Origin of the sequence: Dactylosporangium vinaceum, assembly GCF_019904175.1 — a bacterium.
Classification (GTDB): domain Bacteria; phylum Actinomycetota; class Actinomycetes; order Mycobacteriales; family Micromonosporaceae; genus Dactylosporangium; species Dactylosporangium vinaceum.
Genome location: NZ_CP061913.1, coordinates 5,880,628 through 5,937,982 on the forward strand (window position 1 = coordinate 5,880,628; position 57,355 = coordinate 5,937,982).

48 protein-coding genes and 1 pseudogene (2 of these 49 running past the window's edge) are annotated in these 57,355 nt (G+C 72.7%); 29 read left to right on the top strand and 20 right to left on the bottom strand.

Annotation, left to right across the window (positions count from 1 at the left end; all coding sequences use genetic code 11):
- Together Dvina_RS26430 and Dvina_RS26435 are read left to right on the top strand one after the other, a co-directional pair.
- Positions 1-777, top strand: partial view of a DUF2207 family protein gene (locus Dvina_RS26430; RefSeq protein WP_223105137.1) — the 3' portion only. It extends 621 nt beyond the left edge of the window; 777 of the gene's 1,398 nt are visible here — the last part of the coding sequence; the start codon falls outside the window, past its left edge; the stop codon is at positions 775-777.
- 376 nt (positions 778-1,153) lie between these two features.
- Positions 1,154-2,188 (top strand): hypothetical protein, encoded by a 1,035-nt coding sequence (locus tag Dvina_RS26435; protein ID WP_223105138.1) that lies wholly within the window; start codon positions 1,154-1,156, stop codon positions 2,186-2,188.
- Between the two features lie 161 nt (positions 2,189-2,349).
- On the opposite strand, the gene Dvina_RS26440 is transcribed toward Dvina_RS26435, so the two are convergent.
- Positions 2,350-2,946: a DUF1963 domain-containing protein gene (locus tag Dvina_RS26440; RefSeq protein WP_484840531.1), complete on the bottom strand. Its 597-nt coding sequence runs from the start codon at positions 2,944-2,946 to the stop codon at positions 2,350-2,352.
- A 149-nt stretch (positions 2,947-3,095) separates the two neighbouring features.
- On the opposite strand from Dvina_RS26440, the gene Dvina_RS26445 reads away from it, so the two are divergent.
- Together Dvina_RS26445 and Dvina_RS26450 are read left to right on the top strand one after the other, a co-directional pair.
- Positions 3,096-3,878: a transposase family protein gene (locus Dvina_RS26445; protein WP_223105140.1), complete on the top strand. Its 783-nt coding sequence runs from the start codon at positions 3,096-3,098 to the stop codon at positions 3,876-3,878.
- A 68-nt stretch (positions 3,879-3,946) separates the two neighbouring features.
- Positions 3,947-4,804: pseudogene (locus Dvina_RS26450) on the top strand (IS5 family transposase); the annotation flags it as partial.
- A gap of 42 nt (positions 4,805-4,846) precedes the next feature.
- Here the strand turns inward: Dvina_RS26450 and Dvina_RS26455 are convergent.
- Genes Dvina_RS26455 through Dvina_RS26465 form a run of 3 tightly spaced genes read right to left on the bottom strand, consistent with a single transcriptional unit; the run spans position 4,847 to position 7,647 of the window.
- Positions 4,847-5,662 carry an SDR family NAD(P)-dependent oxidoreductase gene (locus tag Dvina_RS26455; RefSeq protein WP_246656464.1) on the bottom strand — a complete coding sequence of 272 codons (816 nt, stop codon included), beginning with the start codon at positions 5,660-5,662 and terminating at the stop codon, positions 4,847-4,849.
- The gene (locus tag Dvina_RS26460; RefSeq protein WP_223105141.1) at positions 5,653-6,963 is read right to left on the bottom strand and encodes a flavin-containing monooxygenase; all 1,311 of its coding nucleotides are present in this window, start codon (positions 6,961-6,963) and stop codon (positions 5,653-5,655) included. The genes Dvina_RS26455 and Dvina_RS26460 overlap by 10 nt, the downstream gene beginning before the upstream one ends.
- Positions 6,964-6,996: 33 nt before the next feature.
- Entirely contained in the window at positions 6,997-7,647 is a 651-nt protein-coding gene (locus Dvina_RS26465; protein WP_223105142.1) for a TetR/AcrR family transcriptional regulator, read from the bottom strand.
- 43 nt (positions 7,648-7,690) lie between these two features.
- On the opposite strand from Dvina_RS26465, the gene Dvina_RS26470 reads away from it, so the two are divergent.
- Positions 7,691-9,073, top strand: coding sequence for an MFS transporter (locus Dvina_RS26470; RefSeq protein ID WP_223105143.1), 1,383 nt, complete (start codon positions 7,691-7,693; stop codon positions 9,071-9,073).
- Here the strand turns inward: Dvina_RS26470 and Dvina_RS26475 are convergent.
- From Dvina_RS26475 to Dvina_RS26485, 3 genes are all read right to left on the bottom strand, one after another.
- The gene (locus Dvina_RS26475; RefSeq protein WP_223105144.1) at positions 9,054-9,896 is read right to left on the bottom strand and encodes an alpha/beta fold hydrolase; all 843 of its coding nucleotides are present in this window, start codon (positions 9,894-9,896) and stop codon (positions 9,054-9,056) included. The two genes, Dvina_RS26470 and Dvina_RS26475, sit on opposite strands and share 20 nt — an antisense overlap.
- Positions 9,897-9,982: 86 nt before the next feature.
- Entirely contained in the window at positions 9,983-12,187 is a 2,205-nt protein-coding gene (gene katG, locus Dvina_RS26480; protein ID WP_425516559.1) for a catalase/peroxidase HPI, read from the bottom strand.
- Positions 12,188-12,678: 491 nt separating this feature from the next.
- Entirely contained in the window at positions 12,679-13,026 is a 348-nt protein-coding gene (locus tag Dvina_RS26485) for a DNA polymerase ligase N-terminal domain-containing protein (RefSeq protein ID WP_246656465.1), read from the bottom strand.
- 91 nt (positions 13,027-13,117) lie between these two features.
- Between Dvina_RS26485 and Dvina_RS26490 the strand changes: the two genes are divergently transcribed.
- From Dvina_RS26490 to Dvina_RS26505, 3 genes are all read left to right on the top strand, one after another.
- Positions 13,118-13,522, top strand: coding sequence for a nitroreductase family deazaflavin-dependent oxidoreductase (locus Dvina_RS26490; protein WP_223105147.1), 405 nt, complete (start codon positions 13,118-13,120; stop codon positions 13,520-13,522).
- A gap of 368 nt (positions 13,523-13,890) precedes the next feature.
- On the top strand, positions 13,891-16,680 hold the full coding sequence (locus Dvina_RS26495) for a GH92 family glycosyl hydrolase (RefSeq protein ID WP_223105148.1): 2,790 nt from the start codon (positions 13,891-13,893) through the stop codon (positions 16,678-16,680).
- Between the two features lie 159 nt (positions 16,681-16,839).
- On the top strand, positions 16,840-19,239 hold the full coding sequence (locus tag Dvina_RS26505; protein ID WP_223105149.1) for a SpoIIE family protein phosphatase: 2,400 nt from the start codon (positions 16,840-16,842) through the stop codon (positions 19,237-19,239).
- 72 nt (positions 19,240-19,311) lie between these two features.
- Here the strand turns inward: Dvina_RS26505 and Dvina_RS26510 are convergent, their stop codons facing one another.
- Positions 19,312-20,076, bottom strand: a complete 765-nt coding sequence (locus Dvina_RS26510; protein WP_380028263.1) for a sigma-70 family RNA polymerase sigma factor — start codon at positions 20,074-20,076, stop codon at positions 19,312-19,314.
- 78 nt (positions 20,077-20,154) lie between these two features.
- Between Dvina_RS26510 and Dvina_RS26515 the strand changes: the two genes are divergently transcribed.
- Positions 20,155-20,646, top strand: coding sequence for an SRPBCC family protein (locus Dvina_RS26515; protein WP_223105151.1), 492 nt, complete (start codon positions 20,155-20,157; stop codon positions 20,644-20,646).
- A gap of 263 nt (positions 20,647-20,909) precedes the next feature.
- Here Dvina_RS26515 and Dvina_RS55300 read toward each other — a convergent pair whose 3' ends face one another.
- Positions 20,910-22,385, bottom strand: coding sequence for an FAD-dependent monooxygenase (locus Dvina_RS55300; RefSeq protein ID WP_281428411.1), 1,476 nt, complete (start codon positions 22,383-22,385; stop codon positions 20,910-20,912).
- Positions 22,386-22,451: 66 nt separating this feature from the next.
- On the opposite strand from Dvina_RS55300, the gene Dvina_RS26525 reads away from it, so the two are divergent.
- From Dvina_RS26525 to Dvina_RS26535, 3 genes are read left to right on the top strand one after another with little or no spacing between them, the layout of a single operon-like run.
- Complete coding sequence (locus Dvina_RS26525; RefSeq protein WP_246656590.1) at positions 22,452-23,135, top strand: TetR/AcrR family transcriptional regulator C-terminal domain-containing protein; 684 nt, start codon at positions 22,452-22,454, stop codon at positions 23,133-23,135.
- A 13-nt stretch (positions 23,136-23,148) separates the two neighbouring features.
- Positions 23,149-23,934, top strand: coding sequence for an SAM-dependent methyltransferase (locus Dvina_RS26530; protein WP_223105153.1), 786 nt, complete (start codon positions 23,149-23,151; stop codon positions 23,932-23,934).
- Positions 23,935-23,943: 9 nt separating this feature from the next.
- Positions 23,944-24,159, top strand: coding sequence for a hypothetical protein (locus Dvina_RS26535; RefSeq protein WP_223105154.1), 216 nt, complete (start codon positions 23,944-23,946; stop codon positions 24,157-24,159).
- A 6-nt stretch (positions 24,160-24,165) separates the two neighbouring features.
- Here the strand turns inward: Dvina_RS26535 and Dvina_RS26540 are convergent, their stop codons facing one another.
- Both Dvina_RS26540 and Dvina_RS26545 read right to left on the bottom strand, forming a co-directional pair.
- Positions 24,166-25,065 (bottom strand): Ppx/GppA phosphatase family protein, encoded by a 900-nt coding sequence (locus tag Dvina_RS26540; protein ID WP_223105155.1) that lies wholly within the window; start codon positions 25,063-25,065, stop codon positions 24,166-24,168.
- A 69-nt stretch (positions 25,066-25,134) separates the two neighbouring features.
- On the bottom strand, positions 25,135-27,054 hold the full coding sequence (locus Dvina_RS26545) for an elongation factor G (RefSeq protein ID WP_246656466.1): 1,920 nt from the start codon (positions 27,052-27,054) through the stop codon (positions 25,135-25,137).
- A 216-nt stretch (positions 27,055-27,270) separates the two neighbouring features.
- On the opposite strand from Dvina_RS26545, the gene Dvina_RS26550 reads away from it, so the two are divergent.
- Entirely contained in the window at positions 27,271-27,924 is a 654-nt protein-coding gene (locus Dvina_RS26550) for an SDR family NAD(P)-dependent oxidoreductase (protein ID WP_246656467.1), read from the top strand.
- Here the strand turns inward: Dvina_RS26550 and Dvina_RS26555 are convergent.
- Complete coding sequence (locus tag Dvina_RS26555; protein WP_223105156.1) at positions 27,911-28,471, bottom strand: class I SAM-dependent methyltransferase; 561 nt, start codon at positions 28,469-28,471, stop codon at positions 27,911-27,913. The genes Dvina_RS26550 and Dvina_RS26555 overlap by 14 nt on opposite strands.
- Positions 28,472-28,523: 52 nt before the next feature.
- On the opposite strand from Dvina_RS26555, the gene Dvina_RS26560 reads away from it, so the two are divergent.
- Genes Dvina_RS26560 through Dvina_RS26570 form a run of 3 tightly spaced genes read left to right on the top strand, consistent with a single transcriptional unit; the run spans position 28,524 to position 32,160 of the window.
- A complete protein-coding gene (locus tag Dvina_RS26560) occupies positions 28,524-29,255 on the top strand; it encodes an AraC family transcriptional regulator (RefSeq protein ID WP_223105157.1) in 732 nt (243 codons plus the stop codon).
- A 39-nt stretch (positions 29,256-29,294) separates the two neighbouring features.
- On the top strand, positions 29,295-30,539 hold the full coding sequence (locus tag Dvina_RS26565) for an LLM class flavin-dependent oxidoreductase (protein WP_223105158.1): 1,245 nt from the start codon (positions 29,295-29,297) through the stop codon (positions 30,537-30,539).
- Positions 30,523-32,160, top strand: coding sequence for an NAD(P)/FAD-dependent oxidoreductase (locus Dvina_RS26570; RefSeq protein ID WP_223105159.1), 1,638 nt, complete (start codon positions 30,523-30,525; stop codon positions 32,158-32,160). Before Dvina_RS26565 ends, Dvina_RS26570 begins: the two co-directional genes overlap by 17 nt.
- On the opposite strand, the gene Dvina_RS26575 is transcribed toward Dvina_RS26570, so the two are convergent.
- Positions 32,157-32,732, bottom strand: coding sequence for a hypothetical protein (locus tag Dvina_RS26575; protein WP_223105160.1), 576 nt, complete (start codon positions 32,730-32,732; stop codon positions 32,157-32,159). The genes Dvina_RS26570 and Dvina_RS26575 overlap by 4 nt on opposite strands.
- Before the next feature lie 113 nt (positions 32,733-32,845).
- Between Dvina_RS26575 and Dvina_RS26580 the strand changes: the two genes are divergently transcribed.
- From Dvina_RS26580 to Dvina_RS26595, 4 genes are all read left to right on the top strand, one after another.
- Positions 32,846-35,149, top strand: a complete 2,304-nt coding sequence (locus tag Dvina_RS26580; protein ID WP_223105161.1) for a hypothetical protein — start codon at positions 32,846-32,848, stop codon at positions 35,147-35,149.
- A complete protein-coding gene (locus tag Dvina_RS55305) occupies positions 35,149-37,851 on the top strand; it encodes a hypothetical protein (RefSeq protein ID WP_223105162.1) in 2,703 nt (900 codons plus the stop codon). The genes Dvina_RS26580 and Dvina_RS55305 overlap by 1 nt, the downstream gene beginning before the upstream one ends.
- Positions 37,852-38,170: 319 nt before the next feature.
- Positions 38,171-39,544, top strand: coding sequence for a DUF2201 family putative metallopeptidase (locus Dvina_RS26590; RefSeq protein WP_223105163.1), 1,374 nt, complete (start codon positions 38,171-38,173; stop codon positions 39,542-39,544).
- 5 nt (positions 39,545-39,549) lie between these two features.
- Positions 39,550-41,298 (top strand): AAA family ATPase, encoded by a 1,749-nt coding sequence (locus Dvina_RS26595; protein WP_223105164.1) that lies wholly within the window; start codon positions 39,550-39,552, stop codon positions 41,296-41,298.
- 38 nt (positions 41,299-41,336) lie between these two features.
- Here Dvina_RS26595 and Dvina_RS26600 read toward each other — a convergent pair whose 3' ends face one another.
- From Dvina_RS26600 to Dvina_RS26610, 3 genes are all read right to left on the bottom strand, one after another.
- Positions 41,337-41,792, bottom strand: a complete 456-nt coding sequence (locus Dvina_RS26600) for a flagellar basal body-associated FliL family protein (RefSeq protein ID WP_223105165.1) — start codon at positions 41,790-41,792, stop codon at positions 41,337-41,339.
- Between the two features lie 10 nt (positions 41,793-41,802).
- Positions 41,803-42,705: an OmpA/MotB family protein gene (locus Dvina_RS26605; RefSeq protein ID WP_223105166.1), complete on the bottom strand. Its 903-nt coding sequence runs from the start codon at positions 42,703-42,705 to the stop codon at positions 41,803-41,805.
- Between the two features lie 192 nt (positions 42,706-42,897).
- A complete protein-coding gene (locus Dvina_RS26610) occupies positions 42,898-44,145 on the bottom strand; it encodes an MFS transporter (protein ID WP_223105167.1) in 1,248 nt (415 codons plus the stop codon).
- Positions 44,146-44,304: 159 nt separating this feature from the next.
- Here Dvina_RS26610 and Dvina_RS26615 point away from each other — a divergent pair, with 159 nt between their 5' ends.
- Complete coding sequence (locus tag Dvina_RS26615; RefSeq protein ID WP_223105168.1) at positions 44,305-45,612, top strand: pectate lyase family protein; 1,308 nt, start codon at positions 44,305-44,307, stop codon at positions 45,610-45,612.
- 10 nt (positions 45,613-45,622) lie between these two features.
- Here Dvina_RS26615 and Dvina_RS26620 read toward each other — a convergent pair whose 3' ends face one another.
- Positions 45,623-46,165 carry a TetR/AcrR family transcriptional regulator gene (locus Dvina_RS26620; RefSeq protein WP_223105169.1) on the bottom strand — a complete coding sequence of 181 codons (543 nt, stop codon included), beginning with the start codon at positions 46,163-46,165 and terminating at the stop codon, positions 45,623-45,625.
- Between the two features lie 43 nt (positions 46,166-46,208).
- On the opposite strand from Dvina_RS26620, the gene Dvina_RS26625 reads away from it, so the two are divergent.
- Positions 46,209-46,478, top strand: coding sequence for a hypothetical protein (locus tag Dvina_RS26625; protein ID WP_223105170.1), 270 nt, complete (start codon positions 46,209-46,211; stop codon positions 46,476-46,478).
- Positions 46,479-46,504: 26 nt separating this feature from the next.
- Here Dvina_RS26625 and Dvina_RS26630 read toward each other — a convergent pair whose 3' ends face one another.
- Positions 46,505-47,218: an SDR family oxidoreductase gene (locus Dvina_RS26630; RefSeq protein WP_223105171.1), complete on the bottom strand. Its 714-nt coding sequence runs from the start codon at positions 47,216-47,218 to the stop codon at positions 46,505-46,507.
- A gap of 65 nt (positions 47,219-47,283) precedes the next feature.
- Here Dvina_RS26630 and Dvina_RS26635 point away from each other — a divergent pair, with 65 nt between their 5' ends.
- The 4 genes from Dvina_RS26635 (at position 47,284) to Dvina_RS26650 (ending at position 51,877) form a co-directional block, all read left to right on the top strand.
- The gene (locus Dvina_RS26635; protein ID WP_223105172.1) at positions 47,284-47,958 is read left to right on the top strand and encodes a TetR/AcrR family transcriptional regulator; all 675 of its coding nucleotides are present in this window, start codon (positions 47,284-47,286) and stop codon (positions 47,956-47,958) included.
- On the top strand, positions 47,955-48,665 hold the full coding sequence (locus Dvina_RS26640) for an aminoglycoside adenylyltransferase domain-containing protein (RefSeq protein ID WP_223105173.1): 711 nt from the start codon (positions 47,955-47,957) through the stop codon (positions 48,663-48,665). Before Dvina_RS26635 ends, Dvina_RS26640 begins: the two co-directional genes overlap by 4 nt.
- A 9-nt stretch (positions 48,666-48,674) precedes the next feature.
- Positions 48,675-50,954 (top strand): ATP-binding cassette domain-containing protein, encoded by a 2,280-nt coding sequence (locus Dvina_RS26645; protein WP_223105174.1) that lies wholly within the window; start codon positions 48,675-48,677, stop codon positions 50,952-50,954.
- Positions 50,955-51,061: 107 nt separating this feature from the next.
- Entirely contained in the window at positions 51,062-51,877 is an 816-nt protein-coding gene (locus Dvina_RS26650; RefSeq protein ID WP_223105175.1) for a class I SAM-dependent methyltransferase, read from the top strand.
- A 594-nt stretch (positions 51,878-52,471) separates the two neighbouring features.
- On the opposite strand, the gene Dvina_RS26655 is transcribed toward Dvina_RS26650, so the two are convergent.
- On the bottom strand, positions 52,472-53,557 hold the full coding sequence (locus tag Dvina_RS26655) for a sensor histidine kinase (RefSeq protein WP_223105176.1): 1,086 nt from the start codon (positions 53,555-53,557) through the stop codon (positions 52,472-52,474).
- Positions 53,558-53,660: 103 nt separating this feature from the next.
- Complete coding sequence (locus tag Dvina_RS26660; protein WP_223105177.1) at positions 53,661-54,323, bottom strand: response regulator transcription factor; 663 nt, start codon at positions 54,321-54,323, stop codon at positions 53,661-53,663.
- Positions 54,324-54,409: 86 nt separating this feature from the next.
- Between Dvina_RS26660 and Dvina_RS26665 the strand changes: the two genes are divergently transcribed.
- The 3 genes in view from Dvina_RS26665 to Dvina_RS26675 are tightly spaced (at most 59 nt apart) and all read left to right on the top strand, a layout consistent with a single transcriptional unit that may run on beyond the window.
- Positions 54,410-55,345, top strand: coding sequence for an ATP-binding cassette domain-containing protein (locus Dvina_RS26665; RefSeq protein ID WP_223105178.1), 936 nt, complete (start codon positions 54,410-54,412; stop codon positions 55,343-55,345).
- Positions 55,342-56,886: a DUF1349 domain-containing protein gene (locus Dvina_RS26670; RefSeq protein WP_223105179.1), complete on the top strand. Its 1,545-nt coding sequence runs from the start codon at positions 55,342-55,344 to the stop codon at positions 56,884-56,886. The genes Dvina_RS26665 and Dvina_RS26670 overlap by 4 nt, the downstream gene beginning before the upstream one ends.
- Before the next feature lie 59 nt (positions 56,887-56,945).
- On the top strand, positions 56,946-57,355 hold the 5' portion of the coding sequence (locus tag Dvina_RS26675; protein ID WP_223105180.1) for an ABC transporter permease. Its footprint extends 319 nt past the window's final position; 410 of the gene's 729 nt are visible here — the first part of the coding sequence; the start codon lies at positions 56,946-56,948; its stop codon lies off the right edge, out of view.

Below are 57,355 nucleotides of genomic sequence, written 5' to 3' on the forward strand. Positions count from 1 at the left end.
GACGACCGCGACCGGCTCACCGCGCAGGGGCGGGCCGCGGCCGCACACTGGCTCGGCGTGGCGGCGTGGCTGCGCGCCCACGAGAGCCTGCGCGACCTGCCACCCGAGGCCGTCGCGGTGTGGGACCGCTACCTCGCGTACGGTGTGGCGCTCGACGTCTTCCAGCACGCCGCCCAGTCCCTCGACTTCGAGACCGTGGGCCGCGACGACGAGCTGTGGTCCGACGTGACCGGGACCGAGCGGCTCGTGCGCGTGCGGTACTGGCGCCGCAGCCGCATCCTCGCCCCGCTGGGCCAGGTCGACGCCCGCGCCCGGCTGATCTGGTCGGCGCTGTCCATCCCGGCGTGGGCCCTCATCGCCGGCCTGGCCATGGGCATCGGCTCCGCGGGCGTACGCCTCGCCGTCCTGCTGCTCGCCGCCTCCCAGCTGCTCCGGCACGTGTACCGCGCCGCCCGCTCCGCCTTCGACGTCCTGCGCCCGCTGGAGGTGACGGGCACCATCCTCGACATCACGCTCAACAGCCACGTCCCGGTCGACACGGCCGGCATCACCGACGTCCCGTCCTCCTACTGCTTCGTCGTCGACGACGGCCGCACCGACCGCCTCACGCCGTGGCTGGTGAACCGGGACCTGGCCGGCGCCCGCAAGCACTTCGGCAACGACCCGCAGGCGCTCGTGGCCGCGATCCGCCACGTCGGCTACCGCCCGGGCGACCGCGTCCGCCTGGTCGGCCAGCGCTACAGCCGCTACGTCCGCTCCCTGCGCCGCGTCCGCTAGGCCGTGACCAGGACGGGTTGGGGCGCGGATGTACAACGATCGCCGTTTGTGCTGCGCACTGCGTGGAAAGTTCATATCCGACCGCAGTCGGCCGCGCGCCGCCCCGATGGGAAGGCGTGGTCCAGGGACGGGACGCTCATGCGAGACGGAATCCGTTGGCGATCTAGCTCCTACTTCTATCGAAGGATGCAGGTCGACTGACAGAACGTCACCTCCAATTCGCCGAACGTCAGAGAAAGATCGTCGCGCGGTGGAGAGGGACGGTCCGATCGGCTATGCGCCGAGTGGAGATGATTGACTATGGTCGAACGGCGCGGCTGGGCGCCGGCCGGTTCGAACGTAGATATGGCGCGGTTGAGGAAGGCGGCGACCGTCCGTGGGCATATTCAACAGTGCAGGCTACAACCTCACGACACTCGTGATAGCACTTCTTGCGCTCGCGGTCGGCGCTCTGGGTGTCTGGTATGCGCGGCGGGCGCTATTTCCGCCGAAACGAAGGCTGGCGTTTTATTCGTTGCCACCTGCGCCGTTACTCTCCGGCGATGCGGCTTCTGCGGCTGGAATCAGTGTCAGCCATGAACGGCAAGTGCTAAATGACCCGCACCTGGTCACGATATCAGTCGAAAACACCGGCCGTCACGACGTCAGTTCGGCCCAATTTGACGGCGGTCGACCTATTACGATCGATCTGGACTCGCCGATAAAGGCGATTCTGAAGGTGTCCACAACCCCGCATGGGGGAACCTACCGTCATAGCGTCTCGGGCCGAAGCCTGTCGATCGGCCCAGACCTGCTGAAGGTCGGAAGTCTACTGACCGTCCAGGCGTTGACAGAAGGCCGCCCGGCGATCGAAAAACTGGAAGACCGCGCTACAGGGCACCTTCTTGACGTCGACTTGGAGTTCAAGGATCAGCATCCAGCGAATCGCGAATTCAATAGATTGGCGCGCGTGTGGACATTGGTCGGCGCCGTCGCTGGAATAGCGTCGCTCATTTTCGTCATCCTCACCTACGTCTATGCGGTCTCAGGCGCCTCGGTCTCCCTGTCTCCAGACAATGGGCCAGCCGGAACTCGGGTCATCCTGTCAGGTGGTCGGGCAGAAAAATTCGCAATCGTGTCTGCATGGATTCCTGAAGACTCTATCGCCGGATCGCTCCTGGATGTCCACTCGCCCGGTTCGGATACGAGTCCTAGGGCCTCCGGCTCTAGTGGCGCGCCGTCGATGGAAGATACGACAGATACTCGGCCAAAGGTTTTTAGTCTAGGCCAGACTCAGGCGGACGAACACGGCGATTTTCAGCTGGCGTTCGTAGTTCCGCAAGGGTTACTGAAGGGTCCGGTAGAAATTGACGTATCGTTGCGTGCGAGTGGTAGTACCAGCTATAAATATTTGGTATTTCATGTAAGGTAGAGCAACTTGGTCGAAGTCGCTCGTTGTGCCGGCAAGCCTGCCCGCGGCCAGCTTAGGCAAGGTCTTCGAGGCAGTGTTTCGTAAGGCGTGGATGTGGTGGTGATCGACAACTGAGTGACCTTCATTGTGATGGTGCTGGTCAGGGGGCACCGCAGACATGGTCAGTGGCCCTGCCAGAGGAGGCGTCCTTCTATACCAGTCGGATCGACGAAGGCGTAACCAACGCCGGCATCGCCGAAGCTGACCTGTAATGGCAGGGTCATCGCGTGAAGTTGCACTATCAGCCGCCAGCCGGGCGCAGGGAGATCCTCGGCCTGCAGCCATTCCGGCTGACCCCCCAGGAACTGCATCGCGCGCTCGGCATCCGCGAACGGCTGCTCGACCATGACATGGTCTGGACCGATTGTCGGGCCGTCGGCGTCTGAGCAGACTGGGATCCGTGTGGGTGTGTCACGGTAGGCGCGCTGGAGTCGAGGCAGCCGGCCGCCGGGCTGGACGATCACCGCGTTCTCACCGCCTTCGGGCTCGGCGGAGTAGTCAGCACCACGTGCGGCATCAGTCATGAACACATATGCCAGGGCGCCGCTGGGCCCAACGTCGGCCGGCAACGGGAACTGCCCGATGAACCACATCGGGGTACCCATGTCACGCGAGAGCGGCCACTGTGGTGCTTCCAGCCATACCGGCTGCCCTCCCAACTTCGGCACAGGCTCACGAACCGGTCCGACAGCCGGTAAGAACTCAATCCTGGTGCGCATGTTCCTCCGCCTGCTTTGGACGGCTTCGCAGCTGATCCTGTCAGAACGCTGCTGGTCAGCGATGGTGTGGTGGGCTGAGATCGACGTAGGGCGAGGCTCCCGGTAAGACAGCTGTCGACCAGGACTCGATGCCCCGACCAGGAGCTTCGTTGCCGGCCTACCCTGCCACGATCACACTGTCCACCCGTACCCTCAACCAGCTCGCGAACCTAATCCGCCAACAACGTCGCCAGCGTCGCAGCCGATGGCGGCGGCTGCAGCCAGGCGACCAAGCGCCGCTGGTCCTGGCCTACCTGCGCAACGGCGACTCCTACGTCCAGCTCGCCGCCGGCTTCGCCATCGGCACCAGCACCGCCTGGCGCTACGTCCAAGAAGGCATCCACCTGCTCACGAACCTCGCCGACGACGTCGCCGCGGCTGCACGCCGCGCGGCCCGGCTGGCTTACGCCATCCTCGACGGCACACTCATCCCGATCGACCGTGTAGCGAACCAGCGCCCGCAGTACTCCGGCAAGCACAAGCGTCACGGCGTCAACGTGCAAGTGCTCGCCGACCCCGCCGGACGCCTCGTCTGGGTCTCACCCGCGCTGCCCGGCGAGGTCCACGACCTGACCGCTGATCGCGTGCACGGCTTGGTTGACACGCTCACCGCCCGCGATGTAACGGTCCTAGCCGACAAGGGCTACCAGGGCGCCGGCGGCACGATCCGCACACCGTACAAGCGTCATCGCCACCGGCCCCGCCTCTCCCGCCGGCAACGCGCCGTCAACCGCACCCACGCCCGCGTCCGCGGCATCGGCGAACGCGCGGTCGCCACGCTCAAAAGCTGGAAGACCCTGACCAAACTGCGCTGCTGCCCACGCCACGCCACCGCCATCGTGCAGGCCATCAACGTCCTGCACCACATCGAGGCCAACCGTTACCGACGATGAAAATGGCTCGCTAGTCTCCGATAGGTGGTTGAGCGACCAAGCAAACCGAATACCAGACTGGAGACCTCGTGCCGAGCGTAGCGGCAGCGAGGCGCAACGACCTGGCCGACGCGCAGTGGGCTTTGCTGGAGTCGTTGCTGCCTGGGTCGTGGGCGTCCGCGGAGATCGGCTAGCATGGATGTCGTGGCTGGGATCCGGTGGCGGGTCCGGACCGGAGTGCCGTGGCGGGATGTTCTGCCGGTGTATGCGCCGTGGCAGACGTTGTGTCGGTGGCTTCGACGCTGGCAGGGTGACGGGATCTGGGCTCGGGTTCTGACGGCGTTGCAGGCCGTTGGTGACGCGGCTGGGAGCGTCGGCTGGGCGGTGAGTATGGACTCCACGGTGAGCCGGGTGCACCATCATGCGGCGGTGCCCGCCGGGATGGTCATCCGTAGCAGGTGCCGCCGGGTGGGGTGCGGCAGGAGCCGGGAGAACATGGGCTCGAGCGTTCACGCGGTGTGTTGACCACGAAGACGCATTTGGCTTATGCGCAGAGAAGGAAGATCCTCGCGGTGGTCGTCACGGCTGTTCAGCGGGGTGATAGCCCGCAGTTCGTGCCGATCCTGGAACGGATCAGGGCGCACCGGATAGGCCCGCCGGCCGCGAACCCGTCCGGATCTGGTGCTGGCGGACAAGGCATACACGAGCAGGCACAACCGCGGCTACGCGCGTCGGCGCCGCATCACGGCGTGCGTCCCCAGCAAGGCCGACCAGGGGGCGCCCCGCAAAGCCGAAGGGGTCAACGACGGTCTTGTGCCCGCCTTTGACCCCGTCGTCTATCGCCTGCGTCAGGCCGTGGAGTGCGGGATCAACCAGCTCGAACAGCACCCAGCACGGCCACCAGGTACGACAAGCTCGCCGTACGATCTCAGGCCACCGTCACCATCGCCGCCAGGCGTCCCTTGGCCGCCGCCGGTGTATTTGTGAGGTCAGCCGGCGCGGCGGCGCATGCCCTCGGCCAAGGGGGCGTCGTCGAGGGCGCCGGCGGCCAGGCGGGTGCGGACCGTGCGGGTGACCAGGGCGGCGGCCAGGGCGGGGAAGTGTCTGGCCACGGCCAGCTCGACGCGGCCGCGGGGGGTCGTGGCGAGGTCGCGGGGCGGGCGGGTGGCGGTGGCGGCGTGGAGGATCGCGTCGATCACGCCCGAGACCGGCTCGTAGCGGGAGACGCCCTCCAGGGACAGGCCGGCGCTGGCGGTCGGGGCGTGGATCGGGGAGGCGACCATGCTCGGGTACACGACGCTGACGCCGATGTGGGTGCCGACCTCCAGGCGCAGCGCGTCGGCGTAGGCGGTCAGGGCGCGTTTGCTGACACCGTACGCGGCGGCGAGGGGCAGCGGGAGCAGGGCCATGCGGCTGGCCACGAAGACCACGCGGCCGCGGGAGCGCTCCAGGAGCGCGACGGTGGCGGCGGTGGTGCGCCAGGCGGCCAGGAGGTTGACCTCGAGCTGGCGGCGGACCTCCTCGCCGGGTGGGAGCTCGGCCGGGGCCGGGCCGCCCACGCCGGCGTTGTTCACCAGCAGGTCGAGGCCGCCGAGGAGGTCGGCGGCGACGGCGACGGCCCGCGGCACGGCATCGTCCGACGTCAGGTCGCACTGCAGGATCGGGGCGGGGCCTGTCGCGGTGGCGACCCGGTCGAGGCCGACCACGTGGGCGCCGGCGGCGAGCAGGCGGTCGGTCAATGCCCGGCCGAACGTCCCCGCAGCGCCCGTGATGAGCACCCGCCGTCCGTGCAGTGTCAGTGCCACGTCACGCTCCCTGGTTGGGCGCCGGCCCGGGCCCGGCGGTGTCCGGCTTCGAGCTCGGCGGCGGCCTCGGCGAGGTACTCGTCGAAGTCGATGCGCATGGCCGGGCGGCGCTCGCCCCAGCGGTCGCGGGCCCGGCGCAGGTGGCGCTCGCAGTCGGCGCGCTGCTCGGCCGGGGATGGCAGCGCGTAGCGGCCGGACAGGAACGCGGCGACCAGGCGGGCCTGGGCCTCGACGATCGGGAAGGCGGCGCCCGTCGACTGCATGAGGCCCACGAAGAACAGGCCGTGGGAGTCGAGGTGGAAGATCCGGCGATACAGCGGGAGCGCGTCGGTCACGGACGGGAGGAACGGCAGCTCGACGCGGTACCCGGTGCACCACACGATCAGGTCCACCTCGTCGCGGTGGCCGTCGGTGAACACGACCGAGCCGCCGTCGAAGCGGTCGATGCCCGGGCGCACCGCGAGCTCCCCGTGCGTGATCCGCGGCAGCAGCGCGTCGGACAGCGTCGGGTGGTCCTGCAGGAACCCGTGTGCCGGTGCCGGGAGCCCGTAGCGCTGCGGCGGGCCGACCGCGGTGCGCAGGATCCGCTCGCTGATGCGCTGCCGCAGCCGCCAGGGCAGGCGCCGGGCGAGGGCGCCGTTGAGGGTGTCGGACGGGCGGCCCAGGAGGTACTTCGGCACCACCCACACGCCCCGGCGCAGCGAGAGCAGTGCGCGCGCGGCGGTGTGGGAGGCGTCCACGGCGATGTCCATCGCGGAGTTCCCGCCGCCCACGACCAGCACCCGGCGGCCCGCGAGCTGGGCCGGGTCGCGGTAGTCGTGGCTGTGCATCATGGCGCCGGTGAACTCGCCCGGATACATCGGGTCGGGCCGGCGGGGGATCGAGTTGTGGCCGGTGGCGACGACGACGGCCGGTGTCGTGTGCACGGTGCCCTCGGCGGTGGTGACCGCCCAGCCCTCGGCCGACGGTGTGACAGCGGTGACCCGCACGCCCGGCCGGACCGCGGCGAGCAGGTCGAACCCCGAGGCGTAGTCGGCCAGGTAGCGCGCGATGCGGGCGTGGTCGGGGTAGTCGGGCCACCCGGCCGGCATCGGGAAGTCGGCGAACTCGGTGCGGGTGCGGCTGGTGTTGAGGTGCAGGGTGCTGTAGGCGGAGGAGTCGGGTCCGCCGAGCACCCACAGCCCGCCGGGGCGCTCGCCCGCGTCCAGGCCGATCGCGGGGACCTGCCGGTCGCGCAGCGCCTTGAGGGTGGCGAGCCCGGCCGGGCCGGCGCCGATCACGACGACCGGTTTATCCAACACATGATGGATAATGCTCCCCGCCGGTAAATGCCGTCAAGCGGCCCCGTACATCCGCCGCAGCCATCGATGGGCGAACGTGCGCACCGCGCGCTGCCGGTCCGCGTCGGGGCCCTCGTGCAGCACCTGGACGGCGTGGGCGTGCAGTGCCCAGATGAGGCTGCGTACGGCGGTGTGCGGGGCGGGCTCGTGCAGGATCCCGGCCGCGTCGGCGGCGGCGAGCAGGCGGGCGACCTCGCCGTACAGCGGCGCGGCGTAACGCTCGTCCAGGCCCTCGTGCCCGGCCGGGTCGAGCCAGCGCCGCAGCCACAGCCCGGTGTTCTCCGGGTGTGCCTCCAGGAAGTCCACGAACGTGTCGACGAGCCGGTGCAGCACCGGCAGCACCGCGTCGGCGCCGCCGGGCAGGGCCAGCCGGGCGTCCTCGAGGACCGGGGCCAGCGCCGCCCGCTCGGCCGCGAAGACCACGCCGAAGCACGCCTCGTACAGCGCCGCCTTCCCGCCGGTGTGATGGTGCACGGTGGCCACGTCGACCCCGGCCGCCTCGGCGACCTGCCGCAGGCTCACCGCGGCGAAGCCGTGCCGGGCGAAGAGGCCGACCGCGACGAGCAGGATCGACTCCCGCGTCGCGGCGCGCTCGTCCCGCCGGGGACGGCCGGGGCCGCGGCGGGGGGTTTCACGCTGCTCCATCGGCGCCTAGTATCCATCAACCGTTGGATTACTTGGGAGCGGCATGACCGAGCTGCGTTTGCCCCGGGCCGGGCTGGCCGCGTTCGCGACCGGCTCGTTCGGCATGGGCATCTGGGTGACGGTGCCGGGCCTGCTGCTGCTGTACTTCCTCACCGACATCCTCGCCGTGACGCCCCTGCTCGCCGGGGCCACGCTGCTGATACCCAAGATCGCCGACGTCGTCCTGCACCCGTGGGTCGGCACCCTCTCCGACGCCGACCTGGCCCGCCGCGGCCACCGGCGCCGCCTGCTGCTGATCGGCTGCGCACTTGTCGTCGCGTTCGCGGGCCTGTTCACGGTACCGCCCGCCCTGACCGGCCCGGCCGCGGCCGGCTGGGTCGCGGTCGCCTTCATCGCCGGCAACCTGCTGTTCGCGGCGTACCAGGTGCCCTACCTCTCGACCCCGGCCGACCTCACGATCGGCTACCACGAGCGGACCCGGCTGATGGGCTTCCGCATGGTGGTGCTGACGATCGGCATCCTGGCCGGCGGCATCGCGGCGCCGCTGCTCGCCCGGCAGGCCGGCTACGCCACCATGGCCGCCGTCCTCGGCGGGCTGATGCTGGCCGCGCTGCTCGTCGGCGTCACCGGGGTCGGCCGCCTCGCCGCCACTGCCGCCGCCACTGCCGCCGCCACTGCCGCCGCCACTGCCGCCGCCACTGCCGCCGCCACTGCCGCCGCCACCGCCCTGCCGCAGCGCCCCGAGACCGGCCACGGCCTGCTCGTCGCGCTGCGGGACCGGCAGTTCCGCCGGCTCACCGGCTCCTACCTGGCCATGTCGACGACCTCGCATCTGGTACTCGCGGGCGTCCCCTACTACGCGAAGTACGCACTCGGCCGCCCCGGCCTCACGACCGTCCTGGTCGCCGCGTTCCTGGCCCCGGCCCTGGTCGCCACGCCGGTCTGGGTGCGGGTCGCCCGCCGCTACGGCAAGCAGCGCGGCCTGCTCGCCGCCCAGGCCGCGTTCGTCGCCGGCTGCCTGGTCCTGGCGGCCGGTTCGGCGGCCGGCCACGCGGTCGTGGTCGGCGCCGTCGTGGTGCTCGGTGTCGCGTTCGCCGCCCTGCAGCTGCTGCCGTTCTCCATGCTGCCCGACGTCGTCGCGCACTCGGGCCGGCCGCAGCGGGCGGGCAGCTACACGGGGGTGTGGACGGCGACCGACTCGCTCGGCGGCGCGCTGGGGCCCTACGTGTACGCCGCCTGCCTGGCTCTCGGGGGCTTCGTCGCCAGCACGGGCGACGAGACGGTACCGCAGCCGGGATCGGCGATCGTCTGGATCCGGCTCGGGTTCGGGGCGGTACCGGCGACGTTCATGCTCGTGGCCCTGCTGCTGCAGCGCTCCTACACCCTGGACGGCCGGCTGACGGCGCTCAGCGCTCCGCGGCCGTGATGACCTCGGCGGCGACGAGCTCCGGTTCGGTGAACATGACCAGGTGGCCGGAGGACCGGGCCTGCACGAGGCGGCCGTTGGGCAGCGCGTCGGCGGCGCGGCGGTGGGCGTCGGTGACGGCGGCCCGCACGGCGCGGTCGTACTTCGCGGGTGCGGTGCCGGAGATGACGGTGACCGGGAGGTCGCCCAGGTGCGGCGGCTCGTCGCGCAGGGTGGGCAGGTCGTCGAGGAAGCACTCCAGCTCGGCGGCCATCGTGCGGGCGGCGCGCACCGTGAAGTCCTCGGCCCGGTGCTCGGCGGCCACGTCGGGCGGCTGGACCATGCCGGGCCGGCAGCCGAGGCGGTAGAGCCCGGCCCGGGCCATCGCCGGGACCAGCCGCTTCGTCCACGCGAACCGGCGCCGGGCGGACTTCGCGAAGTACAGCTCACACTGCTCGTCGGTCGGGTCGACAAGCACCAGGCCCTTGATCCGGCCCGGCTCAGCGGCCGCGGCGGCCCGGGCCAGCGGGGCGCCCCAGCTGTGGCCGACAAGCACGTACGGGCCGTCGCCGAGGTCACGCAGCAGCGCGTCGAGGTCGGAGGCCATCCGGCCGAGGCAGCGCGGCTCGGGATCGTCGTCGCTGCGGCCGGTGCCGGCCCGGTCGTAGACGACGGCCCGGGTGCGCTCGGCGACGAGCGGCTGGACGAGGCCCCACACGGAGCGGGACAGGCCCATGCCGGAGACGAACACGACGGTGGTCTCACCGTCGCCGCCGGCCATGTAGTGCAGCCGCCGGCCGTCGCCGGTCCCGGCCCAGCCGCTGACCCCGTACGAGTGCTCCACGGCCCGCCCTTCCCTGTTCGGAAGGTCAGCCTAACCAACCCGGTCCCCGGGCCGATGGACCGGCCCGGGGACTGGGATGAATATGCTCAGACCAGGTCGTACCGGTCGTTGTTCATGACCTTCGTCCACGCCTTCGCGAAGTCGCGCACGAGCCGGGCCTCGCCGTCGGACGCGGCGTAGACCTCGGCGATCGCCCGCAGCTGCGAGTGCGAGCCGAACACCAGGTCGACGGCGGTCGCGGTCCACTTGACCGAGCCGTCGGCGGCCTTGCCCTCGTACACGTTCTCGTCCGACTGCGACACCGACCACTCCGTGCCCGCGCGCAGCAGGTTGACGAAGAAGTCGTTGGTGAGCGTGCCGGGCCGGTCGGTGAACACGCCGTGGGCCGAGCCGCCGTGGTTGATGTTCAGTGCCCGCAGGCCGCCGACCAGCACCGTCATCTCCGGTGCGGTGAGGTTGAGCAGGTACGACCGGTCGACGAGCAGCACCTCGGGCGGCAGCTTGTCGCCGGAGCGGCTCCAGTTGCGGAAGCCGTCCGCGCGCGGTTCCAGGAACCGGAACGAGTCGACGTCCGTCTGCTCCTGGGTGGCGTCGGTGCGGCCCGGCGCGAACTCGACGGTGATCTCGTGGCCGGCCGCCTTCGCCGCCTGCTCGACGGCCGCGGTGCCGCCGAGCACGATGAGGTCGGCGAGCGAGACCGTCCGGCCCTCGGCGTTGAAGTCCTTCTGGATCTGCTCGAGGACCGGCAGTACCACCGCCAGATTCGCCGGCTCGTTGACCTCCCAGTCCTTCTGCGGCGCGAGGCGCAGGCGGGCACCGTTGGCCCCGCCGCGCTTGTCGGTGCCGCGGTAGCTGGACGCCGCCGCCCACGCGGTCGCGATGAGCTGGGTGGTGCTCAGGCCGGAGTCGAGCAGCTTGGCCTTGAGCGCGGCCACGTCCGACTCGTTGATCAGCTCGCCCTCGGCGGCCGGGACCGGGTCCTGCCAGAGCTGCTGCTCGGGGATCCAGGGCCCGCGGTAGCGCGAGACGGGGCCCATGTCGCGGTGGAGCAGCTTGAACCAGGCCTTCGCGAACGCGACCTCGAGCTCCTCCGGGTGCTCGTGGAACCGCTTGGTGATCGGCCCGTAGATCGGGTCGAACCGCAGCGCCAGGTCCGACGTCAGCATCACCGGCGCGTGGCGCTTGCCCGGGTCGTGCGCGTCCGGGACGGTGTCGGCGCCGGCGTTGTCCTTGGGCTTCCACTGCTTGGCGCCGGCCGGGCTGGTGGTGAGCTCCCAGTCGTACCCGTAGAGGTTGTCCAGGAACCCGTTGTCCCACGTGGTCGGGGAGTTGGTCCAGGCACCCTCGAGGCCGGAGGTGATCGTGTCGGCGCCCTTGCCGGTGCCGGCCCGGTTCTTCCAGCCGAGGCCGAGCTGCTCGATCGGCGCGCCCTCGGGCTCCGGCCCGAGGTGCTCGGCCGAGTGCGCCCCGTGGGCCTTGCCGACGGTGTGCCCGCCGATGATCAGCGCGGCGGTCTCCTCGTCGTTCATCGCCATGCGGCCGAACGTGTCACGGATGTCCCGCGCGGACTTGAGGGCGTCCGGCACGCCGGCCGGCCCCTCCGGGTTCACGTAGATCAGGCCCATCTGCACCGCACCGAGCGGCTCGGCCAGGTCCCGCTCATCGCTGTAGCGCTCGTCGCCGAGCCAGGTGTCCTCCGGACCCCAGAAGATCTCCTCCGGCTCCCAGATGTCCGGCCGGCCGAACGCGAAGCCGAAGGTCTTGAAGCCCATCGACTCGTACGCGACGTTGCCCGCGAACACCAGCAGGTCGGCCCAGGACAGCTTCTGGCCGTACTTCTCCTTGATCGGCCACAGCAGACGGCGGGCCTTGTCCAGGCTCGCGTTGTCGGGCCAGCTGTTGAGCGGCGCGAACCGCTGCGCCCCGCTGCCACCGCCACCGCGCCCGTCGTAGGTGCGGTAGGTGCCGGCCGCGTGCCAGCTCATGCGGACGAACAGCGGCCCGTAGTGCCCGTAGTCGGCGGGCCACCACTCCTGCGAGTCGGTCATCAGTGCCATGAGGTCGCTGCGCAGCGCCTCGACGTCGAGCTCCTTGACGGCTTCGCCGTAGTTGAAGTCCTCGCCCACCGGGTTGGACCGGGGCGAGTGCCGGTGCAGTACCGAAAGATCCAGCTGGTTGGGCCACCAGTCCCGGTTCGTGTGCGGCCGCTGGTTGGGCTTCGCGGTCGGCGCGGGGATGGCGGGGTTTTCGCTCTCGCTGGTGCTCTCGGTCGCGTCCTTGTGGTCAGACACGCGTCGTCCTTCTTCCTGATTCATCTCCGGTCGCCCCCGAGTCTTGTACCTTTTCTGGAACAGATCAAGTCTGACGCGCGATTGGTCGCACTGCGTCACCCTCCACGCGGCCCTCACGCCACCCTGTTTATAGCGTGCTGTCCCGACTGTCGGCATTGCCGGGCCCGTCGCGGCGGCGGTCGTCTCCCGAGCGCGACGACCCGGTGCACTCCGCCTCCGCGCAGCCTGAACGGGGGCAGCCATGCCACCAGTGGATCAAACCGTAGGCCCACCCACGCGCGAGTTGCTCAACTCCGCCCGGGTGATGCGAGGAGCGCCCGCAACGCACGGCGGGTGGCGGCGAGATCGATTTCGCGGCCGGCCAGCCCGCCGAGCAGCGCGGAGAGGTCCCATGAGGCGAGGTGGCCATAGCGGGCGCCGAAGGTAGTAGCGCTCCGCCTACTTGCCGGCAAGGTCCGCGGGGCCGGCGCGGCCGCCGGTGAATGCGGTCGCTAGTCCTTCATCAGGTGCAGGAGCCAGTCCGAGCCGGTCTTGATCAGTGCGTACGTCCGCGAAGTGCTCCGGCCGTGGAGGGTGAAGACCAGGCGCCTGTCGTTGCGGTCGACCTCGTGCCACCAGCCGCTGTCGGCTATCGACTTGTCGGCGTCGGTGTAGGTCAGGTGGTCGAGGGCGTGGTCCGGGACCGCGACGGCCAGGCGGTTGTGTTTCGGGTCGTCCGGCAGGCCGCGGGGCACCGCCCAGGAGCGCAGGGCGCCGTGCTCCTCCAGGCGCAGGTCGAAGTGGTGGCGCGGCTTGTGGTGCTCGTGCAGCACGAACGTCGCCCGGCCCTGGTCGTCCACGGCTCCCAGTCTGCCCCATGCGCCGGGCGGCGGCACGGGTTCGGGTGCCCGGCGATCGACAGTGGGCTGTGGATAGTGATCTGATGGGTGGGTGAGTGACTGGAACACACAGATCATCGAGGAGTTTCGCGCCAACGGGGGCAAGGTCGGCGGGCGGTTCGCCGGAGGGACCCTGCTGCTCATCCACCACCGCGGCGCCCGGACCGGGGTCGAGCGGGTCAATCCCGTGGCCTACCTGCCCGACGGGGAGCGGATGGTGATCGTCGCCTCGGCGGCGGGGGCCGACAAGAACCCCGACTGGTACCACAACCTCAAGGCCAACCCGGACACCTCCGCCGAGGTCGGCACCGAGACGCTCGACGTGCGGGCCGAGGAGATCCTCGGGGACGACTACGCGTCAACCTGGGAGCGGCTCGTCGCCGTGATGCCCGGGTTCGCCGAGTACCAGACCAAGACCAGCCGCCGTATCCCGCTCATCGCCCTGACCCGCCGCTGAACCACCCGGAGCGCGCCGGCCGTCCCTGGACTGTGCCGGCGCGCTTCTTCGTGCCCGGGGGGCCGTGGCGGGCCGGTCCGGGGCGGCGGGGCCGGGCAGGGACAGCAGCCAGTAGCGCAGCGGGGTCGACATGCGGGCGATCGTCGCAGGGCGGTGTTGGATCTGCGTAAAAGCCGTGGGGAAAAATTTTACAAAACCCTCTTGATGTCGATGACCGTGATTGTTAGCTTTCCTTAGGGATCGACATAGGTCGCTGACCGGATCCAGCCGCTCCCGCCTTTGAGCGCGCGCGTCCGCGTAAGTCCCCCCACAGGAGGCGTATCCACGTGCGTCCACGTCCACTTCAGCGTGCCCTGACGTCCGCGGCGGTGCTCGCCGCTGTCGTCGGGGCCGTGCAGCTCAGTGCGGTACCACCGGGGTATGCGGCAGTCGCCGACCCCGCCGGGGCCGTCGACACGCTCATCGGGTCCGCCAACTCCGGTGAGACGTTCCCCGGGGCGGACACCCCGTACGGCATGGTCCAGTGGAGCCCGGAGAACACCCGCGGCGACCAGACCCGCACGCCCCAGCCGGGCGGCTACGACTACAACGTCACCCGCATCCGGGGCTTCAGCCTCACCCACATGTCGGGGACCGGCTGTGCCGGCGGCTCCGGCGACGTGCCGTTCCTGCCGTACCCGGGCCCGGTGAACTCCTCGCCGTCGGCGGACAGCACCGACGGTACCTACGCGAGCAGTTTCCAGCACGCGAACGAGACGGGCACTGCGGGGTACTATCGCGTCGGTCTGGACTCGGGCGTCGACGTCGAGCTGTCGGCGACCGCGCGCACCGGTGCCGGCCGGTTCACCTACCCGGCCGGGAAGACCGCCTCACTGCTGGTGCGCACCTCCAACTCCGAGGTCGGCAGCAGCGCGGCGACGACCACAGTGGACACCGCCAACCGGGCCGTCAGCGGGTCGGTCACGAGCGGCAACTTCTGCGGATACATCAACACCGAGGACCGGCGCAGCTACTACACGCTGTACTTCTACGCCGCGTTCGACAAGCCGTTCGCCGGCACCGGCACCTGGACCGACGGCACCCTCGCGGCCGGCTCCACCAGCTCCAGCGGCGGCACGACGTACGGCACCGCCGGCTGGCCGCCCGCCGGGAAGGGCTCCGGCGCCTACGTCAGCTTCGACACCAGCTCGGGGCAGTCTGTCGGCATGCGGGTCGGCATTTCCTACGTCAGCGCGGCCAACGCCAAGGCCAACCTCGACGCCGAGAACCCGGCCGGGACGTCGTTCGACACCGTACGGACGCGGGCCCACGACGCCTGGAACGCCGAGCTCGGCCGGGTCGCGATCACCGGCGGCACGAGCGCGCAGCAGCGCACGTTCTACACGGCGCTGTACCACTCCCTGCTGCACCCCAACGTCTTCAGCGACGTCAACGGCCAGTACCGCGGCATGGACCAGGCCGTGCACACCGTCTCCGGCGCGCAGAAGGCGCAGTACGCGAACTTCTCCGGCTGGGACGTGTACCGCGACCAGCTCCAGCTCGTCACCCTGCTGCGCCCGGACGTCGGCGCCGACATCGCGCAGTCGCTGTACAACCAGGCGAACCAGAACGGCGGGGTCTGGGACCGCTGGACGCACAACCAGGGCGGCACCCACGTCATGACCGGCGACCCGGCGCACGCGGCGGTGCCGAGCATCTACGCGTTCGGCGGCACCACGTTCGACGCGGCCGGCGCGCTCAGCTCGATGGTCCACGCGGCCACGACCGTCACCGCGGCCGACCTGAGCCGGACCGGCTGGAACGTCATGGTCGTGGGCGAGCGGCCGTCCCTGGACAAGTACCTCTCCATCGGCTACGTCCCCTCGGACGGCAACGCCTGGGGCGGCGCGGGGGAGACCCTCGAGGACGTCTCGGCCGACTTCGGCATCAGCCAGCTCGCCGGGCGCCTCGGCGACACCGCCGACGCGTCGCAGTTCCTGGGCCGGGCCCAGAACTGGAAGAACGTCTTCAACCCCGGCACCGGCTACATCCAGGAGCGCAACGCCGCCGGGGCCTGGCAGTCGTTCGACCCGGCCAGTTCGAACGGGTTCGCCGAGGGCAGCAGCGCGCAGTACACCTGGATGGTCCCCTTCAACGTCAACGGCCTGTTCGCGAAGATGGGCGGCGGCTCCACCGCGGCCGCGCGGCTCGACACGTTCTTCCACAACAGCGACGGCAGCTGGGCGCTGTCCAAGGCCGGCGGCGCGAAGTCGGACCTGGCCAACGAGCCGTCCATCGGTACTCCCTGGCTCTACAACTTCGCCGGCCAGCCGTACAAGACCCAGCAGACGGTCCGCCAGGTCGTCAACACCCTGTGGTCCAACGGCCCCGGCGGCATCCCCGGCCAGGACGACCTCGGCGCGATGTCCGCGTGGTACGTCTTCGCCGCCATCGGCCTCTACCCCCTCGCCCCCGGCCGGGGTGAGCTCCTGCTGGGCAGCCCGCTGTTCAGCCAGGTGGTCATCAGCCGCGGCAACGGCGCCACCATCACCGTCAACGGCACGGGCGCGGCGACGAACTCGCCCTACATCCGCAGCGCCCGCGTCAACGGGGCCACGACCACGAAGTCGTGGCTGCCGGAGAGCATCCTGAGCGCCGGCGGCACCGTCGATCTGACCCTCGGCTCGACGGCCGACACGACCTGGGGCAGCGGCGGCGCCGACCTCCCGCCGTCCTGGGACACCGCCCCACCGGCCTCGGCCGACCTGGCCCTCAACAAGCCGGCCACCGCCGACTCGTCGTGCAACAGCAACGAGAGCCCGGCCAAGGCGGTCAACGGCAGCGTCTCCGGCGGCACCGGCGACAAGTGGTGCTCGACGGGCAGCGCCAAGTGGTGGCGCGTCGACCTGGGCAGCACCGCCACGGTCCGGACGGTCACGATCCGCCACGCCGGCGCCGGCGGCGAGTCCACGTCGTGGAACACCCGCGACTACGACGTCCAGGCCTCGACCGACGGCACCACGTGGACGACAATTGCCCAGGCCCGCGGCAACACGGCGAGCGTGACCACGCACACGGTCACCACCTCGGCGCGCTACCTGCGCCTGAACGTCATCACCGCCGAGCAGTCCGGGACCGGCGGCGCGGCCCGCATCTACGAGTTCGAGGCGTACGGCTGACCGCCCGGTAGCGCCGGTCCGCCGCACCGGCGGCGGACCGGCTCCGCCCGACGGGGTGCGCACCCCGCCGCCACGAGCGGCTGCGCTTCGACCGCGCCGCCGGCACCTGGACCGCGACACGACTACAGCCCTGAGCGCCGCGGGTGGGATGATGGCCGCATGGTTGACGGGGTGGAGGTGCTGCCCTCCGCCGACGTGCTGGCGATGCTCGACGCGGACCCGCAGGGGTGGGCGTTGGCCCGCGCGGTGCGGGCGGGCGGCGAGATCGTGGACTTCCGGCTCGAGTACGTCAACGACGCCGGGGCCCGGTTCCTGGGCCGGGCGCGCGGCGAGCTCGTCGGGCGGACCTACCGCGAGCTGTGGCCCGAGACCGTCAACGACGACACGATCCCCTTCTACCGCCGGGTCGTGACCGACCGGCGGCCCGCCACCCGCACCGTCTACTACGACCGGCCAAGCGTGTCCGGGCACTTCGAGCTGTGGATCGGGCCCAGCGGCGACGGGTTCGCGGCCCGCTTCGTCGACCTGCGCTCCGTCACGCTCGGGCCCCAGACGGCCGGTGGCTCGCGGCTCTACGACGTGCTCGACGCCGCGTTCGACGGGTTCACGCTGCTGCGGGCCGAGCGGGACGCGGACGGGGCGATCGTCGACTTCATCTGCGAATACGTCAACGCGCCCGGCGCCGCGCTCACCGGGCGGGCGGTCGAGGAGACGATCGGGCGGCGCTGGACCGAGCTCACCTCGGCGGACGACCGGCTGCTGCAGCGCTGGCGGGAGGTGGCGCAGAGCCGGCGGCCGTGGCGGGAGCAGGTGCGCTACGACGACATCGGGCAGGTGTGGGAGATCGGCGCGGCCCCGGCCGGTGGCGATGCGGTGGCGGTGTCGTTCCGCAACGTCAGCACGTTCGCCGAGCAGCAGCAGCACCTCGAGCAGGCGGTGGCCGCGGCGCGCCGGGCGGCCGGGCGCAACGCCGCACTGCTCGCTGTCACGTCCGCGCTGGTGGCGGCGAGCACGACAGCCGACGTCTACGCGGCGATCGGGGCCGTCCTGCGCCCGTCCGCCGGCGGGCAGGGCCTGGCCGTCCTGCTGCGCCGCGACGACGAGCTCGTGCTGCAGTACCACGCGGGCTACGAGCCGCAGGTGGTCGCGCGGCTCCGGGCGGTACCGCTGCGGCACCGGTATCCGGCCACGACCGTGGCGGGCACCGGCCGGGCGCGGTACCTGAGCACCCTGGAGGAGTTCGTCGCCGCGCAGGACGGCGACCCCGCCCCGATTCCGAGCGGCGGGCGGCAGGCGTGGGCGTTCCTGCCCCTCGCGGCCGCCGGTGACGTCCTCGGGACGCTGGTGATCGGCTACGGTACCCCGCACGAGTTCGACGACGACGAGCGCGCCAACCTCGAGGCGTTCGCGGGCGTGTGCGCCCAGGCGATGCAGCGGGCCCTGCTGTTCGAGGCGAAGCTGTCCATCGCCGGTGAGCTGCAGCGGGCGCTGCTCCCGGCCGATCTGCCGCAGGTCCCCGGGCTGCGCCACGCCGCCCGCTACCTGCCGTGGACGCACGGCGCCGACGTCGGCGGCGACTGGTACGACGTGATCCCGCTCGGCGACGACGTGGTAGCGGTCGTCATCGGCGACGTCGTCGGCCACAACGCCACCGCCGCCGCCGTGATGGGGCAGGTCCGCAACGCGCTGCGGGCGTACGCGGCCGAGCGGCACAGCCCGTCGGTCGTCATGCAGCGGGTCAACCGGCTCCTGCTCGACCTGCAGCCCGACGCGGTCGCCACCTGCTGCTACCTGGAGCTGCACCTCGCCGAGGGCACCGCGACAGCGGTCCTGGCCGGCCACCCGCCGCCGGTCATGCGCACCGGCGCCACCGCCGACACCCTCGTCCTGCGGGCCGGCCCGCCGCTCGGCGTCTCCGCCGACATCGACTTCACCGAGACCACGTTCCTCGTCCCCGGCGGCGCGAACCTCCTGCTGTACACCGACGGCCTGGTCGAGGACCGCCGCTACCACCTCGACGACGGCCTCGCCGACCTGCGCAAGGCGGTCCAGGCGGCGCCGTCGACCGACCCGGCCGACATGCTCGAATACGTCCTCACCGCGGGCGTCGGCCCGCAACCGCGCACCGACGACGTCGCGGTCGTCTGCCTTGCCGTCGCCGCTGCGGGGGTACCGCCGGCCAGCCCGACCACACAGCGAAGGTTCCGCGGCGACGCCGTCAGCGCCTCCGCCGCCCGCCGCTTCGCCGCCGACGTCCTGCGGGCCTGGGGCGAGCACCGCCTCGCCGACGACACCCTGCTTCTCCTGGACGAGGTCATCACCAACGCCATCCAGCACACCGTCGGCGCCGTCGTCGTCCGCCTGGAGCTGCGCCCGGACCGCCTGCGCGTCACCGTCGCCGATCGCAGCGAGCGCCTGCCCAGCCCGCGCACCGCCGGCGACGACAGCGAGAACGGCCGCGGCCTGCTCATCGTCGCCGCCGTCGCCGCCGCCTGGGGCACCGAGACGATGCCCGCGGGCGGCAAAGAGGTCTGGTTCGAGGTCGCCCGTCGGGCCTGACCACGCTCGCCCGCCGGGCCTGACGGGGGTCGACGCGGCCGGTGCGCCACGCCGCCCGCGCCCGGTCGCCGTCTACGCCCACCCGCTGTACACGGCCAGCGCGGCGATCCGCCCGTGCCGCACCGTGAACGCCAGCAGCGCCACGCCCGGCACCCGCAGCCCCGCCGATCCGTTCACCAGCACCGGCCGCGCCCGCCCGGCCCGCACCGCGAACCGCGCCGCCTCGCGGGCGACGCCCGCCGCCCCGCGCAGCGTGACGTCCGGCCGGGCCCGCAGCTCGACCTGCGGATCCAGTACCGCCACCAGCCCGTCGAGGTCTCCGTCCCGCGCTGCCGCCAGGAACGCCCGCACGACCGCCCGCTGCCGCCGCAGATCAGGGTCCGGCACCGGCGCCGCCCGCACCCGCCGCCGCCCCCGGCTGGCCAGCTGCCGCACCGCCGCCTCCGACCGGTCCAGCGCCACCGCCAGCTCGGCGAACGGCACTTCGAACACGTCGTGCAGCACGAACGCCACCCGCTCGGCCGGCGCCAGCGTGTCCAGGACGATCAGCAACGCCAGCCCGACCGAGTCCGCTTCCACCACCGACCGCTCGGGATCGTCGTCGGCGACGAGCGGGTCCGGCAGCAGCGGCACCTCCCGCCGCGCCGCCCGCCGCCGCAGCCGGTCGAGGCAGATGCGGGCGACGACGGTGCTGAGCCAGCCGCGCGCATCGCGGACGCCTGTCGCCCCCTGCGCGCGCAGCCAGGCGTCCTGCACGGCGTCGTCGGCCTCGGCCTGCGACCCGAGCAGGCGGTACGCGACCGCCCGCAGGTGGGTGCGGTGCTCCTCGAACTCCACTGTCACATCCTCGGCCTCGGGTGCGTCCCCCAGTAGACGCCGACCACCCGCAGGATGTGACCGAGACCGGAGGCACCCATGCTCACGACGATCGAGATCGACCGCCCGCCGTCGCAGGTGTACGCGTACGCGACCGACCCGGCCCGCTTTCCCTACTGGCAGCCCGACGTCCGCCGGGTCGAGGTCCACCCGGACGGCCGCTTCACCACCGTGCGCCGTATCGCCGGCGCCGACCGCGGCATGCTGCAGCAGGTCACCGAGTCCAGCGCCCCGTCGCGCTGGTCGGCGGTGGCCCTGGCCGGCCCGATCCGCCCGGCCGCGTCGATCACCGTCGAACCCCTCGAAGGCGGTGCCCGCTCCAGGGTCACCTTCACCCTCGACTTCACCGCCCACGGCCCGGCCGACCTCCTGCTCCCACTGGTCCGCCGCCTGGCCGCCCGCACCGCCCCGCGCAGCTATGCCCGCCTGAAAGCCCTGCTGGAGGCCGTACCGCGGCACCCGCTCCACGGCGTCGGCCCGAGCCGCCCGACGCCGCCCAGCAGCGCGAGCGACCCGGAGGCCGGGCCCTGAGGGGTCCGCCCGGGGACGGCGCGGCTCCGCCGGCGTGCGCCGGTTGCCGGCGATGTCCGCGTCGCACCACCCCGGCGCGTCAGGCGAGGTCCTCGAACGGCGTCTCGCCGGGCCGCCAGCACATCCAGTGCCCGTCCTGGAAGCCGTGCAGCAGCGCGATCTCCGGCCCGGTCACCGCGCCGTGGCCGGGGTGCAGGCGGATCGCCGCGGCGTCGAACTCGATGCGAAGGCCCAGGCCGGTCGGCGGCGGGGGAGCGGGCGGTCTAGCGGGCGGTCGGCGGGCCGAACCAGGTGGTGAGGGCCTCGTGCAGGCCCGGGCCGCCGGACCAGGCGATGTGGCCGTCCGGGCGGACCAGGCGCTCGCAGGTGTCCGGCCGGGCTTCGACGCGGTCGGCCCAGGGGGAGGCGGTGGTCAGGGTTTCGGGTGGGGCGGTGAGGGTGCCGCGGCCAGGGGCGAGGGGGGTGGTGGGGGCGCGGTCGGCCTGGTCGAGGCCGGCGACCATGGCGGCCAGGCGGTCGTTGGCCTCGGGGATGGTGAGCAGGTCGGCGACGGTGGCGCGCAGGGCGTCGGTGTGGGGGCCGGGGCGGCACAGGGCGGTCTGGGCGCGGGTGTTGGCCAGGACCCGGGCGGCGACCGGGCGGCGCTCGGCCTCGTAGGTGTCCAGCAGCGCCAGGCCCTCGGTGGGCGCCGCGGCCGGCGCGCCGGTGGCCAGGGCGTTGAGCTCAGCGGCGGTGCGGGTCGTCAGGTCGGCCGGGGACGGCGCGGTGGGCGGGGCGACGGGCGGGGTGTTGACCAGGGTCGGGGCGGTGGGCGCCGGAGCGTGGCCGTTGACGGTCAGGGCCAGCTTCCAGCCCAGGTTCGTGGCGTCCTGCAGGCCCGTGTTCAGGCCCTGCCCGCCGGCCGGCCAGTGGATGTGGGCGGCGTCGCCGGCCAGCAGGACGCGGCCGTCGCGGTAGCGGGCGGCCAGGCGGGCGGCATCGTGGTAGCGGGAGATCCACTGGGGACTGTGCAGGCCGAAGTCGGTGCCCGCCAGCGCGGTGAAGGCGGCCCGGAACTCGGCCAGGTCCGGCGGCGCGGTCGTGGTCGCCGGCTCGTAGTGGTTGAGCATCAGGCGGTGGTGGCCGGCCTCCAGCTGCAGGACGCTGAAGTCGCCGAGCGGGGTGCGGCGCTGGAAGATCGGGCCGGGCGGCTCGGCCAGCCGCACGTCGGCGAGCATCGAGCTCACCGTGGCGTCGGTGCCGTCGAACGGGATGCCCAGCCGCCGGCGGACAGTGCTGCGGCCGCCGTCGCAGCCGACCAGGTAGCCGGCCGTGAAGCGCTCGCCGGTCGCGGTCGTCACCTCGACGTGGTCCGCGAACGGCACGACCTCGGCGATCCCGGCGCCCCAGCGCACCTTTGTGCCCAGCTCCAGGAGGTGGTCCTCGAGCAGGGCCTCGATCCGGGACTGGACCAGGCCCAGCACGTACGGGTACGCGGTGTCGAGGCGGCCCATCTCCAGCCACAGACCGGCGAAGTGGGCGAACGGCACCCGGCGCCCGGCCGCCACGAACCGGTCGGCCAGGCCGCGGGACCCGAGGATCTCCAGGCTGCGGGCGTGCAGCCCGCCGGCCCGCGACTCGCCCGTGCGGCTGGAACGCTGCTCCAGGATCGTCACGTCGATGCCGTAGCGGCGGAGTTCACAGGCCAGCCACAGGCCCGTAGGGCCACCGCCGGCGATGAGTACCTGCGAGGAGTACACCCGAAAAGTCCTTTCTCTAACAACGTTCGAGGCCAGCATGACTCTAACGCTGTTAGAGTGTCAAGGGTGGCCATCAACCCCGCCGTCGTCGCCCGCACCGGACTGGACCTCCTCGCCGAGGTCGGCCTCGACGGGCTGACCATGCGGGTGGTCGCCGACCGGCTCGGGGTGCGGGCGCCGACGCTCTACTGGCACGTCAAGAACAAGCAGCACCTGCTCGACGCCATGGCCGCCGTCATGTTCGCGGAGGCGACCGAGGGCCTGGCGGCGCCCGGGCGCAGCGCGGACTGGCCCGCATGGGTCACCGCGCGGGCCGTCCAACTGCGCCGGACCCTGCTGCGGTACCGCGACGGCGCCCGCGTCTTCGCCGGTACCAACCTGACCGGCCCGGACATGCCACGCGCGATGGAGCTCACCCTGCGCCTCCTGGTCGACGCCGGCTTCGCGCTCCCGACCGCCGCCCGCGGCTTCGCGGCCGTCCTGCACTACACCGTCGGCTACACGATCGAGGAGCAGGCCCGGCAGGGCGCCGCCTACGAGCAGAACCCGTACGAGCCCGAGCGCCTCGCCGCCGCCTTCCCGCCGGAGCGCTACCCCCTGGCCGCCCGGGCCGCGACCGAGGTCTTCTTCGGCCCCGACCCGGACGCCGACTTCACCGGCGGCCTGGCCATCATCGTCGCCGGGCTCGGGCTTATGATCCAGCGGCACGGGGCCGACACGGACGGAGATCGCGGTGGCTGGAGCGTCTGATTGGACCGGGCGAGTGGACACCAGCGTGGCGCACCCGGCCCGGCGCTACGACTACTGGCTCGGGGGCAAGGACAACTTCGCCGCTGACCGGGAGTCGGGGGATGCGATCGCGGCCGCGTTTCCGGCGATCCGCACGGCCGTGGTGGAGAACCGCGCGTTCATGCGGCGGGTGGTGCGGGTCCTCGCGGAGCAGTACGACATCCGGCAGTTTCTCGACATCGGCACCGGCATCCCCACCAGCCCGAACGTGCACGAGGTGGCGCAGGGCACGGCGCCCGACGCGCGGGTGGTGTATGTCGACAACGACCCGATCGTGCTCGCCCACGCGCGGGCGCTGCTGACCAGCTCGCCGCAGGGCGCGACCGCGTACGTCGACGCCGACCTGCGCGACCCGGCGCGGATCCTGGCCGACCCGGCGCTGCGGGCGACAGTCGACCTCGGCAAGCCGGTGGCGCTGATCCTGGTGGCCGTCGTGCACTTCCTGCCGGACGAGGACCGGCCGTACGAGATCGTGCGGACCCTGCTCGACGCGCTCGCGCCCGGCAGTTTCCTGGTCATGTCGCACGCCACCACCGACGGGCTGGCGCCGGAGCTCGCGGCGCAGATCCAGTCGGGGCGGCACGGGCCGGGGAAGCTGCGCAACCGGGCCGAGTTCGGGCGGTTCCTCGAGGGCCTGGAGCTGCTGGAGCCGGGGATCGTGTCGGTGTCGGACTGGCGGGCCCAGGACGAGCTCGACCCGCGCCCCGGCTTCGACGAGGTCGCCGTGTGGGGCGCGGTTGGGCGCAAGACGTCCGGGTAACCGATACCCATGAGTGAAACCATGGGCACAACCGGCACGCCCGGCGGCGACGGAGCCTCGCGGATCGACGAAGAGGACAAGCCCAACGGCTCGGCCCAGGGCGTCCGCACCCCCTCGCTCGGCGGCGAGGCCGACGACCCGGCGATGCCGTTCGACGACCGCAACCAGCTCGACCCCGACAAGAAGCTGCACCTGCCCCGCAACTCGGAGTCGCAGCGCGGCTGAGGATCGTCAGCGCCGCAGCTCGTGGTAGCGGCGCAGGAGCAGCCCCTCGCGCAGCGCCCACGGGCACACGTCGAGCGCGCGCAGGTCGAGCGCCTCCATCGCGGTCACGGCGGTCACCGCCCCGGCCAGGATCTGCCGGGCGCGGGCCGCCGCGACCCCGGGCAGCTCGGCCCGTTCGCGGGCGCTCATCGCGGCCAGCCGCGGCACCCACCGGCGCAGGGCCCGCCGCTCCAGCCGGTCGCCGGCGCCGGTGAGCTCAGCCAGCTGCTTGAACGTCTTCGAGGTGCCGACCACGAGGTCCGGGCGCGGCGTGCGGGCCAGTTCGCGGGCGACCGGCTTGAGGACGCCGCGGACGTGGCGGCGCAGCCGCTCGACGTCGCCGCGGCCCGCCGGGTGCTCGGGCAGGTAGCGGCGGGTCAGCCGCCCGGCCCCCAGCGGCAGGCTGACGGCCAGGTCCGGCGGGTCACCGGCGCCGGCCGCGATCTCCATCGACATGCCGCCGATGTCCAGCAGCCACAGCCGCGCGGAGGGCGCGTGCCACCGGCGGACGGCGGCGAACGTCACGCGGGCCTCGTCCTCGCCGCTGAGCGAGCGCAGCTGCACCCCTGTCGCCTCGCGGACCCGGCGGTAGATCTCGGCGCTGTTCGTCGCGTCGCGGATCGTCGCCGTCGCGAGCGGGATCAGGTCGTCGGCCCGGTGCCGCCGGTACGCCTCGACGGTGCAGGCCACCGCCCGCACGACCCGCTCCACGCCGGCCGGGGTCAGGGCGCCGTCGGCGGTGACCTCCTCGGCGAGCAGGGTCGGGGCCTTGAGCCGGTACACCGGCAGCGGAGGCTTGCGGTGGCGGGCCTGCACGATCTGCAGATGGGCCGAGTTGGACCCGACGTCGAGCACGGCCAGCAGCAACGGGCGCCTCCCTTCGTTTTGCAAAGACGCCCGTTACCCTAGTTGCCGATTGTGAAACTGGTGTGTCGGTTATCCGGCCAGGACTCCGGCGGGCGCCGGCGCGTACCCGGCCGGGGTCGCGGTGAAGGTCCCGCGGCCCTGGGTGCGGCTGCGCAGCCGGGTCGCGTACCCGAACAGCTCGGCGAGGGGCACCGTCGCCGTCACGACGACCGTCCCGCCCCGCGGAGCCGCCCCGCCGACCTGGGCCCGGCGGGCCATGAGGTCACCGAGCACGGCGCCGACCATGTCGTCGGGCACCGTCACCGTCACCGCGGCCACCGGCTCCAGCAGCGCCATCTGCGACTCGCGCAGGGCGAGCTGCAGCGCCTCCCGCCCGGCCAGGCGGAACGCGAGCTCCGAGGAGTCGTGGTCGTGCATCTTGCCGTCGGTGACGGTGACCTTGACGCCGGTGACCGGGTAGCCCGCGACCGGCCCGGCCGCGAGCGCGTCGCGGCAGCCGGCCTCGACGGCCCGCACGTACTCCTTCGAGACGTGCCCGCCGACCACAGTGGACTCGAACTCGAAGTCCTCGGTGGATGGGGTCACGTCGATCGAGACGTGCGCGTACAGGCCCGAGCCGCCGTCCTGCTTGACCAGGCGGTGGTAGAGGCCGGTGACGCCACGGACCAGCGTCTCGCGGTAGGCGACCTGGGGGCGGCCGACGGCGATCTCCAGGCCGTTGCCGGCCAGGCGCATCTTCTCCACCGCCACCTCCAGGTGCAGCTCCCCGAGCCCGCTGAGCAGGGTCTGACCCGTCTCCGGGTCGGTGCGGACGACGAGCGACGGGTCCTCCTCGACGAGCCGGGCCAGCGCGGTGGCCAGCCGCCCCGAGTCGACCCGGCGCTTCGCCTCGATCGCGACCGAGACGACGGGCACGGCCCGGCTCGGCGGTTCGAGGACGACCGGGTGGGCCGGGTCGCACAGCGTCTCGCCGACGCGGGCGTTGCGCAGGCCGATCAGGGCGACGATGTCACCGGCCACGGCCTGCTCGACGTCGGTGTAGCGGTCGGCCTGGACGTGCAGGATGCGGGCGACCCGCTCCTTGGCGTCCGCGTTCGACTCGCGCACCTCGGCTCCCTTGCGCAGCGTGCCGGCGTAGACCCGGGCGTAGGCGTAACGCCCGGTCGTCGTGGCCTGCACCTTGAACACGAGCGCCGCGAACGGCGCCTGCGGGTCGGCGGGCGGGTCCAGGTCGAGCGGCGACGGCAGGTACGCCACCACCGCGTCGAGCAGTTCCCGCACGCCGATGTCGCGGTAGGCCGCCCCGCACAGCACGACGAGCGCCTCCCCGCGCAGGGTGAGCTCGCGCAGGGCCGCGCGCAGGCTCGCCGTGGTGAGGGTGCCGGTCTCGACGTACTCCTCGAACGCGCCCGGGTGCAGCTCGGCCACCTGCTCGACGAGCGCCGGGTCCGGGGGTGCGGTCAGGTCGGCCACACCGGTGAAGCCGGACTCGGTGCCGATCGGGGCCTGCACCACCAGCGGCGTCGCGCCGAGCCGCTCGCGGATCGAGGCCACGGCGGCGTCGAGGTCGGCGCCGGCCCGGTCGAGCTTGTTGACGAACGCGATCCGGGGCACGCCGTACCTGTCGGCCTGCCGCCACACCGACTCGCTCTGCGGTTCGACGCCGGCGACGCCGTCGAACACGGCGACCGCCCCGTCCAGGACGCGCAGGGCCCGCTCGACCTCGTCGGCGAAGTCGATGTGCCCGGGCGTGTCGATGAGGTTGATGCGGTGCCCGGCCCAGTCGACGCTGACGGCGGCCGCGAAGATGGTGATGCCGCGGCTGCGCTCCTGCACGTCGAAGTCGGTGACGGTGGTGCCGTCGTGGACCTCGCCCTGCTTGTAGGTCGCGCCGGTGGCGTAGAGCATCCGCTCGGTGGTGGTGGTCTTGCCCGCGTCCACGTGGGCGAGGATGCCGATGTTGCGGACGCGTCGCAGTTCGTTGCGCACTGTTGCCCCTCTGGGCTCGTCATACAGACAGGACAGCGCGATTCGGCCCCGCTCCGGTCACCGGAGGACGGGGCCGCCCGATGCCGCCGCGCGAGCGGGCACCGGGAGGACCGAAGACACGCGAATCACCTCGTGCTGCACGGCCGGCCTCCCTCCACACTCGTCTGGCTCGGCTACCTCGAGGTTAGCGCCGAGCGTCAAGCTATTATTCCCGCCATGCCTCGAGCGCTCGTCGTCGGCAACACCGACGGGATAGGCCTCGGCCTGACGCGCCGCCTCCTGGACACGGGCTGGACGGTAGTCGGTGTCTCCCGGCGGCCGTCCGATGTGGACAGTCCGGCGTACGAGCACATCGTCGCCGACGTCACCGCGCCCGGCTTCGCGCCCCGGGCCGGCGATGTCGACCTGTGCGTGTACGCGGCCGGGATCGGGGAGCCCCTCGACCTGGCCGACCTGGGGCAGCAGACCGACGCGATCCGGGTCAACCTGCTCGGGGCCGCGCTGACCGCCGACGCCGTGCTGCCCGGGATGCTGGCGGCGGGCCGCGGGCACTTCGTGGGGCTGTCCAGCCTGGCCGACATCCTCGTCACGCCGGACGCGCCCGGCTATGCGGCGTCCAAGGCCGGGCTGACGTCGTATCTGCTGAGCCTCGGCAAGGCGGTGCGCAAGCGCGGTGTCGCGGTCACCGCTGTGCGGTTCGGGTTCGTGGACACGAAGATGGCGAAGTCCCCGGTCACGCCGTTCAAGATCAGTGTTGACGAGGCCGTCGACGTGCTCGTCCGGGTCGTCGCGACACGGCCGGCCCTGGTGTCGTACCCCCGGAGGATGGCGCTGGCGGCCCGGGTCCTGCGGGCGGTCAGCCGGCCGTAGCCCGGAATCGGAGGCGGTTGCTCCTCACCTCCACCGCGATGCCGGTGAACCCGGCCCGTTCGAGGCGCTGCGGCAGCGTCGCCGGATCGAGCGGGACCATGACGTCGCCGATGTGCAGCAGCCGGAACCGCGGTGTGGGCAGGCTGTCGCTGCCCGCGAACACGCCGCCCGGGGCCAGCACCCGCCGCGCCTCCGCGAACAGCCGATCCTGCTGCGCCGCCGACGGCACGTGGTGCAGCATCGTGAAGCACACGACGGAGTCGAAGCCCGTGGCGGGCAGGGGCATGGCCGCGCCGTCGCCCTCCAGCACCGTCACGTTGCCGGGGACGTTGCCGCGCAGGCGGTCGGCGAGTCCCGGGTTCACCTCAACGACGGTGATGTCGTGGGTACCGCGAGCCAGGACCCTTGTCGTCGCCCCGAACCCGGGCCCGATCTCCAGCAGGCGCGGGCCCAGCGCCACCCCGTCGAGGGCCCACGGCAGCAGGTGGTGCTCGACGGTCTCGAACCACCTCGCCGACTTGCACAGGCGGTTGTGCAGCAGGTTCATGCCATCGACGCTAACGAGCGCCGGGCCTGGCCGCGAGATGCTATCGTGCCACGTGATATCGAATTCCGGACATCCGGTGGTGCTCGTCGGCGACCGCGCCATGGCCAACGGGTCCGGCTTCGCCCCGCACGCCCACCCGGTGCACCAGCTCGCCTGGGCCACCGCCGGGGCCGTGTCGGTGTCCACCGAGGACGGTGCCTGGGTCCTGCCCGCCACGCGGGCCCTGTGGATCCCGGCCGGCGTCCCGCACGCCGTCGACGTCACCGCGCCCGCCGTGTTCCGCAGCGTGTACCTCGACCGCAACCCGCACCGCTGGACCCGGCCCACCGTCGTCGCCGTCACCCCGCTGCTCGACGAGCTCGCCGGCTACCTGACGGGCTCCCTGGAGAAGGGGCCGCGCCGCCGGGCCGAGGCGGTCCTGCTCGACCTGCTGCACCCCGTCACCGCCGCCTCGCTGCGCATCCCGCTGCCCCGCGACGAGCGCGCCCTCGCCGTCGCGCGGGCGCTGCTGGCCGACCCGGCCGACGGCCGCGACCTCGACGCCTGGGGCCGCACCGTCGGCGCGAGCGGGCGCACCCTGGCGCGCGCCTTCACCGCCGAGACGGGCCTGAGCTTCGGCCGGTGGCGGGTCAACGCCCGGCTCCGCGCCGCGCTGTTCCTCCTGGCCACGCAGACGCCGGTGTCCTCGGTGGCGGCGCGGGTGGGCTACGGTACCCCCTCCGCATTCATCGCCGCATTCAAATCGGCGCTCGGTGTGAGCCCCGGTGCCTACTTCGCGCCGTAACGGTTGGCGGTGTGGCAAGCACTCGTTAGGGTGATTGACATGACCGGTCCGGGGCGGGGCGTCGAGGCCGCCCAGCCGCAGCGCATCGGGTTCGGGGTCCTGATGTTCCCCATCCACCGGCCCACGCACAATCCGACGCTGCAGCTGGAAGGCGATCTCGAGCTGGCCGAGCTGTGCGACAGGCTGGGCTTCGACGAGTTCTGGTTCGGTGAGCACCACTCCGGCGGCTGGCAGATCATCGGCGCGCCCGAGCTCATGATCGCCGCGGCCGCCCAGCGCACGGCGCGAATCCGCCTCGGCACGGGCGTGAGCACGCTGTCGTACCACCACCCGCTGACCCTGCTCGACCGGATCGTCCAGCTCGACCACCTCACCCGCGGCCGGCTGATCTTCGGCGTCGGCGCCGGCGCCCTCGCGCTCGACTCCACCATGATCGGCCACGACCCGATGGAGGCGCGGCGGATGATGGAGGAGTCCCTGGAGACCATGACCGAGCTGCTGCGCTTCGCCGGCCCGGTCAGCCGCAGCACCGACTGGTTCGAGCTGCGCGACGGCTACCTGCACCTGGCCCCGTACGACGAGCAGCTCGACATCCGCGTCGCCGTGTTCCGCTCGCCGTCCGGCCCCCGCCTCGCCGGGCGCTTCGGGGCGGGGATGCTCTCGTTCGGCGCCTCCGCCGCCGTGGGGCTCGGCTCGGAGAACCCGATGACCACCGCCTGGGACATCTACGCCGAGCGGGCCGCGCAGTTCGGCCAGGCCGCCGACCGGCGCCGCTGGTCGGTGATGAGCCCGATGCACCTGGCCGAGACCGAGCACCAGGCCCGGCGCGAGGTCCGCTGGGGTCTGCCCGCCTACATCGGCTACATCCGCCAGATCCTGCCGATGAACGTCCCCGTGGACCTCGACGACGCCGATGCCGTGGTCGACGTGCTGCACACCGTCGGCCACGCCGTCATCGGCACCCCCGAGATGGCCATCGCCCACATCGAGCGGATGCTGCAGATCAGCGGCGGCTTCGGCACGTTCGTCATCGAGCACGCCGACCTGGCCGACCCGGAGGCGACCCGGCGCTCCTACGAGCTGTTCGCCCGCCGGGTCATCCCGCACTTCACCGGCGCGCTGCGGCCCCGGCTGGCCGCCTACGCGCGCGAACTCGAACACGACGGCCTGACCCGGCGCACCATGGCCGCCGCGCAGGCCAAGGCCGGCGTCGAGCACTCGCGCGAGCGGGCGGCGCTGCGCATCCCCAGGCAACGAGAGGGCGCACATGACGACGCACGTTGAAGTGATGGTGCTCGGCAGCGGCATCGGCGGCAGCACCGTCGCGGCCATCCTGGCCCGCCAGGGCGTCTCCGTCGGCATCGTCGACGCCGCGCGGCACCCGCGGTTCGCGCTCGGCGAGTCGACGATCGGCGAGACGTCGTTCCTGCTGCGCCTGCTGGCCGCCCGCTGGGGCGTGCCGGAGCTGGCCCAGGTGTCGACGAGCGGCGGCATCCGCGAGCATGTCAGCCGCCGGTGCGGGATCAAGACGAACTTCGGCTTCGTGTACCACCGCGAGGGCGTCGAGCACGACCCGTACGAGGTGACCCAGTGCTCCGTCTCCGAGGGTCCGTTCGGCCCGGAGTCGCACCTCATGCGGGCCGACATCGACAAGTACCTGTTCGACGCGGCGGTGGGGTACGGCGCCGTGGCCCGCGAGGGCGTGCGGGTGCGGGCGATCGACTTCTCCGATGCCCTCGTGCGGATCGAACTGGACAGCGACGAGGTCTTCACCGCCGACTACGTCGTCGACGCGACCGGCCGCACCTCGGTCCTGGCCGACCGGTTCGGGCTGCGCGACGAGCCGTGCCGGCTGCGGACCGACTCGCGCACCATCTTCACCCACATGCGCGGCGTGCGGCCGTTCGACTCGGTGGAGGAGTCGAGCGGCCAGCCGAACCTGTGGCACGAGGGCACGCTGCACCACCTGTTCGACGGCGGCTGGCTGTGGGTCATCCCGTTCGACAACCACGGCGGCTCCGAGTCCGACCTGGTGAGCGTCGGGCTCAGCCTCGACACCAGGCGCTTCCCGAAGGCCGAGGGGGTCACCCCCGAGCAGGAGTGGGCCCGGTTCCTGTCCCGGTATCCCGCGATCGCCCGCCAGTTCGAGGGCGCCGAACCGGCCTTCCCCTGGATCTCCACCGGCCGCACCCAGTTCTCGTCCCGGCAGACGGTCGGCGACCGCTGGGTGCTCATGAGCCACGCGGCCGGCGCGGTCGACGCCCTCTTCAGCCGGGGCATGGCCAACACGATGGCGGTCATCGAGGCGTTCGTGCCCCGCTACCTCGACGCCCGCCGCGACCGCGACTTCAGCGCCGAGCGGTTCGCCTACCTGGAGACGCTGAACCAGAACATCCTGGAGAACAACGACAGGCTCATCGCCGGCTCCTACATCGCCTTCCGCGACTTCGACCTGTGGCGGGCCTGGTCGAAAATGTGGTACCTGGCCTGGAACCTGGGTGTCATCCGCATCGCCGGCACCTACTACCGCTACCTGGAGACCGGCGACGACGGCCTCTTCGACCGCCTCCACGCCGGCCCGGTCCCCGGCTCGTTCGCACCTGACCTGCCGGTCGCGCAGGTGCAGTTCGAGGCGTGCTACGAGGTGATGGAGCAGGTGGCGCAGGGCTCGCTCGACCCCTCGGCAGCGGTCACGCGGCTGGCGTACCTGCTCGGCGACGGCGAGGCGTCGCCCTCACCGCTGAACCTCCACGACGTCCTGCGCCGCTGGCACGACGGCTCCATGGAGACCCAGCGGCTCATCCACCAGTGGGGCCGCACCGCCGGCCCGGCCGCGCTCCAGCAGTACTTCGAGTACGACCGCGCCACCATCCCGGTGGCCGCGCAGAAGGTCCTCACGGCCTAGTCGGCCGGGCGGTTGCGGCGGCGTTCGATGTCGCGCTGGACGTCGGGGTCCCAGAGGCCGGCGTTCCAGTCGTCGGCCGTGGGCTGGGCGGCGATGGGTGAGCGGACGTCGCCGCCGGTGACCATGGAGTACGGCTGCTCGGCGCCGATCCGGGCGGCGTACCAGCTGCGGTCGTACCTGACGGCGGCGACGAGGACGGCCGCGGCCAGGACGCGGATCGCGCCGAACGCCGGTGGCGATGCCGAGACGAGGAAGCTGAGCCCGAACAGCAGGACGAACCCCCCGGCGCCCCAGAAGCCGAGCGGGCCCATGCCGGGGGCGCCGTGCCGGTTGGCCACCCTGACCGCCTGCACGCCCCAGAACACGACGGTGATGAGCACGCCGAGGGTCGCGCCGAGGCCGATGAGGCTGATCGCCAGGCCGAAGACCACGACCGACCGGGCCACCAGCTCGGCCGGGCGACCCGCGAGGATCTGCACGTACAGGGCCGCGATGACCGCCATCACGGCGAACAGCACGGCGAAGGTGACGACCCGCCGGCAGGCGGCGTACCAGACCGAATTGTCGATCACGACATCCCCCGATGCATCGATGTGACCCCGGACGATACCCGAGTCACGCCGGCGGCCCGGACCCTCCGGCCGAGCCGCATGTGTTGTCGTACCCGGTTGGTAGTGTCCCGGCCGTGAGATCGAACGCGGTGTTCGCCCTGATCGAGGCGGCGGCCACGGTCATCGGAGCAGCCGTCGACTGGCCGCGCCTCGTCAGCGGCGCGCGGGAGGCGCTGCCGTCGCTGCTGCGCACGCACCGGCGGCTGCCGTTGCCGTTCGTCGAGGCGGCGCTCGCGCTCGGTGACCCCGAGCTGCTCGTCGCGCTCGCCCACAACAGCGAGCTGCTCGCGGCGCACCCGGCGCTGCGCGAGCGGGCGGCCCGCGGCGGCCGGCCCGGGATCACCACCCAGGCGCTGCTGCGCTGGGACCTGCGCCATCAGCGCCTGGCCCTGACCCACCACCCGGCCGACGGCCCCGACGTGACGCCGTGGATCAACCGGCAGCGCTCCGGCGTCGTCGGGCCCACCGCCGCCGCCGTGCGCAGCGCGTGGCTGGGCAACCCGGCCGGGCTCACCGTCGCCGAGCACTGGCGGGCCCTGGCCACCCTGGCGCGGGTCGAGCCGGACGGGGCGGGGCTGCCCGAGGCGACGCTGCACCCCGAGGTCCGGGCCCACCTGCCGCTGAGCGCGGCCCAGCTGGAGGCGAAGGCGGCCGAGTGGGAGGGCACGACCGGCGCGATCGACGAGCTGCGCCGCGGCTTCGCCGAGCACCTCCCGCTGCGCACCGAACTCGACTGGGCGGCGATCGCCGCGGCCCACGACGAGACCCCGTTCGCCGGGGCGGCCGCGGCCGGGCTCGCCGCCCGGGCCGACTGCCCGCCGGCGCTGCGCGCCGCGCTCTACGCCGCCGACCCGGCCGCGGTGGCCCCGGTCCTGCCCCGGTTCACGCAGACGGAGGCCCTGGCCGCCGTGCCGAAGAAGGCGGCCCGCGCCGTCGCCCGGCGAGCCGTCGCCGAGCGCCTGGACCCGGCCCTGCTCCTGAGGCGGCTCCAACCCGCCGCCGCCGTCCTCGAATGGGTCCGCCTCGACGATCTCGCCGACCTGGTGCGCCGGCACCTCGGGGCCGACCCGGCGAAGTGGGCGTGGGTCCGGGCCAAGCTCAACGCGTTTCCCGGCCCGGTCACCGAGCTGCTCGAATCGGCCGGGACGGCGGCCTGGCCGGCCCGGGTGGCGACCGGGCGGACCGCGTTCGTGACACTGCTCGACCACGCCCCGGCCGCGGCCCACCTGGCGCTGCTGGACGACCTCGACGAGAAGACGATCGCCGAGCTGTTCGCCCGGGGCACCTGGCGGCCGGAGTGGCTGGACCGGGCCGTCGCCGACCCGCGCCCCGAGATCCGCCTGGCCCTCGCCGCCCGGCCCTCCCTCGACGCCGCCTCCGCCGAGCGGCTCGCCACCCTCGACGACCCGCGGGTCAACGGCCTCGTGTTCCGGCGCACCGGCACCTCCTACCGGCTGCGGATGGAGCTGCTCGCCGGGCGGCCGCTCGACCCCGAGGTGCGCACCCAGCTGCTGCAGCAGACCGCCGGCTGGCACGGCACCGACGCCCTCGACTGCGCCGACGTCCAGCTGCAGCGGCACATCCTGCGGCACGTGCGCATCCGCGGGAAGACGGCGCAGCTGCGGCTCCTGCTCAACCTGTGGCACCGGCACGGGGCCGCCGCCGTCGCCGACCTGCTCGCCGCCGAGCTCAAGGGGGCCAACTTCAGCGCCGCCGTCATCACCCCGGCCGTGCGGCGCCGGGTCGAGGCGATCCTCGCCGTCACGGACCCGGCCGAGCGCGCCGCCCAGCTCGGCGCGCTCGAGGCCGAGACCGCCGCCGAGGAGAGCCCCGAGGGCCAGTTCGCGCTGCTGCGGGCCGAGCGCACCGACCACACGAACCTGTTCAAGGAGACCCGGCTCTGGCACTGGGACGCCATCGTCGCCGAGCACCGCCGCGAGCCGCTGCCCGACCCGATCCTGGCCGTCATCGCCACCGGCCGCGAGGTCCCGGTCGAGCTGGTCGAGGCGGGGCGGACGAAGCTACGGCCGTGGGACAGCGAGCAGGCCGCCGAGCACGCGGCCGGGCGGTCGGTCGAGGCGATCGTGGGGACGGTGCGGGAGGGGGTGCAGTACGGCGGCTGGATCACCGCGTTCATCGCCGCCGGGGTCGCGACCTGGCCCCAGCTGCTGCGGCACGCCGTCCCGGCCGGGCTCGTCCTGGAGCACATCGGCGGCAGCGCCGGGCACCCGGAGGGCCGGGCCGCCCTCGCCGCGCTGCTGGCCGAGGGCTGGGACGGCGACCTCGACGCGATCGCGCTCGCGGCCGGCCTGGTGAGCGACTACCCGGGGCCGGTCGCCGAGCTCGTCACCGTCGCCGCCGCCACGGTGAGCGTCTGATGTTCGAGAAGACCGCCGGGCCGTGGGCGCTGATGGAGGCGGCGGCGGCCGGGTCCGGGCCGGCGTTCGACTGGGCCCGGCTGGTCAGCGGCTCCCGTGACCTGCTCCACCGGATCGTCCACGCCCAGCACCGGCTGCCCGGGCCGTTCCTCGACGCGGTCCTGGCCCTCGGCGACGAGCAGCTCCTCGGTGGCCTCGCCCAGAACGCCGACGCCCTCGCCGCCCATCCCGGCGTCCGGGAGCGGCTGGCCCGGACCGGGTCGCCGGCGGTGGCGGGCGTCGCCCAGCTGCGCGGCTACGGCCCGAGCTGGGACGTGCGGCTGCGCCGGATCGTCTACGCCCGGCTCAGCCGCGAACCCGTCAACCGGCCGTCGCTGGACCGGGCCGCCGTCGTCGCGCCCCACCCGGCCGTCGCCCGCGCCGTGCTCAACACCGTCCGGGAGCGGCTGACGACCGCGGAGCAGCTGCGCGGCATCCTGACCCTGCGCCGATACGAGGGCCCGGACACGCCGCTGCCCCTCGGCCTGGTGCCGGTGCCGGACGGGCCGATCGCCGACCTGGAAGCCCTCGTCGCCCAGGCCGAGGGCACGGCGGGGGCGATCGCCGAGCTGCGCTGCGGGTTCGCGGACAACCTGCCGCTGCGCGAGGAGCTCGACTGGCCCGCGGTCGCCGCCGCGCAGGCCGAGTCCCCGTTTCCCGCCGCGGCCGCGGCGGCGCTCGCCGGGCGCGTGGACTGCCCGGAGGAGCTGCGGTTCGCGCTGTTCCTCGCCGCGCCGGCCGCGGTCGCCCCGGCCGTGCCGCGGCTGACCGAGGCGATGGCGCTCGCGGCGGTGCCGAGGCCGGCGGCGCGGGTCGTCGCGAAGCGGGCGGTGGCCGACGGGCTCGACCCGCAGCTGCTCCTGGAACGGATGCGGCCGTGCGCCGCGGTCCTGGAGTTCGCGCGGCTCGACGCGCTGGCGACGCTCGTCGACATCCACCTGGGGGCCGATCCGCAGCGGTGGCAGCGGGTGCGCGTACGGGTCGGCGCGTTCCCGGGGACCGTGGCCGAGCTGCTCGGCGGCGCCCCCGGGCCGGGCCGCGGGACGGGCGGCCGGCCGGCGCTCCTCGGGCTGCTCAACCACGCCACCACCGAGGCCCAGCTGGCGCTGCTGGCCCACCTCGACGACCAGACCGTGCAGGAGCTGTTCACCCGGGGCGACTGGCGGCCGGAGTGGGTGGAGCGGGCCGTCACCGACCCGCGGCCCGCCCTGCGCCTCGCCCTCGCCGCCCGCCCCTCCCTCGACGCCCGCTGCGCCGAGCGCCTCGCCACCCTCGGCGACCCGGCCGTCAACGGCCGGCTGTTCCGCCGCACCGGCACCCCGCACCGGCTGCGGATGGAGCTCCTCGACGGCCGGCCCTTCGATCCGGCGGTCCGGGCCGAGCTGTTGACGCGCACCGCCGGCTGGCACGCCACCGACCCCCTCGACTGCGCCGACGTGGAGCTGCAGCGGCACATCCTGCGCCACGTCCGCGTCCGCGGGAAGACGGCCCAGCTCCGCCTCCTGCTCAACCTCTGGCACCGCCACGGCCCGGCCGCCGTCGCCGACCTGCTGGCCGCGAACCTGCAGCCGGCCACGTTCAGCGCCGCCGTCATCGCCGCGCCGGTCCGCACCCGGATCACCAAGCTCCTGCACGCCGCCGGCTTCACCGCACGGCCCGCGAAGCCGGCCGCGGCGGGCGCTGGGGAGCCGACGGGCGCTGTGGAGGCGGCGGGTGCCGTGGAGTCTGCGGGCGCTATGGAGCGGGCGGGCGCTGTGGAGGCGGCGGGCGCTGTGGAGCCTGCGGGTGCCGTGCAGCGGGCGGGTGCTGTGCAGCGGGCGGGTGCTGTGCAGCGGGCGGGTGCTGTGGAGTCTGCGGGTGCCGTGGAGCGGGCGGGTGCCGTGGAGGCGGTGGGCGCTGTGGAGTCTGCGGGCGGCGTGGAGGCGGCGGATGCGGTGGAGCTGGTGGGTGTGTCGGGGGCGGCTGTGGTCGGGGGTGCGGCGGGCGCCGGTGGACCGGTGCGGGGGGTGCGGGTGGGTGGGCTGCGCGGTGCGGCCGGGGGCGGTGGGTCGGTGCCGGCCTGGGGAGTGGCCTCGGCGGTGGCCGCGCTGGAGGCTGAGGTGGCCGCCGCGGAGTCGGTGGACGGGCAGCTCGCGCTGCTGCGCTCGGACGGTGTCGACCGTGACACGCTCGGCCGGGAGACCCGGCTCTGGCACTGGGACGCCATCCTCGCCGCCCATCGTCGCGAGCCGCTGCCGGGCAGGGCGCTGGTGGCCGTCCGGGATCAGCGCGGCTGCCCGGAGGAACTGGTCGCGGCCGGCACCGGCATCCTGCAGCCGTGGGCGAGCGAGGTCGACGCCGAGCTCGCCGCCGGGCGGCCGGCCGCCGAGGTGCTGGCCGCGCCCCGGACCGTCCCCTACGACGGCTGGCTGTGGCGGGCCACCGAGGCCGGCGCCGTCACCTGGGACGAGGTCCTGCGCCACGCCCGGCCGGCCGCGCGGGTCCTCGAGCTCATCGGCGGCGACTCGGGCGCTGCGGCCGGGCGCGCGGCGCTGGCCGGGCTGACCGGCGAGCTGTGGGACGGCAACGTCGACGCGCTCGTGCTCGCCGTCCGCATGGCCGCCGACTTTCCCGGCCCGGTCGCCGACCTGCTCCAGGTCGCCACCGCAGCGGCGGCCGCATGACGCGGGCAGCGCTCCGTCTGGTCCAGCGGCCTCCGGGCGGCGGGTGTATGACGCGGGTGGCTGTCCGCCCGGTCCGGCGCCCGGCCGGCGGCGGGTGCGGGGCGGGGGTGGCTGCCCGCCCGGTCCGGCGCCCGGCCGGCGGCGGGCGGGTGGCGGGGGCGGCCGTCCGTCTGGTTCAGCGGCCTTCCGGTTGGGGGTGCATGCGGCGGGTGGCTGCCCGTCCGGTTCAGCGGCCCTCCGGCGGCGGGTCTGGCTTGCCGCGCGGGTGGCGGTCGGGCGGGTCGGCGGCCGGCCGGTCCGCTGCGGTGGGTGGTGAGCGGTGACGGCCGGCGGGGTCGATCTGCTCGATCGGCGGGCGGTTGCGGCGTTGGTGCACCCCGACGCGCAGGTGCAGGCGCGGGCGGTGCGGCTCAAGGAGGCGGCGCTGCTCGACTTCGGGGTGCGCGACAGCGTGGCCGGGTCGTGGATCTACGCGAAGTGCCGGTATCAGATCGCGACGTTGGCGGTGCCCACGGCGGCGGTCGTGGCCGGCGGCGACGGGGTCTGCGCGCTGCTGTACAACCCGGGGTTCTTTGCCGCGCTCGGGCCGTCCGGGGTGAAGTTCGTGCTGTTCCACGAGGCCCGGCACCTCATGCAGCGGCACCTGCACGCCGACCGGGAGCTGCAGGCCGACCCGCTGTTCCGGCTGGCCACCGAGGTGAGCGTCAACCGTGTCGCGATCCGCCGGCTCGGGATGGCGCTGCCCCGGGTCGACGGGGAGAGCGTCGGTGTCGATCCCGTCGCCGTGCACGACGCCTACCGGCGGGACCTGGCGGGGCAGGGGCTCGCCGCGCTCGACTACGCCGCGTTCGTCGAGACCGATCTCGGGGTCTATCGGGAGCTGCGCCGGATGGCCGCGCCGCCGGTGCTCGCGGTGTGCCTGCACCTGGACGGCGACGGGATGCCGCTCGATCCGGAGACCGTCGAGCGGGTCGGCTCGGCGGTGCTGGAGTCGCTGATGCGGCAGGCGCGGGCCGGCAACGCCGCGGCGCGGGCCGAACTGCTCGAGCTGGCCGCGCGGACCGGGGACGCGGGTGAGCGGGTGGCGCGCATGTGGGGCGACCTCGGGCTGGGGGCGTTGCGGGGTGTGACCCAGAAGACGCGGCGGGTCGAGTGGTGGCGGCGCTGGCTCGCCGATGTGCTGGCGGCGAAGCTGCGGCCGGGGGAGCGGCTCGTGTACCCGAAGAAGCTCGGGGCGGTGCTGCTCGCCCTGGGGCACGAGCCCATGCTGCACCGGCGGGGCGACGAGCGGTACAAAACCGTGCTCATCGCCTTTGACACCTCCGCATCGATGCCCGATCCGGTCGTGGAGTGGCTGACCACGCTCGTCGGGCAGATCGACGGGGTGCGGGCGCACTGGCTGAGCTTCGACGCGGAGGTGATGCCGTTCGCGCCGGGCGAGCGGGTCCTCGGCGGGGGCGGGACGAGCTTCCAGGGCGTCGTCGACTACGCCGAGGGGCGCCTGGAGGTGGCCGGCCGGCGCCTCGAGGACGAGGTCGACGCGGTGATCGTGGTGACGGACGGGCACGCGCCGCCGGTCCGGCCGGCCGAGCCCGGGAAGTGGATCTGGCTCATCACCGACGACGGCAGCACGTGGCCGGAGCGGCAGGAGCCGGCGATGGCCTGCCATCGCGTACGGACGGCGCAGGAGTGACGGGCATGGGCGAGTCGCGGCTGGAGCGGTTCATCGACGGCATGATCGCCGCCGGGATCACCGGGCAGATCTTCGGCGAGCACGGGATCGGCAAGACCTCGACGTTCCTGTCGTACGTGCCGCGCCGCCACGACCTCGACGTCGTGCTGGTGCCCGCGGCCAACCTGACCCCCGACGACCTGCTCGTCAACGCGCCGGTGCGCGACGCCGTCACCGGCGAGCTGGCCCTGCACCAGCTCATCATGCGGCAGCTCAACCCGGGCCGCGGGTTCGTGCTGCTCATCGACGACTCCCTGCAGGCCGGCGACACGGTCCAGTCGCAGCTGATGCAGATCGCCTGCAACTGGACGCTCGGCGAGCACGACCTGCGCCGGCTCGGCTGCGCCGGGGTGTTCCTGACCGACAACGAGTCGGCCGCCGAGACCTCGGCCCGGCGCACCGACCTCGCCGTGCTCGACCGGATGGCGACGCTGACCATCGGCGCCAACGACACGTCGTGGCGCGCGAGCCTCACGGCCCGGTTCCCGCGCTGGGACCTCGACCCCGTCTTCCGCCTCTGGGCCGCGCAGCCGCCGCCGGTACGCCGGCTGCTGGCCCCGCGGACGCTGCAGCACATGCTCGACCTGGCCGACGCGGGACTGCCGATGCGGTGGGGGCTGCCGCTGCTCAACGGGGCGCGCCTCGAGGTCGGCGACGACATCGTGGTGCAGCTCGCCGCGGCGCTCGGGGTGCCCGACGTGCTCACCGTGCCGGACCCGGTGCGGCGGCTGCTGCGCACGGCGATCGCCCGGCGCTGGGCGGTGCTGCTGCAGGGGCCGCCCGGCTGCGGCAAGACCGAGGTCGCGAAGCAGGTCGTGCGCGAGGAGACCGGGCGCGACGCTGTGTACTTCTCGCTGCCGGTGACGAACGTCGAGGACCTCGGCGTCCCGGTGCCGTCATCGGACGGCACGCTCGACACGCTCCTGACCCGCGCCCTGCTCGGCCCCCAGCCCAAAGTGATCATCTGGGACGAGTACAACCGCCCGAAGGACCGGGCGGCGTTCGCCCGGCTCATGGAGATCACGCAGGAGTGGTCGCTGGCCGGCCGCCCGATCGAGGCGCTGCGGGCGCAGTTCGCGCTGCAGAACCCGCCGTACCACGTGGGGCGCAAACTCCAGGTCACCCCGAACAACCTGGCCCAGGCCAGCCGGTTCACGGCCAGCGTGGAGGTCGGTCGCGACGACATCCCGGCCGGGCAGTGGCTCATCGACACCTACGGCCGCCCGGCCGAGGCGGCCCTGGACTGGTGGAAGTTCGACATCGACGACGAGGGGCGCGACTGGGTCAGCCGGCGCACCCTGGAGCGGCTCATCAAGCTGCACCTGCACGACCAGCCGCTGCAGTCCGGGCTGATCTACCTCGGTGACGGTGAGTATGCGCCGATCCCGCTGGCCGGGCTCGAGGCCCGCCTGGCCGGCGAGCGCCGCCTCGGCCTGCCCGAGCTGGCCGCCGATCCGGACGGCTGGGCCGCCCGCCTGGCCGCCGGGCGCACCGACGGCGACGAGGGCACCGACGCCACCGACCTCGTCCACCAGGTCTTCGCCAACGCCGAGGTCTCCCAGCTGCGGGCGCACGCCGATGTGGTCGTGCGCCTGCTGCGCCACCTGCCGCCGAAGCTGCGGGCCACCTACCTGGTCGGCCAGGCCCCGGACCGGCAGCGGTTCTGGATCGACGCGGTCAAGGCGATGGCCGCCGCGCGGGCCGCCGGGGTGTGAGCCCCCGGGTGGCGGGTCGGGGCCGGCGGACGTCCTGGCTACTGGATGACGAAGGTCGTGAAGTAGATGTCCATGATCTCCTTCTTCCCGTCCTTGGTGTATGCCTTGACGACCTTCGCGATGAGCTCCTTCTTCGTGCGCTCGCGCTCGGCGTTGGACATGAGCTGGTCCATCTTGCGGCCGCTGTACTCGTCGATCGCGATGTCCAGGGCCTCCGAGCCGTCCGGGGCCTCGGCGGCCTCGGTGGTGGCCTGCAGCGTCATCTTGAGCTTCAGGTAGTGCCCGTCGGCCAGGTTGATCGTGATCGCGTCCAGCACCGACACGACGCCCGGCGTCGGGGCCGGCTCGGCCTCGGCCTTCTTCGGCTTGAGCATCAGGTAGCCGCCGACACCGCCGCCGACCAGGACGACGAGCGCGATCGCCGCGATCATGATCAGCTTCTTCTTGCCACCCTTGGCCGGGGCCGGCTCGGCGGACTTCTCGTCCTTCGCCATTGCGCTCTCCTCAGTTCGTCGAGGCCGAGGGCAGCAGGGCCCGGGTGTCGGCCGGCAGGTTGGACAGGACGATGACCTCGACGCGGCGGTTCAGGTCGGCGGCGCGGGCATCGGTGGTGGGGTAGAGGGGTTTGGTGTCGGCGAAGCCGACGGCTTGGAGGCGGTTGTCGGGGATGTTGGCGTCGGTGTGGAGCATGCGCACGACGGCGCTGGCGCGGGCGGAGGACAGTTCCCAGCCGGAGGGGTAGGTGCCGGTGCCGCCGGAGAGTTGGTTGGTGTGGCCGTCGACCTCGAGTTTGTTGGGGAGTTTGGCGATGGCGGGTCCGACGCTGTCGATGATGTGCTGGCCGGCGGGCAGGAGGGTGGCCTCGTTGCCGTTGAACACGATGCCGGTGGTGACGATGGTGACGACGAGGCCGCGTTCGTCGATGGAGTATTTGACCTGGTCTTGCAGGCCGTGTTTGGTGAGTTCGGCGGTGATCTCGGCTTTGATCTTTTCGTAGTCCTTGACCTCGGCGGCGGCGGCGGCCTGGCGTTTGGAGGCGGCGGAGCGTTCTTTGGCCTGGACGGCGTCCTGGACGGCGGTGGCGTCGGAGGTGGTGCCGCCGATGCCGGAGGAGAGGTCCATGGGGCTGTTGGAGTCGGAGGACTCGATGAGGCTGGCCTCGCCGCCCTCGAACGCGACGGAGGGGTTGCCGAAGCCGACGGCGAGGCCGTTCTTGAGTTCGGCGAACTTCTTCTGGTCGACCTGGGAGATGGCGAACAGCACGATGAACAGCACCATGAGCAGGGTCATCATGTCCGCGTAAGAGACCAGCCACCGCTCGTGGTTCTCGTGCTCCTCCTCCTCGTGGCCGCCCTTCTTGTGCTTCGTGTGCGCGCCGGCCTTCGCCGCGTGTCCACCACCGGACATCGTGGCAGCCCCCCTCCAGGTCGTTGTAACGCTGACGGGGTTCACATCGGTCCGGCCGGGGGACAGCCGAGTTCCGGGCCGGTGCGCGGCGGTAGCACGAAGGTTGGCGCCCGCGAAGCCGACGCATCACCTACCGGGGGATGCATCCGATATGTCGGGATGCGCGGGGTCCGACAGATCGCCGCATACGGCTCATTCGGTGCCGGGAACGCGGCGCCCGCGCCGGGTGTACAGGGCGGCCAGCGCGGTCCCGGCGCACAGGGCGGCCGAGCTCAGGCCGAGCGACCAGTGCACGCCGATCGCCTGGCCCAGGACGCCGACGGTGAGCCCGCTGCCCGCGCGCAGGCCCGCCGAGGAGACGTTGTAGACGCCGATCACACGGCCGCGCTCGGCCGGCGGGGCCAGCAGCTGGGTGACGGTCTGGCCGATCGACATGGCGGCCAGGCTGGCCACGCCGCCGACGAACAGCAGGATCACCGCGAGCCACAGGTGGCCGGCCACCGCGAACAGGCCGCTGCTGGCGCCGTAGATCAGGGTGGTGACCACGGCCCAGCGCACCGTCGGGCGCATCCAGCCCGTGGCCTCCAGCAGCAGGCCTCCGACCACGCCGCCCGCGCCGGCGGCGAAGAGCAGGATGCCGTAGACGTCGGCGCTGCCGGGGCTGAGGTCCTCGGCGAACGTGGGCATCGTCGCCTGCATCGCGGTGCCGACGAAGAAGGAGGCGAGGCCGGCCAGGATGATCATGCTGATCAGGGTGTGGTCGCCGGCCACGCGGCGCAGGACCTTGACGGTGTCGAGGAGGCCGACGCGGGGGCCGGTGGGGGCGCCGTGGCGGGTGTGGCCGGTGAACCGCGTGCGGAACAGGAACAGGGTCAGCGGCAGGTAGAACGCGATGTTGGCGAAGATGCCCGCGGTGGGGCCGAGCCAGAGCAGCAGCGCGGAGCCGACGGCGGGGCCGAACAGCACGCCCAGGCTGCGGAAGGTGGCGTTGAGGCGGACGGCGGAGACGAGGTCCTGGTCGCCGACGAAGTCGTGGAGCATCAGCTGCTCGCCCGGGCCCCACAGGGAGCCGGCCATGCCGTGCAGCACCAGCAGGACGCACGCCTGCCAGATCTGCAGGGAGTCGGTCACGAACAGGACGCCCCACAGCAGCGAGACGAGCATGAACAGGGCCTGGGCGGCCTGGATGACCCGGCGGCAGTCGTAGCGGTCGGCCAGGCCCCCGAACCACACGGAGAACAGCAGGAACGGCACCCAGTGACTGATCACCTGGAAGCCGGCGAGCGCCTCGGAGTGGAACTTCTGCCACAGCACCCAGTACGTGATCACGTGCTCGACGTTGTCGGCCATCATCGACAGCGCGGCCCCGAAGAGGTACGGCCGGCAGTCGGGGTTGCGTAAGGCGGCGAAACGACGGGCGGCCGGGGCGGGGGCGGTCATCGGATAAGCCTCTAATGTTCCGGCTGGTCAGCTCGCGTCGCGGCGTTCGGAAGTGACGACTGCAACAAACCTGCAAACGCCACGCGTTGACTGCGAAGCGTGACCGGTGCCATGTTGGTCGGCGGGAATGCGCTTTCCTGAACCCCGCTGGAGGATTGCATGCACGTAGGAATCCGCGCCGGCCTCACCGCCGCCACGGTGGCCGGGCTGGTCGCGGCCGGCGTCGCGTCAGCCGGCACGGCCAGTGCCGGCTCGGTGTCGGTGCCGGCCGCGGCGCGCCAGACCCTCGCCGCGAACGACGGCTGGGGCTCGGCGGGCGCCGGCACCACCGGCGGCTCGGCGGCCGACGACGCGCACGTGTTCGTGGTGCGCACCCGCGACCAGCTGGCCGCGGCCGTCGCCGGCAGCACGCCGAAGATCGTGCTGATCGCCGGCACGATCGACGCCAACGAGGGACGCACCTGCGCCGACTACGCGGACCCCGCGTACGACCTGCAGGCGTACCTGACAACGTACGACCCGGCGACGTGGGGGAGGGTGGCCCCGAGCGGGCCGCTGGAGAACGCCCGCGTGCAGTCGGCGAAGAACCAGGGCCTGAAGGTCAAGATCGAGGTCGGGGCGAACACGACCGTCTACGGGCTGCGCAACGCCCGCATCAAGGGCGGCAACCTGCTGGTCACGAACCAGAGCAACGTGATCATCCGGAACGTCGCGTTCGAGGACGCGTACGACTGCTTCCCGGTGTGGTCGCCGACGGACGGTGCCGAGGGCAACTGGAACTCGCTCTACGACAGCGTCACGCTCAGCGGCGCGACGAACGTCTGGCTCGATCACAACTCGTTCACCGACGGCGCCAACCAGGACGTCAACCAGCCGATCTACTTCGGCCGGCCGTACCAGGTGCACGACGGCGCCGCCGACATGATCCGCGGCACCGACCTCGTCACGTTCTCGTACAACAACCTGTTCGAGCACGACAAGACGATGCTCATCGGCTCCACGAACACGCCCGGCGTGGACGTGGGCAAGCTGCGCATCACGCTGCACCACAACCGCTTCGCCGACCTGGGCCAGCGCGTGCCACGGGTCCGCTTCGGCCAGGTGGACGTGTACAACAACTACTACTACGCGACCGACGAGGACACGTTCGTGTACGCGATCGGCGTCGGCGTGCAGTCGCAGGTGTACGCGGAGAACAACTTCGTCCTGCGCAGCGCCGACACCCCGCTCAACGCGTTCGTCTACAACTGGGGCGGCACGCAGATGACGGAGAAGGGCACCCTGGCCCGGGTCGGCACCGGCCCGATCGTCGCGGTGAACCTGCTCGACGAGTACAACGCGGCGTTCGACCCGGACATCGCGACCGACGCCGGCTGGACCCCGGTCCTGCGCGCCGGCCTCGACCCGACGGCGAACGTGCCGGCCCTGGTCACGGCCAACGCGGGCACCGGGAAGCTGCCCGGCTGAGCACGGCTGTTCACGGGCCGGTCGGGGCTGCCCCGGCCGGCCCTTCCAGTGTGTGCCGGATGAGCTGGTCGAGCCAGGTCGCGACCTTGGCCCGGCCCCAGCCGCGCTGCTCCACCAGCAGGGCGACGCTGTGCCACGTGACGAGCGCCCACAGCGTGTCGGTGGCCCGGCCCACGGTCAGCCCCGGCCGCAGCCGGCCCGCATCCGCGAAGGTGCGCACGAGCCCCTTGAGTGCGGCTCGCCGGGCCCGTTCGTGCCGCCGCCACGCCTCCCGCAGCGCCGGCTCGGCGAGAGCCGCTTCTTCGAACGCCCGCTCGACAGGGTACCGCCGCAGCAGTGTGCCCGCGGTGTCTTCCGGCCCCGCGGCCGCTCCCGCCCGGCGGACCACGAGCAGCAGCAGCCCCGGCTTGTCGGCGAGCGCGTACACCGACTTCGGCGTCACGCCCGCCTCCTCGGCGACCGCCGCGATCGTCGTGCCGGCGTAGCCGTAGCGGGCGAACAGGCGCTCGGCGGCGGCCGCGATCGCCTCCCGGGTCGCCGTGGCCTGCGCCACTCGGCGCGGTGCGACGTATTTTCTTGTGGAGTTCGGTGCAGTCATGGTCACCTCATTTCCCGATAACTGTACCGAACTCGATGGCGCTGTTCGTGAGCGTGGTGGCCGGGCGTACAAGCGGCATCGGCTCTTAAAATATGTCCACAGTGGACGTTATGGGCCGGCTCGGGGGCGGTGGGAAATCTTCGGGAAACCCTTTGTTCAGGCGATATTTCGCCGTAGTCTCGGTGACGTCAACGAGCGGGCGGAGGTGATTACGATGGCGAAGAAGTCGAAGAAGTCGAAGAAGGACAAGAAGGGCAAGAAGAAGTAGTTTCTGCCTCTGGATGGTGGCCCGGGTTACGCGGCGGCGCCGTTGGCGAAGATGGTCTGACCATTGACCCAGCGCATCGCGCCCGCGAGCCCGGCCACCACCTCGGCGATGTCCTCCGGCCGGCCCAGGCGCTCCATCGGACTGAGCTTCGCGATGCGCTCGACCGTCGCCTCGTCCTTGCCGTCGAGGAACAGCTCCGTCGCCGTCGGGCCCGGCGCCACCGCGTTGACGGTGATGTCCCGCCCCCGCAGCTCCCGGGCGAGCACCAGGCTGAGCGCCTCGACCGCCGCCTTGCTGGCCGCGTAGCCCGCGTAGGCCGGTGACAGCAGCCGCGTCTGCGACGTCGAGAAGTTGATCAGGGCCCCGCCGCTGCGCAGCCGCCGGGCCGCCTCCCGCGACACCACGAACGTGCCGCGGATGTTCGTGCGGTGCATCCGGTCCAGGGCGTCGAGGTCGAGCTCCGCCACCGGCTGCAGGGTCATCCGCCCGGCCGCGTTGACCACCACGTCCACGCCGCCGAACTCGCGCTCGGCCAGGTCGAACAGGGCCGCCACGGCCGTCTCGTCGGCCACGTCGGCCCGGAGCGCCCGGGCCTGCCGCATCGAGGCGACCGCCTCCTGGGCCGCGGCGTCGTTCCCGGCGTACCCGATGACGACCGCCAGGCCGTCGCGATCGAGGCGCTGGGCGACCGCCCGGCCGATCCCGCGCGACCCACCGGTGACTACGGCAACTCTCGTCATGATCCCACTCCTGTTTTCAGTGCTAACACAATGCTGTTAGCGACGATAGCGCTATCGTTGCTCGCATGCCAACGCCGACCCGGGAGCGGATCATCAACGCCGCCTACGACCTGCTGCGCGAGGGCGGCCGCGAGGCGGTCTCGACCCGGGCCGTCGGTGCCGCGGCCGGGGTGCAGGCGCCGACGATCTACCGGACCTTCGGCGACAAGCAGGGCCTGCTCGACGCGGTGGCCATGCACGGCTTCTCGTCCTACCTGGCCGGGAAGGGCGCGCTGGCGCAGACGGACGACCCGGTCGACGACCTGCGGGCCGGATGGGACCTGCACGTCGGGTTCGGGGTGGCCAACCCCGCCTGCTACTCGCTCATCTACGGGGAGCCGCGCGCCGGTCTGGCGTCACCCGCGGCGGTGGCGGCGGCCGAGATCCTCGCCGTGCAGGTCCACCGGATCGCGGTGGCCGGGCGGCTGCGGGTCACCGAGCCGCGCGCCGCGTTCATGATTCACGCGGCCGGGTGCGGTACGACGCTGAGCCTGATCGCGCTGCCCGCCGACCGGCGCGACCCGCAGCTGTCGGTGCTGGCGCGCGAGGCGGTCATCGCCGGCGTCACGTTTCCCGACGGCGCGGCGCACGGCGACAGCGCGGTGGCGCTGCGCGCGGTGGTCGGCAGCTCCGACGTGCTCACCCCCGGCGAGCGCGCCCTGATGACGGAGTGGCTCGACCGGTTTACAACTGAGCGGTGACTCCAGGACTCGACGGGTACCTCGGGGCGGTCGTCGGCCGCCTGCAGCGCATCTTCCGCGGGCGCCTGGTCGGGGTGTACCCGGCCGGGTCGGTCGCCCTGGACGCGTACATCCCGGGCCGCAGCGACGTCGACGTGGTGGCGGTGGTGACGCAGCCGTCCCCGGACGAGCTGTCACGGGTCGTCGCCGACCTCGACCACGGCGCGCTGCCATGCCCGGCGCGCGGCCTGGAGTTCGTCCTCTACGACCGGGCGGTGCTGGCCGGGCTGACCACCGAGGCCGGGTTCGCGCTCAACCTGAACACGGGGGCCGGGCTGCCGTACAAGGTCGAGTTCGGCTACTCGGGCGGCCCGGCGTTCTGGTATCCGATCGACCGGGACATCGTGCGGCAGCAGCGGCGCGCGCTGATCGGCCCGCCCTTTCCCGACCTGACCACCCGGGTCCGCTACCGCGCGCTCCTGCCGGTCGTGGCCGACTCGGTGCTGGCCGCGGCCGACCACGGCGTCAACGGTGTCCTGAACGGCTGCCGGGCGCTGCGGTTCTGTGTCGAACGCACCTGGTATCCCAAGCGGGCCGCCGCCACGTGGGCCATGTCGCGCTCACCGTCCGACGCGCCGGTCATCCGGGCGGCCCTGGCCGGGTCGGTGCCCGACGGTGCCGCAGACTTCCTGGCCAAGGTACATGCGATTGTCACGACACCTGGTTAGGGTGTCTCGGTGCATGTTGCCGACAGTCACGATCTCATCCAGGTCCACGGGGCCCGCGAGAACAACCTGAAGAACGTCAGCGTCGAGATCCCCAAGCGGCGGCTGACCGTGTTCACCGGCGTCTCCGGCTCCGGGAAGAGCTCGCTCGTCTTCGGCACGATCGCGGCCGAGTCGCAGCGGCTCATCAACGAGACGTACAGCGCGTTCGTGCAGGGCTTCATGCCGAGCCAGGCCCGGCCCGACGTCGACCTGCTCGAGGGCCTCACCACGGCGATCATCGTCGACCAGGAGCGGATGGGCGCCAACTCCCGCTCGACCGTCGGCACGGCCACCGACGCCAACGCCATGCTCCGCATCGTCTTCAGCCGCCTCGGCGAGCCCAGCGCCGGGCCCGCGTTCCACTACAGCTTCAACGTCCCGGCCGGCGCCTGCCCCCGCTGCGAGGGCATGGGCACCGTCACCGACATCGACCTCGACGAGCTCTTCGACAAGACCAAGTCGCTCAACGAGGGCGCGATCACCATCCCCGGGTACACCGTCGACGGCTGGCTCGTGCGGATCTTCAGCGCGTCCGGGTTCTTCGACCCCGACAAGCCGATCAAGGACTTCACCGAGCAGGAGCGGCAGGACTTCCTGTACAAGGAGCCGGTCAAGGTCAAGCTCGAGAACATCAACATGACGTACGAGGGCCTCGTGCCCCGCGTGCAGAAGTCGTTCCTGCAGAAGGACAAGGAGGCCCTCCAGCCGCACCTGCGCGCGTTCGTCGAGCGGGCCGTCACCTTCACCGCCTGCCCCGAGTGCGGCGGCGCCCGCCTCAACCGGGCCGCCCTGGCCTCCCGCATCGGCGGCGTCAACATCGCCGACGCGTGCGCCATGCAGATCAGCGACCTCGCCCAGTGGGTCCGCGGCATCTCCGACCGGTCCGTCGCCCCGCTGCTCGGCACGCTGCAGCGCACCCTCGACTCGTTCGTGGAGATCGGCCTCGGCTACCTCTCCCTGGACCGCCCCTCCGGCACCCTCTCCGGCGGCGAGGCCCAGCGCACGAAGATGATCCGCCACCTCGGCTCCAGCCTGACCGACGTGTCGTACATCTTCGACGAGCCCACCGTCGGCCTGCACCCCCACGACATCGAGCGCATGAACGGCCTGCTCAAGCGCCTGCGCGACAAGGGCAACACGGTCCTCGTCGTGGAGCACAAGCCCGAGACGATCGCGATCGCCGACCACGTCGTCGACCTCGGCCCGGGCGCGGGGGGCTCCGGCGGCACGGTGTGCTTCGAGGGCACTGTCGAAGGACTTCGCGGCAGTGGTACCTTGACCGGCCGCCACCTGGACTATCGCGCCCGCCTGAAGCCGTCGTTCCGGCGGGGCAGGGACGTGCTGCCGATTCGCGGGGCCAGCACCCACAACCTGCGCAACGTCGACGTGGACATCCCGCTGGGCGTGCTCGTCGTCGTCACCGGTGTGGCCGGCTCGGGGAAGAGCTCGCTGATCCACGGCTCGATTCCCAAGGGCGCCGGCGTCGTCTCGGTCGACCAGGGTGCCATCCGCGGCTCCCGGCGCAGCAACCCGGCCACCTACACCGGCCTGCTCGAGCCGATCCGCAAGGCGTTCGGCAAGGCCAACGGCGTGAAGCCGGCCCTGTTCAGCGCCAACTCCGAGGGCGCCTGCCCCACCTGCAACGGCGCCGGCGTGGTGTACACGGACCTCGCGATGATGGCGGGCGTGGCCACGGTCTGCGAGGAGTGCGAGGGCCGGCGGTTCCAGGCTTCGGTGTTGCAGTACAAGCTCGGCGACCGCAACATCTCCGAGGTCCTGGCGATGTCGGTCGCGGAGGCCCAGGAGTACTTCGCCTCCGGCGAGTCGCGCCTGCCCGCCGCCCACACCATCCTGTCCCGCCTCGCCGACGTGGGCCTCGGGTACATCAGCCTGGGCCAGCCCCTGACGACGCTGTCGGGCGGTGAGCGGCAGCGGCTGAAGCTGGCCATCCACATGGCCGAGAAGGGCGGCGTCTACGTCCTGGACGAGCCCACGACCGGCCTGCACCTGGCCGACGTGGAGCAGCTGCTCGGCCTGCTGGACCGCCTGGTGACGTCGGGCAAGTCGGTGATCGTCATCGAGCACCACCTGGCCGTGATGGCCTCCGCCGACTGGATCATCGACATCGGCCCCGGCGCCGGCCACGACGGCGGCACGGTGGTGTTCGAGGGCACCCCGGCCGACCTGGTCGCCTCGCGCTCGACGCTGACGGGCGAGCACCTGGCCGCGTACGTCGCCGGCACCAGGTAGCCCGCCGGACGGCCACGCGGCCGCCGATCGGCCGCGTGGCCGGCGGGCTGTGGTTTCCGGCTCGGCTTCCTGGTCTGGATCTCGGCCGTCGGGTCTAGCCTGGCGGGGTGACTTCGCTTGACGCCTCATACTTCGACAAGTGGTACGCCGACATGGCGGCCTCGGCCGATCGCGACGCCCTCATCGCCCGGACGCTGGGCGTGCCGGCCGATCTGCGCCTCCCGGGCGTCCTGACCGGACCGGGCCTGGACGAGGTGACCGCCGCGCTGCACCTGCCGCCGGACGGCCTGCTCCTGGACATCGCCTGCGGCCGCGGCGGCTACGGCATCGAGGCCGCCCGCCGCACTGGCGCGACCCTGATCGGCGTGGACTTCTCGGCCGTGGCGTTGGACCAGGCCAGACCGCTGGCCGCCGACCGCCTCCCGGGCCGGGCGACGTTCCAGCTGGGCACCTTGACCGAAACCGGCATCCCGTCTGCGTCGGCCGATGCCGTGATGTGCATCGACGCCATCCAGTTCGCCACGCCGCCGGCGGCCGGCCTGCGCGAATGCCGCCGCCTCCTCAAGCCCGGCGCCCGCCTGGTCCTGACCACCTGGCAGGCCGTGGACCCCGACGACAACCGCGTCCCGGCCCGCATCCGGGCCGTGCACCTCGAGCGGGACCTGACCGAGGCGGGCTTCACGAGCATCACCGTGCACGACCGGCCGGCGTGGCGAGCGGCCGAACGCTCACTGTGGGAGGCCGCCGTAGCGGTCGAGAACCCCGACCCGGCCGTCCAGTCCCTCCAGGACGAGGGCCGGGCATCACTTGCCAACTTCGACCAGATGCACCGAGTCTTCGCGACTGCCACCGCCCCCCTGACGCGACCGACTCCCACTCCAGCGGACCGCCGAAGCCGCCGCCCGCCCGTCCGCCCGCGATGACGGCGCATCCGGCAGGGGGCAGGGTCATGCCGCATCAACGCGTACCGCATGGGCGTCTCGCGCCTGGACACTACGCGGCCCAGCTCACCCCGTAGTGCGCCGCACCGCGGAGCCCCGTGCCGCGTCGTCTCGTGCCACGTCGGCTGGAGCCCGTACTTCGCCACCGCCAGCACGGCGTCCTGGATCGTGCCGTGCGGCCGTGCCCTGCCCTGCCCTGCCTTGCTCTGCTTCGTGCTGTGCTTGCTCGCACCACGTCGGTATGCCCTGCGCTGGCTGGCTAGCGCCGCGCTGGCTTGCCCTGCCCTGTGTTGGCCTGCGCTGCGCTGCGCTGTGTTGGCCTGCGCTGCGCTGTGTTGGCCTGCGCTGCGCTGTGTTGGCCTGCGCTGCGCGGTTTGGCTTGCGCCGCGTTGACTTGTGCCGCGTTGACTTGTGCCGCGTTGGCCTTCGCCGGGGTGGTCGGCGCGCGCGTTGACTTGTGCCGCATTTGGCCTTCGCCGGGTGGCTCGCGCAGAGCGGGCCGGCGCGGGGCCAGGCCCGGCTCGGCGGTCGCGTGCCGCAGGCGTCGGGCGGGTCCGCGGCTTCGAGGTCCGGTGGCTACCGGAAGATAACGGTCACCCGGAGGCCACCTCCTTCCCGGGGCGCCGCGTCCAGCTCGGCGCCGTGGGCGCCGGCGATCGCCCGGACGATGGCCAGGCCGAGACCGTAGCCTTCCGCGCTGGTGCGCACCCGCTGGGTCCCCAGTCGCTGGAACGGCTGGAAGAGTCGCTCCAGGTCCTCCACCGGTACCTCCGGGCCGGTGTTCTCGACCGTCAGCGTCGGACGGCCTTCGACGATGCCGGTGCTCACGATCAGGCTCCCGCCGTCGACGTTGTGCTTCACGGCGTTGTCGACCAGGTTCGCGACCAGGCTGTCGATGAGATCCGCGTCGCCGGTCGTCGGCGCCGGGTCGAGGGTGATGTCGACGTACAACCAGTCGTCGTCGCGCCCGTCGATGTGCCGCATGTCCAGGACGTCCTGCACGATGTCGGCTAGGTCCAGTGGCTCCGCATACTCCACGCCCTGCTCGCCCGTGGCCAGGGAGAGCAGGGAGTCGATGAGCCGAGCCTGGGCGTCGCCGAGCTTCAGCACCTCCTGGGCGGCCGCCCGCAACTCCTCCGGGGGTGCGGTCCGGTTGGCCAGCGTGACCTGCAGCAGGGCCCGCTGGGCGGTGAGCGGCGTCCGCAGCTCGTGCGACGCGTTGGCGACGAACCGCCGCTGCGCGGCGAAGCTCGCCTCGAGCCGGCCGAACAGGTCGTCGAGGGTCTCCGAGAGCTCACCGAACTCGTCACGACGGCCCGTGGGCCCGAGCCGCCGGTGCAGGTTGCTGGCCGAGATGTCGCGCGAGGTGTCGATGATCAGCCGCAGCGGCCGCAGGAACCGGCCCGCGATCACCCAGCCGAGGACCAGCGCCACGAGGAGCATGACCGCCAGCAGGATCACCGTCAGCGGCATCAGACCGCGGCCGGCCTCGATCGTCACGTCGGGCGGCGGACCGTCCTGCGAGCCGACCGGCGCCGACTGTCTCACGCCGAGCATCTGCACCCCGAGCAGGACCGCACCGGAGAGCAGGAACGGTCCCGCATAGAGCAGCGTCAACTGCCGGCGCAGCCGGCTGCGTGCGGTGCCGAGTCGAGCCGTCATGGCGCACCCGTTCGTGTATCGGCGTCACGGGCAGCACTACATCCGACGGTCATGCTGTACGGCCGGCCCTTCGCTGGCCGTGGCGCTGACGATCGCTGCGCGTTCATGCCGGACCGACCCGGTAGCCGGCCTCGCGGACCGTGTGGATGATGGGCGGGTCGCCGAGGCGGGCCCGCAGCCGGCGGATCGCCGTCTTCACCGCGGTGGTGAACGGGTCGGCGGCCTCGTCCCACACCCGGTCGAGCAGGGTCTCCGCGGACACCGGCCGCCCACCGGCCTCCATCAGGCACTCCAGCACGCCGAACTCCCTGGGGCTCAGGTCGAGGCGGTGCCCGCCGCGGTCGGCTGTGCGCCGGGCCGGGTCGAGCGTCAGGTCACCGATCGTCAGCACCGGCGGCAGGATGGTCGTCGGGCGGCGGGCCAGGGCCCGGATGCGGGCGACGAGCTCGTCGAAGTCGAACGGCTTCCCCAGGTAGTCGTCGGCGCCGATCCCCAGGCCCTCGATCCGGTCGCGGACGCCACCGGAGGCGGTCAGCATCAGCACGCGGCTTCCGGACTGCCCCTTCACGATGTGACGGCATACGTCGTCGCCGCTGACGCCGGGCAGGTCGCGGTCGAGGACGACCACGTCGTACCGGTTCACGGCCAGCCGCTCGAGGGCCTCGACGCCGTCGAGAACAAGGTCGACGGCCAGGCCCTCACGGCGCAGGCCGTTGGCGACGGTCTGGGCCAGGATCTCGAAATCCTCAACGACGAGCACTCGCATGCCTCCACCTTGCCAGGCCGAAGGTGTCAACCAGGTGTCAGCCGCTGACACCTGGTTGACACCTGCCGCCGCGTACAACCGAAGCCATGCATGACGCCACGATCACCGTCGAAGGGCTTCGCAAGCGGTTCGGCCCCAGCCTTGCGCTCGACGGCATGACGTTCACGGTCCGGCCCGGGCACGTCACCGGGTTCATCGGGCCCAACGGGGCCGGCAAGTCCACCACCATGCGCGTGGTCCTCGGGCTCGACGCCGCCGACGCCGGTCAGGCCCTCGTCGGCGGCCGGCCCTACCGGACTCTCACCAGGCCGCTGTGCCACCTCGGATCCCTGCTCGACGCGTCCGCGCTGCAGCCCGGCCGGAGCGCCCGCAACCACCTGCTCTGGCTCGCGCACTCCCAGGGCCTGCCGTCCCGCCGCGCCGACGAGGTGCTGGAGCTGGCCGGTCTCGGCGGTGTGGGGCGGCGCCGCGCCGGCGGATACAGCCTCGGCATGCGCCAGCGGCTCGGCATCGCCGCGGCCCTCCTCGGCGACCCGCCGGCCCTGATGCTCGACGAGCCGTTCAACGGCATGGACCCCGAGGGCATCATCTGGATGCGCACGTTCCTGCGGGACCTCGCTCGCGAGGGCCGAGCAGTGCTGGTCTCCAGCCACCTGATGAGCGAACTGCAGGGCACCGCGGACCACATCGTCGTCGTGGGCCGCGGCCGGGTCATCGCCGACGCCGGCGTGACGGAGCTGCTGGCCGGCGCGGCCAATGGAAGGATCACCGTGCGGTCCTCGGCGATCGATCGAGCATTGGGTGTACTTCGGCCGGCAGCGCAATCGGTCACCTCCAACGGCGACGGCACGCTCACGGTCACAGGGCCGGCCGCCGAGGATGTCGTCGCGCTGCTCACCGCCGCCCAGGTCCCGTTCTCCGAGGTGGCCGCCCACCGGGCCACCCTCGAGGACGCCTACCTGGACCTGACCCGCGACGCCGTCGAGTTCCGGTCCGCGGCGACCGGGGAGGGCCGGCGATGAGCTTCCTGCGGACTCTGCACGCGGAGTGGACGAAGCTGCGTACCGTGCGCGGCTGGGTGATCGGCCTGCTCGCCGCGGCTTTGGTGATCATTGCGCTCGGCCTCACCCCGAGCCGGGCCGGTTCGTGTGGTCAGCACGGTCCCGGCTCGGAGTGCACGACGCTGCACGGTCCGGAGGGGCAGGAGGTGACGGACAGCGCCACGTACGTGCACCGGACGCTCACGGGCGACGGCAGCATCACCGTCCGGCTGGCCGGCCTGACCGGGCAGCTGCCCACGTTCGACGGGGGGCAGACACGCGAGGGACTGGCGCCCTGGGCGAAGGCCGGTCTGATGGTCAGGGACGGCACGAGGGCGGGCGCGGCGTACGCGGCGGTGATGCTCACCGGTGAGCACGGCGTGCGGATGCAGTACAACTACGTCCACGACACGGGCGGACCGGCCGGCGCCAAGGTCGAAGCGCAGCCGGTGTGGCTGCGGCTGACCCGCACCGGCGACACGGTCAAGGCCGAGCAGTCGGCGGACGGCGCCACGTGGGCGGAGGTCGGCACCGCGCGGCTGCCCGGGCTGCCGGCGACCGTCACGGCCGGGATGTTCGCCACGTCACCGCAGTACTCGGAGCTGGTCAACGAGTCCGTGGTCCTCAGTGGTATTTCGGGCGGGCCGAGCATCGCCACCGGAGCGTTCGAGCGGCCGGCGACGACTGGGGCGTCGTCGGCGGATTGGGAGAGCGACGCGGCCGCGGTCGAGCCCGAGAGCGCAGAGCAGCCGAAGGGCGGTGGGACGACCGCGCGCGCTACAGGGCCGCGGACCGGGTTCCAGCAGACCGCTGACGGGTGGTTGGTGACCGGGTCCGGCGACGTCGGGCCGGCGGTGTCGGGGGCGTCCGGCGGCGGGGTGACGATCAGCCAGACGCTCGTCGGGACCTTCCTCGGGCTCATGGTCGTCGTGGTCGTCGGGGCGATGTTCGCGGCGGCGGAGTACCGGCGGGGGCTGATCCGCACCACGCTCGCCGCGGTGCCGCGCCGGGGGCGGGTGCTCGCGGCGAAGGCGCTGGTGCTGGGCGGCGTGACGTTCGGGCTCGGGCTGGCCGCCGCGGCGGTCGTGGTCACCTTCGGGCAGGATGTGCTGCGGGACAACGGGGTGTACGTGAAGCCGGCCTCTACCCTGACCGAGCTGCGGGTGGCGGCGGGGACGGCGCTGCTGCTCGCCGGGTGCGCGGCGCTCGCGGCCGGGCTCGGTGTGCTGCTGCGGCGCGGCGTCACCGCGGTGGCGGCGGCGATCGTCGTGGTCGTGCTGCCGTACCTGCTGTCGGTGACGGTGCTGCCGCTGCGGGCCAGTGCCTGGGTGCTGAGCGTCACGCCGGCCGCCGCGTTCTCGCTGCAGCAGAGCGAGCCGCAGTACGACCAGGTCGACAACATCTACTCGCCGGCCGACGGGTACTTCCCGCTCAGTGCCTGGGGCGGCCTGGCCGTGCTCGCCGTGTGGGTGGCCGTGGTGCTCGCCGGCGCCGGGTACGTGCAGCGCCGGAGGGACGCATGAGCACCGCCGCGGCGGGAAGCACCATGAGCAGCACGGCGCGTGGCGCGGTGCGAGGCCCGATGCGCAGGGCGGTGCATGCCGAGTGGACGAAGCTGCGGACCTCGGCGGGGAACTGGTGGCTGCTGCTCGGTGCGGTGGCGGCGACGATCGGGCTCAGCGCGTTCGTGTCCGGGGCGATCTCGTGCGTCGCGGGGTGTACGGCCGACCTGCCCAAGGTGTCGCTCACCGGTGTGCAGCTCGGGCAGGCCGTGGTCGCGATCCTGGCGGCGATGGTGATCGGGAACGAGTACGCGACGGGGATGGTGCGGGTCAGCCTCGCGGCGGTGCCGGGGCGGACCCGGCTGTTCGTGGCCAAGGCGGTGGTGCTGCTCGCGACGACCGCTGTCGCGTCGGTGGTCGGGGTCGCCGGGTCAGTGCTGGCGGGGCGGGTGCTGCTGCCGGCGCATGAGTTCGGGTGGCGGCCGGCGGT

What these genes read in the sequence shown, in the direction of transcription:
- Dvina_RS26600 (WP_223105165.1), bottom strand. Translation starts at nt 41,792, where the DNA reads ATGGCGAAGGACGAGAAGTCCGCCGAGCCGGCCCCGGCCAAGGGTGGC.
- Dvina_RS26440 (WP_484840531.1), bottom strand. Translation starts at nt 2,946, where the DNA reads ATGCGCACCAGGATTGAGTTCTTACCGGCTGTCGGACCGGTTCGTGAG.
- Dvina_RS26465 (WP_223105142.1), bottom strand. Translation starts at nt 7,647, where the DNA reads ATGGAGCAGCGTGAAACCCCCCGCCGCGGCCCCGGCCGTCCCCGGCGG.
- Dvina_RS26625 (WP_223105170.1), top strand. Translation starts at nt 46,209, where the DNA reads ATGGTCACCTCATTTCCCGATAACTGTACCGAACTCGATGGCGCTGTT.
- Dvina_RS26660 (WP_223105177.1), bottom strand. Translation starts at nt 54,323, where the DNA reads ATGCGAGTGCTCGTCGTTGAGGATTTCGAGATCCTGGCCCAGACCGTC.
- Dvina_RS26570 (WP_223105159.1), top strand. Translation starts at nt 30,523, where the DNA reads ATGACGACGCACGTTGAAGTGATGGTGCTCGGCAGCGGCATCGGCGGC.
- Dvina_RS26470 (WP_223105143.1), top strand. Translation starts at nt 7,691, where the DNA reads ATGACCGAGCTGCGTTTGCCCCGGGCCGGGCTGGCCGCGTTCGCGACC.
- Dvina_RS26655 (WP_223105176.1), bottom strand. Translation starts at nt 53,557, where the DNA reads ATGACGGCTCGACTCGGCACCGCACGCAGCCGGCTGCGCCGGCAGTTG.
- Dvina_RS26555 (WP_223105156.1), bottom strand. Translation starts at nt 28,471, where the DNA reads ATGAACCTGCTGCACAACCGCCTGTGCAAGTCGGCGAGGTGGTTCGAG.
- Dvina_RS26665 (WP_223105178.1), top strand. Translation starts at nt 54,410, where the DNA reads ATGCATGACGCCACGATCACCGTCGAAGGGCTTCGCAAGCGGTTCGGC.
- Dvina_RS26515 (WP_223105151.1), top strand. Translation starts at nt 20,155, where the DNA reads ATGCTCACGACGATCGAGATCGACCGCCCGCCGTCGCAGGTGTACGCG.
- Dvina_RS26565 (WP_223105158.1), top strand. Translation starts at nt 29,295, where the DNA reads ATGACCGGTCCGGGGCGGGGCGTCGAGGCCGCCCAGCCGCAGCGCATC.
- Dvina_RS26595 (WP_223105164.1), top strand. Translation starts at nt 39,550, where the DNA reads ATGGGCGAGTCGCGGCTGGAGCGGTTCATCGACGGCATGATCGCCGCC.
- Dvina_RS26630 (WP_223105171.1), bottom strand. Translation starts at nt 47,218, where the DNA reads ATGACGAGAGTTGCCGTAGTCACCGGTGGGTCGCGCGGGATCGGCCGG.
- Dvina_RS26610 (WP_223105167.1), bottom strand. Translation starts at nt 44,145, where the DNA reads ATGACCGCCCCCGCCCCGGCCGCCCGTCGTTTCGCCGCCTTACGCAAC.
- Dvina_RS26635 (WP_223105172.1), top strand. Translation starts at nt 47,284, where the DNA reads ATGCCAACGCCGACCCGGGAGCGGATCATCAACGCCGCCTACGACCTG.
- Dvina_RS55305 (WP_223105162.1), top strand. Translation starts at nt 35,149, where the DNA reads ATGTTCGAGAAGACCGCCGGGCCGTGGGCGCTGATGGAGGCGGCGGCG.
- Dvina_RS26550 (WP_246656467.1), top strand. Translation starts at nt 27,271, where the DNA reads ATGCCTCGAGCGCTCGTCGTCGGCAACACCGACGGGATAGGCCTCGGC.
- Dvina_RS26605 (WP_223105166.1), bottom strand. Translation starts at nt 42,705, where the DNA reads ATGTCCGGTGGTGGACACGCGGCGAAGGCCGGCGCGCACACGAAGCAC.
- Dvina_RS26535 (WP_223105154.1), top strand. Translation starts at nt 23,944, where the DNA reads ATGAGTGAAACCATGGGCACAACCGGCACGCCCGGCGGCGACGGAGCC.
- Dvina_RS26670 (WP_223105179.1), top strand. Translation starts at nt 55,342, where the DNA reads ATGAGCTTCCTGCGGACTCTGCACGCGGAGTGGACGAAGCTGCGTACC.
- Dvina_RS26505 (WP_223105149.1), top strand. Translation starts at nt 16,840, where the DNA reads ATGGTTGACGGGGTGGAGGTGCTGCCCTCCGCCGACGTGCTGGCGATG.
- Dvina_RS26615 (WP_223105168.1), top strand. Translation starts at nt 44,305, where the DNA reads ATGCACGTAGGAATCCGCGCCGGCCTCACCGCCGCCACGGTGGCCGGG.